This window comes from Allobosea sp. ASV33, assembly GCF_016428755.1.
In the GTDB taxonomy this organism is placed as follows: Bacteria; Pseudomonadota; Alphaproteobacteria; order Rhizobiales; family Beijerinckiaceae; genus Allobosea.
Genome location: NZ_JAELTI010000036.1, coordinates 1 through 46,261, shown reverse-complemented (window position 1 = coordinate 46,261; position 46,261 = coordinate 1). Strand labels below are relative to the sequence as shown.

The window sequence follows — 46,261 nt, the reverse complement described above, 5'->3', positions numbered from 1 at the left end:
ACGCGCCTTGGTTGCTGGGCCAGCAGCGGGTAGCGATGCGGCGTCGTCAAAGCAGCCGTCGCGCGCGGCGTGGCGTCGGTCGAGCGGTCGTCGGGGACGGGTCCTTGGGCGAAATAGGCCTCGCCGGACGGAAGCTGTGCGACCTGTTCGCGGCTCAATCCGAGATTTTGAGCCAGCACCTCCGGAGACGTGCGGGAAAACCAGTCGGTGACGCTGAAGGTATGATTGGCTACGCAGCGATGGCGGAAGCAGCTTCGCCGCTCCTCATGGCGATGAAGGCCGGTGGCTTTGACCATCCGGCGACACTGCTCCATGCGGCGTGGCGGTTGCTTCTCCCCTTGCCCCAGGAGGGTGCCTGATGAGGTCTCCAGCTTTGCCCATTGCGATCACCATGGGGGACCCGTCCGGCATCGGCCCAGAGATCGCGGCGAAGTTTTTCGCCCGGCGCATGGTCGATGCCGCGGCGCTCGCCCAAGGCGGGGCGCGGCCTGCCCTCGTCGTCGGTGATCCGTTGGTCATGCGCCATGTTCTGCAGTCGCTGCAGGACGCACCCCGGCTTCGGATAGTCGGGAGGGTTGGCGAGGCTCGTTTCGAGGAGAGCACGATCGATATCATCGCATCCTCGCATCTCGAGGTTCTCCCAACACTCGGGACTGTCAGCGCCGAGAGCGGCAAGGCTGCGTTCGCTGCGATCGCCATGGCGATTGATCTCGCCAGGGAGGGTCAGGTCGCGGGAATCGTCACCGCCCCGATCCATAAGGAATCGCTGGCCGCTGCGGGTTTCGCCTATCCAGGACATACGGAAATCCTGGCCGAGCGGGGCGGCGCAGGCCGCGTTGCCATGATGCTTGTGAACGACGAAATCAGCACCGTGCTCGTCACCATCCATTGCTTGCTGCGCGAGGCGATCGGGCGGGGTGATTTCGCGGCGCAAATGTCGGCGATCCGTTTGGCCCATCAAGGCGGGCGGGCCCTCGGCATCGCCGCTCCGTGCATCGCGGTCGCTGGTCTCAATCCGCATGCCGGCGAAGGCGGACTGTTCGGGTTCGAGGAGCGTGAGATCATCGCGCCGGCCGTCAGGGCAGCGCAGTTCGAGGGGATCGATGCAAGTGGCCCTTGGTCCGGCGACACCGTTTTCATGCAGGCGCGCACCGGCCGGTTTGATGTTGTCGTCGCCCAGTACCATGATCAAGGGCTCATTCCGGTCAAATATCTCGGGCTCGACCGCGGCGCGACGGACAAGCCCGTGATCATCGCCGGCTCGATCGACCAGCCCGCGCAGATCGAGGCGGTACGCCGGGCTGGGGCCGCCGGATTTACCATCGGGACATCGGCATTGGACGGCCGCTTTCCGGCGCGAGGAACCGCGCTAGCCTTTTCAGCTCGAAGCGATCTCCTCCTGTCTCTAAGCGAACAGGTGCGATGTCCAGTTTGGCGGTATCGGTTGCCGAGCAGGTATCCATTCCTTCGGGTCCATTTGCGAATTCGCACGAAACAAGCGGCACCGTGGGGCCGGAAAGCCGCCCGGCAATCGGAAAACATCACGGCTCTTTGGAGCGGGATGCCTGTGCCGACCGGAATCGGCGCGGGCTCTCTCCTAATCGTTGCGTGAAGAAGCGGGAGAAGTAACTGATATCCTTGAAGCCCAACGCGTCCGCGATCGAGCTGACGGGAGCCGTCGTATAGAGCAGCCAGCGCTGAGCCTCGACCATCACGCGCTGGTGGATGATCTGGATTGGCGGCACGGCAAAACGTTTCCTGCAGACCGCCAACAGTCGATCTTCCGAGACGCCGAGCCGGCGCGCATAGGCGGCGACCGCAAGATGCTCGGCGAAATGCGCTTCGACCAGCGCCCGGAAACGGGAGAGGAGCACGGATTCCGCATCGGTGAACGACGCTCCCATCCATTCTTGGGCCAGGCCGGCGCGCGCGAACGCCACGAATAGCCTCAGCACGTCGCCCTCAATCGCCAGATTGCGGCCCGCTCCATCCCAGGCCAGCTCGTTCGAGAGCGACACGAAGTCCTGGCCGATCTGGCGCGCCGTCTCCCGCTCGACCGGTCCGACGCAGCGCACGCGATCGAACAACGTCGCGATCAGCCGGTCACTCACAGCCGCACCGGGCATGGCGGTGCGCGCGATCGAGATCACCCACCCGTCGGTCCCCGGCTCGAATGCGAAACCGTGCACCGTCTCGGCCGGGATCACGAGAATCGCCGGCGCCGCGATGACGAAGGACGAAGCCTCGCAATTCATCGCTCCGCCGCCCCCAGACACCAGCAGCAGCTGATGCAGCTCGCGATGGGCATGCGGAGCGATGCGCCAGTGATGGAAGCCGCTGCGCTCCCGGATCGGCTCGACATGGATGAAGCGCGGCTCGACATGCCTGATCGGCTCGCCATACAGCCTGTAGTGCTCGATCGGCCCGGCCATGACGCCCCTGATGCGTGAGGCATTCCGTATTACGGTAAAAGTACAATTATTCCCGTGCTGCGTCCATTGCCGGGACGCGCTGCCGCCCTACGCTGGCGAGCGAGTTACCGCAGCAAAGCGGAACAGGAAACGCTCCCATCGGCCGATGACCGGGCCCGCGCCGGATAGCGCGACACCGCTAAGGCGCCCTCAGGAGGATACAAGATGAGAGAACGCCCGGCCGAATGCGATGTTCTGGTGATCGGCTCCGGCGCCGGCGGCCTGTCCACGGCCATCACCGCTCGCAAGCATGGCCTCGACGTCGCCGTTACGGAAAAAGATAAGTTTTTCGGCGGCACCATGGCCTATTCCGGCGGCGTGCTCTGGATTCCCGGCAACGCTCACGCGGCCAGGGCTGGCCTGCCCGACTCCCGCGACGCTGCCCGCAGCTATCTGCGGCAGGAGGCGGGAAACTGTTACGCCGAGGACGTGGTCGAGGCCTTCCTCGACGCGGGTCCGCGAATGATCGAGTTCTTCGAGCGCGAGACGGACGTCCGATTCCTGCTGTCGAACTATCCGGACTATCACCCGGATAGGCCGGGCGGCGTGCCGAAAGGGCGCTCGCTGACGGCCATGCCCTATGATGCGCGCCGTCTCGGCAAGGAGCTAAGGCGGCTACGTCCGCCACTGGAAACGATCACCTTCATCGGGATGATGTTCAATTCCTCCAACGAGGATTTGAAGCACTTCTTCCGGGCGACACGCTCGCTGACCTCCGCCCTCTACGTGGCGCGCCGCCTCGCCTCCCATATCAAGGATCTCGCGCTCTATCGGCGCGGCGTGCAGGTGACCAGCGGTAACGCGCTGGCCGCCCGCCTGGCCAGGACAGCCTTCGACCTCGACATCCCGATCCTGACCGAAACGCCTGCGGAGGGTCTCATCGTCGAGGGCGGGCGTGTCGTGGGCGCCCGCTTCTCTTCGGGCGGGCAGAAGGAGATCCGCGCCCGGCGTGCGGTCGTCCTCGCCTGCGGCGGCTTTCCTCACGATGCGGCGCGGTTGGCCGTGGCCTATCCCCATGTCGCGCGCGGCGGTCGGCATGTCTCGCCCACGCCTCCCGGCAATACCGGGGACGGTATCCGGCTGGCCGAGACCGCAGGCAGACGCTGCGAAATCCGCTATCCCAACGCCGCCGCCTGGATGCCCGTGTCCGAAGTGCCGCTGGCGAAGGGACGCGTCGGCGTCTTTCCGCATCTCGTCGATCGCTACAAACCAGGCGTGATCGCCGTAAACCGCGCCGGACGGCGTTTCACCAACGAGTCGGAATCCTATCATGACGTCGGCGCCGCCATGATCGCCGACAACGCGCAGGGCGGCCCGACGGAGGCCTGGCTGATCTGCGACCATGCCGCGATGCGCAAATACGGCCTCGGCTTCGCCAAGCCGGCGCCGGTGCCGACCGGCCGCTATGTCCGCAGCGGCTATCTCAAGCGCGGCGGCACGCTGAGCGAGCTCGCGCAGGCAGCCGGCATCGATCCGGCCGGACTCGCGGCGACGGTCGAGGGCTTCAACCGCGATGCCGAACGTGGCGAGGATCCCGCCTTCGGCCGCGGACGCAGCGCCTTCAACCGCTTCCTCGGGGACCCCGACCACAAGCCAAATCCAACCGTGGCACCGATCCGGAAGGCCCCCTTCTACGCCCTGAAGCTGGTGATGGGCGACCTCGGCACCTTCGACGGGCTCTCGACCGATGTCGTCGGGCGAGTGCTCTCGGCCGAAGGCGAGCCCATCGAAGGGCTCTACGCCGTCGGCAACGACAGGGCGAGCATGATGGGCGGCAGCTATCCCGGCGCCGGCATCACGCTGGGCCCGATCATGACCTTCGGCTACCTGGCCGGCTGCCACCTCGCCGGTCGCGAACCGTGAGCCGGGTGAAGACGATGGACAACGACACCCCGACCATGCCGGGCTTGAAGGATTCCGTCTGTGTCGTCACCGGCGCCGGCGGCGGGCTTGGGCGCGCGATCGCCCTCGCCCTCGCCGGGTCGGGCGCCCGGATCGCCATGCTGGATCGGTCGCCGGCCGCGGCCGAAGCAACGCTCGCCGCCATCCGGCAGACCGGAGCGGATGGCGCCGTCTTTGCCTGCGACGTCTCGGATCCCGCCAGCATCGAGTCCGCGGCCGAGGCCTGCCGGACGCAATTCGGTCCTTGCCGGGTGCTGGTCAACAATGCCGCATTGCTTCGGCCGGGCGCATTGGAAACCCTGAGCCCCGCGGAATGGAATGCCGTGCTCGCGGTCAACCTGACCGGCTATTTCCTCTGCGCCCAGGCCTTCGCGCGGCAGATGCGCCCGATTGGCGGCGGTTCCATTGTCCATGTCGCCTCCGTGGCGGGTACGCATGCGCAGGCCTTCAGCGGCGCCTACAGCGTCAGCAAGGCAGGCATCGTCATGCTGTCGCGGCAGATCGCGCTCGAATGGGGGTCGCAGGGCATCCGCAGCAACGTCGTCAGCCCGGGCCTCGTACTGACCCCGATGAGCCAGAGCTTCTACGCCGACCCGGAGCTGAAGCGCCGGCGCGAGGCAGCGGTGCCGCAGGTACGGATCGGGCGACCCGAGGATATCGCCGACGCCGTGCTGTTCCTGGCGAGCGACCGGGCCGCCTATGTCAATGGCGAGGAGATCACCGTCGATGGCGGCTTCACGCGCGGATTGATGAGCCTGATCCCGCGGCCGGGCCACGCGCCGGGCGAGGCAGCGGCGGATTGACGGAGACCGGATCATGGCAACGCAACCCGCTGCGATCATCACCGGCGCAGCCGACGGCATCGGCTGGGCGCTTGCCCGCCGCTTCGCTGCGGCCGGCTGCCGGGTCGCGCTTGCCGATATCGCGGGCGAGCGCGCTGCTGCACGCGCGGCGGAACTCGGAGCCGATCACATCGCGCTTGCCTGCGATGTCTCGGACGAGGCTTCTGTTCGCGCTGCGGTGGCGGCAGCGGCCTCCGGGCTGGGCGGCATCGACATCCTCGTCAACAATGCCGGCATCGGGGACACCCATCTGCCGACGCTGGAACAGGATATCGGCCATTTCGAGCGGGTGCTGAAAGTCCATCTCAACGGCACCTTTCTCATGTCGCGCGAGGTTGCGCGGTTCATGATGGAGCGCGGCGCAATCCTGAACATCAGCTCGATCGCCGGGCTCGGCGGCCTGCCGCGCCGCAACGCCTATGGCGCCGCGAAGGCCGGCATCGCCCAGATGACGAAGAACCTCGCCTGCGAATGGGCCGGCCGCGGCATCCGGGTCAACGCGCTCGCGCCGGGCTATGTCGGGACGGCGCTGGTCAGGACGCTGGAGGCGGCCGGCCGGATCGACCGGCAAAAGCTGGAACGGCGCATTCCGATGGGCCGCCTCGCCGAGCCGGAGGAGATCGCCGAGGCCGGCTGGTTCCTGTGCTCGCCGGCCGCCTCCTATGTCACCGGCGCGATCCTCAGCGTCGACGGCGGCTGGCAGGCTTTCTCCGATGCCGGGGACGCCTCGCCCGGCTGAGCCGCTACGCGGATTTCACAGCAGGCAGCGGCCCCTCGAAGGTCCATCCGCCTTCGACGAGCTTGCGGGCGCCATCGAGAAGGCCCTGCAACGGCGTTTCCGAGAGGATCTCGAGTGCGACCGGGCCGTGGTAACCCTGCCGCCTCAGCTCCCGTCCGATCGCATCGAAATCGATGCCGCCGCTGCCGATCGGGTCATGCCGCCATTGCCCGGCCGGACTGTCGGAGAGGTGCACGATGCTGAGAGAGGGGGCGAGCGCCGCGAGGCCCTCGATCGGATCCTCGCCGATCGCGACGGCATTGGCGACATCGTAGATCACCGTCACGTCCCGGTAGCCTTCCTCCTCGATGAAGCCGCGAATGCTGTCGGCGTCGGCGAGCAGCCCATGGGGATGGTTTTCGAGCCCGACGCCGAGGCCGTGGCGGCGGGCTTCGGCGACGATCTCGCGGAAGGCCGGGCGGAAGCTTTCCATCACCCGGTCGTTCGCCTTGGCAAGCAGGGCATGCCGTCGCCCGGAGCCGACGCAGACCGCAGCAACCCCAAGCTCGGCGCAGCGCGCGATCAGCCGCTTATAGGCATCGACCGAGAAACTCACTACCTCCGTGGAAGCGCTCGCCAGATTGATGTCGCTGCTCGCGAGATCGCCGGCCAGCAGCTCGAGGCCGTATCGCGCGATCAATTCCCGCAAGCGCGCCGTGCGTGCGGCATCGTCGCGCCAGGGATCGAAATGCGGCGGCGCGGCCATGAGCTGGACATGACGGAAGCCGGCCGAGGCGATGGCCTTCAGCGCGGCCTCGGCGCTCTCCTGCCAGACGAAGCCGAAGGTATGGGCAGCGAGCCGCAACTGCTACAGGCTCCCGTCGCGACAGAAGGCGAAGGTTCGGGCGATGCCTTCCCGAAGCGATGTAAAGGGCACGTCGGCGAGCACCTCCCGCAACGGACCTTCCGCGATCTCCGGTGCCGAGGGCATCGGCGCGCCGCCACGGCGGATGTCGCAATCCGGGGCCAGCTTGAGCAGTTCGGCGATCACGTCTTCCGGCGCGGCCTGTTCGCCGATCATGTTGAAGACATGAGCTCCCGCGACCTGGTGGCGCAGCGCGCTGTCATAGGCCGCAGCGACGTCGCCGGCATAGACGAGCCCCGCCCTTCCTTCATAGGGAAAGACATAGGGTTCGCTACGCGCTGCGGCCCGGCAGGCAAGGGAGGGCCCGGCGCTGAGGCCGCTGTCCCGGCCCGGCCCGTAGACGACATAAGGCCGGAAGCCGATGCTGGAGAGGCCGTGATCGGCGAAATAGGCCCGCGCACTGCCCTCGCAGGCGAGCTTGAACGCCCCGTAATGCGAGGTGGGTACCGGAAGCTCGCCGCTCTGCGGCCTATAGGCACCGGCGCTGCTGGTGTAGACGACCTTACCGATGCCGTGGCGGAGCGCTGCCTCGAAGACGTTGAGCGTTCCGATCAGGTTGATCTCAGCGCCACGAACCGGATTCTCCTTGCAGGCCAGCGTCAGCACGCCGGCAAGGTGGATGATCGCGTCGCAGCCGCGCGCAGCAGCCGCAACAGCCTCGCCGTCGACGATATCGCCCGTTACCCATTCGCAGGCCGCGGCGGCCTCGCTACCTGCGATAGCCGCGATGGTCGCCCGGTTCTCGGCCCTGTCGAAGATTCGGATGGCGTCGCCGCGACACGACAGGCGCCGGCAGATCCAGGCGCCGAGGAAGCCGGCGCCGCCAGTGATGAGAACCTTCAATCGAACCTCCCGTCGCGTCTCCGGCCTGCCGGTCGGTTCCTCCTCGGAGCGAAGCCGGCTCAGCCGAAGAACGGCCCTCGCGATTGCCGGGAGGCGAGGCTGGGGCTCGCTCCCATCGCCAGCGACAATTCCCGCGCCGCGCTGAGCAGCATCGGCGATAGCGCCAGCATCTTCTCTTCCGTCAATCGGATATGCGGCCCCGCGATCACCACGGCGCCGACCACGTCCTTCGTCTGCGGATTGCGGATCGGAGCGGCGGTCGCGTTCATCCAGGGCGAATAGGTCTGGACGACGATGCTGAAGCCGCGCTTGCGCGCCTGGCGCAGATATTTCAGCACCGCCGCTTGCGTCTGCGGCGCGCGCGGGCCGAACTCCTCGCGCGAGCCATAGCCCTGCCGCTCGATGAGCGCGATCGCCTCCTCCTCCGGCAGGCAAGACAGCCAGGCATGTCCGCTGGCCGAGCAGGACAGCCGGCCCGCCTGCCCCATATCGGGATCGTAGCGCAGCCCGAAGGGCGAGCCCTGCGATTTCGCCACCCAGACGAGCTCACGTCCGTCGATCAAGGCGAGGCGCACCAGCTCCGCCGATTCCCGCGCGAGATGATCGAGGATCGGCTGGGCGAGATCGGTGATGCCCGTCCCCGCCAGGAAGCTGAAGGCGAGCGATGCGATCTTGGCGGTCAGCTCATAGGTGCCGTGATGGCGCTCCTGCCTGACATAGCCATGATCCGCTAGGCTGGAGAGCACACGATGGGTGGCGCTGCGCGGAATCTTCAGCCGCTCGGCGATCTCGAAGAGCGGCAGCCCCCGCGCATTCTGCGCGAGCAGTTCGAGAACGCCGAGGGTGCGCTCGAGCAACCCGCTCGGGGCCTGCTCGGTATCGTCCAGCCCTGCCTCGTCCTCGATCCGCTTTGCCATCGCCCTATCCAAACTGCATCTCCAGACGCTGTCTCTGGCGCGCCGCGTCCTGGACGGCAAGGGTCACTTTCAGCGTACGCGTCGCATCGGCGGCATCGATCAGCGGCCGGACACCGTGGCGCACGACGTCGAAGAGGTGCCGGAGCTGGCGTATGTAGGGGCTTTGGCGCTCGATCGGGATCGCCTCCTGCGTGATCGGGGCGAACCAGCTCTTTTCGCCGTCATAGCGCCAATGGTCGAGGCTGGGCAGCGCCAGCGAACCTTCCGTGCCCGAGATGAAGTGCGAGTTCACCGGCTTCTCCTGCCAGGGATAGTTCGGCAATTCGCCCGAAACCAGATCCCAGCTCCAGGGCGTGACCGCAGTGTCGGACAGGCTGACCGTGACGAGCGCGCCGTTCTCGAGTTCCAGCAGCACCGCCGCCGTATCCTCGACCGGCAGGCCCCGGACGCGGCCCGACGTCACCGCCTGCACGGCCGCAACCTCGCCGCAGACGAAGCGGATCAGGTCGATCTCGTGGATCAGGTTGATGAGGATTGGCCCGCCGCCAGGCTCCCGCCGCCAAGCCAGATCGAAATAGGCGTCATGCTTGAAGAACGTGTAGAGCACCGTCGCGTTCGTCAGGCGCCCGAGCGCGCCCTGCCCCACCAGTTCGCGCGCCTTGGCGATGATCGGATTGTGCCGGCGGTGATGCCCGACGAGGATCGGCACGCCGGCCTTGGCCGATGCCGCCGACAGCTCCTCCCCTTCAGCCACAGTGACCGCGACCGGCTTCTCGATCAGCGCGGGGACGCCATGGGCGATCGCCGCCAGACCGATCTCCAGATGGCTCTGGTTAGGCGTGGCGATGATGAGCGCCTCGACGCCGCCCGCTTCGAGTAGCGCGTGGTGGCTTGAGCACCAGGGCAGCCCGCGCTCCAGGCAGTAGAGGCGGCCGGCCTCGGTCGGATCGGCGACGGCAACGATCTCCGCGAAGCCGCTGCCTGCAATCACGTCGGCATGCATGCGGCCAATGGCACCGGCTCCGACGAGCCCGATCGACAGCGGTTTCATGCGTTTCTCTCCCACCCCCATTTATGTCGGCCGCACCGGGGAGCGTCAACACAAATCAGAATAGAATTCCAATTCTGAAATTAATAGTGGAATTAGATTCCATTTATGTTACAGCCTTCGCCGCCGCACGCCGCCGAAACGGACGGACCGACAAGAAGATCGACACGGCAAGGGAACGCCAGACAGGGAGGACGTCGTGACAGACGCTCGCAAACCATCATTCACCAGCGCCATCAGGCGCCGTAGCCTGCTCCTCGGCGCCGGGTCACTAGGCGCCAGCGGCATCGTCTCGGCCAAGCTCGGTATGCCCTATATCGGCAATGCCGCCGCTGCCGAGCCGATCAAGATCGGCATGATCTGGGCCAAGACCGGCACGATCGTCGATCAATCGGAATACCTCGCCCAGGGCGGCATGCTGGCGCTCGAACAGCGCAACAACATGCTGCTCGGCCGCCCCGCCGAGATCGTCTGGCTCGACGAGCCCAACCCGCAAGGCGCCCAGCAGAATGCCGAGCGTCTCGTCGGCGAGCACAAGGTCGTCGGCATGGTCGGCGGCGCGCTCAGCTCCTTCGCTCTCGCAATCTCCGCGGTCGCCAAAAAGGCCAAGGTGCCCTACATCGCCGCCAACGCCGCCACCGGCGATCTCACCGGCAAATCCTGCAACAAATACACTTTCCGCCTGCAGCCGCCGGTCGACGTGCATGTGCGGGTGCTGGCGCCCTACTGCGCCGATGTCGGCAAGAAATGGTATCTGCTGACCGCAGCCTATGCCTTCGGCCAGGACATCAAGCGCTCCTTCGAGGAATACGCCAAGGCAAACGGCATCACCATCGTCGGCGCCGACGAAGTGCCGGTCGGCACGCCAGACTATTCTTCCTTCATCCTCAAGATCCGGCAGGCCAAGCCCGACGTCGTCATCGGCGGCATCGCCGCCAGCGACCTCACCACCTTCCTGAAACAGTGGAACGAGCTCGGCATGAAGGGCCGCATACCCTTCGCCGAGATCTCGGTCGGCAACACCGATCTCTGGGGCGTCGGCCCCGACGCGGCCGACGGCCTCTACACCATCACCTGGTACTACAAGAACCCCAACAACCCGCCCGAAGAACAGGCGATGGCCGCCGCCTACGAGAAGAAATACAACCGCCCGGCCGCCGACAAGGCCTGGATGGGCTGGATGGGCATGAAAACCCTGTTGGACTCTATCGAGGCGGCGAAATCGACGGATTCGGCGGCGATCGTCGCCGCGCTCGAGAAATGGTCGACCAGGCGCGACGGGCTCGACGTGCATTATCGCGATTTCGACCACCAGATGATCAGCCGCCTGCTGGTCGCCGGCATCAAGCCGAAGATCACCGACAAATGGGACTATTTCGACATCAAGGCCGAGCTGCCCAAGACTCCGGCCGATATCGAGAAAGCCTTCGGCAGCAAGGCCGACAGCGCCTGCAAGATGGACGCCGTCTGAAGCGGCCTCCTCGACGTCGATACGGCCGCGCCTCACCGCGCGGCCAGCCCGTCCCGCGCGTCCCTCGCGTCCTCTGCAGGAGCGGCCTTTCATGTTGGACATGATCCTGTCCCAGACCGTCAACGGTCTGATCCTCGGCTTTCTCTACGTTCTGATCGCGGTCGGGCTGTCGATCATCTTCGGCCTGCTCGGTATCGTGAACTTCGCTCATGGCGCTTTCTTCGCGCTGGGCGCCTATCTCGCCCTGGTTCTCGCTCGCGAATTCGGCTGGTGGGCTGCGCTGCTCGCGCCGCTGCTGACCAGCGGCATCGGCATGGTGGTCGAGGTCGTCCTGATCCGCCATCTCTACGGCAAGGAACCGCTCCTCGGCTTGATCCTGACCTTCGCGCTGGCTCTTCTCATCGAGGCGATCCTGCGCATGATCTTCGGCGGAGCGCCCCTGCCCTTCAGCGCGCCGCGCTTCCTCGCCGGATTCGTCGAATACGGCCCGATCCTGCTGACCAAGTACCGGCTGTTCGTGCTTCTAGTAACGATTGCGGCGCTGGTGGCCTTCTGGGCCTTCCTCACCTACACGCCCTTCGGCCGCATCATCCGCGCGGGCTCCCGCGATGCCGAGATGGTCGGCTTGCTCGGCATCAACCTGCCCGTCGTGTTCAGTTTCGTCTTCGGCATCGGCTGCCTGCTCGCCGGTCTCGCCGGGCTCTTGGCCGCGCCGCTGTGGACGGTGACGCCCTCGATGGCAGCCAGCGCGATCATGCCGGCCTTCGTCATCGTCACCATCGGCGGGCTCGGCTCCTATGCCGGCGCCATCATCGCCGGGCTGCTCGTCGGCATCACCATCGCCATGACCATCCAGTTCCAGCCGGAATGGTCGGGCGCGGCCATGTACGTGCTGATGGCGGCCATCCTGCTCGTGCGTCCTCGCGGCCTCTTCGGCGAAAAATGGGAGCGCTTCGAATGAATCCCCGCACCCTGCTCACGCACCCCGCCCTCTGGGTCGGCATCGTCCTCTGCGCCCTCACCGCGCTATGGCTGATGCTCGGCGCACCCGTAGGCCTGATCACGCAGATCGCGATCTACACGCTCTACGGCATGGGGGTGAATCTGCTCGTCGGCTATACCGGGCTCGTGCCCTTCGGCGCTTCCGTCTTCTTCGGCTGCGCCAGCTATGCCGCCGCCTTCTTCGTGCTCGGGCGGATGTCGAACGATCTCGGCGGCATCCTGCTCTCGGTGCTGTTCTCGCTCGCGCTCGGCCTCGTGCTCGGCGCGCTGATCCTGCGCCGCAAGGGACTTTATTTCTCGCTTCTCACCTTGGCCTGCTCGCAGATCGCCTTCGAAGTCGCCTTCAAATGGACGGCGGTGACCGGCGGCGAGAACGGCCTGCAAGGCGTGGCTCGCCCGACCTTTCAGAACGACCTCGCCTTCCACGGCTTCGTCATCGCCTGTGTCGTCGCCGGTGTCTGGCTGCTCTGGCGCATCGTGCATTCGCCGTTCGGCAGGGCCTTGCAGGCGGTGCGCGACAACGAGCAGCGGGCGCGCAGCCTCGGCTTCAACGTCTATTTGCTCAGGCTCGGCTCCTTCGTGCTGATGGCCGGCTTCGTCGGCTTCGCCGGTTCGCTGCTGACCTTCCTGCTGCAGGGCGTCTATGCCAACAACCTGAGCTGGCAGCATGCCGGCGACGCCCTGCTGATGACGGTGCTCGGCGGCGTCCATCACTTTCTCGGCCCGCTCTGGGGCGCGATCAGCTTCATCATTCTGGAGAACCGGCTTTCGGCCGTCACAGAGAACTGGTGGCTGATCTTCGCGCCGATCCTGATCCTGTTCGCGCTGCTCTCGCCGGAAGGCATCACCGGCCTCGTACAGCGCTTCGGCAAGCGCCAGCGCTGGACCCTGACGCGCAACACGATTCCCCCGCGCCCGGCCGTGATCGAGCCCTATGTCAGCGCGGCGCAGGCGATGGACCCGGACAAGCCGATCCTGGAGACGCGCAAGCTTTCCAAGCGGTTCGGCAGCCTGGTCACGGCCAAGGAGATCGATCTTGAGGTCAGGCCCTTCGTCCTCCACTCGATCATCGGCCCCAACGGCGCCGGCAAGACGACCTTCTACAACATGCTCACCGGCGTGCTGCCGCCCAGCGCAGGCCAGGTCTTCTTCGAGGGACGCGACATTACCAGGCTGCCGATGCATGCCCGCGCCCGGCTCGGCATCGCCCGCTCCTTCCAGATCCTGTCGATCTTCCCGAATCTGACCGTGTTCGAGAACGTCCGCATCGCCGTGCAGGCGCAGCGTCTCGGCGCCCGTGGCCTGCTGCGTGACGCCCACGACATCGATGCGATCAATGCGCGCAGCTGGTCGCTGCTCGATGCGGTCGGTCTCGTCGAGCAGGCGGCAGAGATCAGCCAGGACCTGCCGCATGGCGCCAAACGCCTCCTCGAGATCGCCGTGACGCTGGCGATCGAATCCAAATTGCTCTTGCTGGACGAACCGCTCGCCGGCCTCGCCGAGGCCGACCGGATCGTCGTCGCGGATCTGATCCGCCGGCTCGCCCAGCGCCATGCCGTGCTGCTGATCGAGCACGACATCGACCGCGTCCTGGCGATCTCCGACCGCATCTCCGTGTTGCATCAGGGCCGCATGATCGCGGACGGCAAGCCGGCCGACGTCGCGCGTAACCCGGAGGTGATCGCCGCCTATCTCGGTGCCGCCAAGGATGGCGAGCGCGCGACGGCGCCTGCCGTGAAACGCGGCAGGACGGAGGAAAGCCCCGTCCTGCTGGAAACCGCGGACATCGCCGCCGGCTATAGCGGCAGCACGGTTCTCTCCGGCATCGACATGACGATCCGGGAGGGCGAGGCGGTGGCGCTGCTCGGCCGCAACGGCGTCGGCAAGACGACATTGCTGCGGGCGCTGACCGGCAGCTTGCCGCTCGACCGCGGCAGCCTCCGCTTCGCCGGGACGGATCTGCGCAAGCTTCGCCCCTTCGAGATCAACCGGCTCGGCATTTCGCTGGTGCCGGAAGGCCGGCGCCTTTTTCCGAACCTGACCGTGACCGAGAACCTGCTGCTCGCGCAGCGTCCTGGCGGCATCGACCTGGAAGAAGTGTTCGCCCTGTTCCCGCGCCTGCGCACGCGGCAGGCGGCCAAGGCCGAGAACCTGTCGGGCGGCGAGCGCCAGATGGTCGCGATCGCCCGTGCCCTGATGGTGCCGAGCAAGCTCATCCTGCTCGACGAGCCCTTCGAGGGGTTGGCGCCGGCCGTCGTCAACGAGGTCATGGAGGCTCTGGTCAAGCTGCGCGGCCGCGTCGCGATGGTGATCGTCGAGCACCATGCCGAGCTGGTGCTGCCGATCGTCGACCGCGCCTACGTGCTGGTCAACGGGCAGGTCGCCTTCGCCGGCGATGCCGCGGAGCTCGAACATGACGAGGCGATGCAGGCGCGCCTGCTCGGCGTCGTTGAAACCCAGGGACAATGCGCGGCCTGACCCGGCCGCGAGAGGAGAAAGACCGTGGATTTCCAGATCACCGGGGCAACCCGCCTCAACGTCATCGTCGGCGAGCCGATCGCGCAGGTGAAATCGCCGGGCGGCATGACCGCCGCCTTCGCCGAGCGTGGCCATGACGGAGTCGTCGCCCCCGTCCGCGTCGCGCCCGAGCATCTCGACACCTTCCTCAAGGCTGCCGATCATCTGCCGAACCTCGACGGCATCATCGTCACCGTCCCACACAAATTCGCCTGCCACCGCCACTGCGCCAGCGCGACCGAGCGCGGGGATTTCCTCGGCGCGGTCAACATCATGCGCCGCCGCAAGGACGGCGCTTGGCATGGCGAGATGGTCGACGGGCTCGGCTTCGTCGGGGCGGTCAAGGCCAATGGCGGCGAGCCGGAAGGCAAGCGCGCATTGCTGATCGGCGCGGGCGGCGCCGGCTCCGCCATCGCGCTCGCCCTCGTCGACGCCGGCGTCAGTGAACTCGCGATCCACGACGCGGATACGCGCCGGCGCGACGACCTGATCGAGCGGCTGAACCGCAAGGGCAAGGCGAAGGTCGTCGCCGGCTCGCCCGATCCGACCGGCTTCGGCCTCGTCGCAAATGCGACGCCCGCCGGCATGAAGCCGGGCGATGCGCTGCCGGTCGAGGTCGACAAGCTATCGCCGGATACCTTCGTCGGCTGCGTCATCACCGTCCCGGCGATCTCGCCGCTGATCGAGGCGGCGCGCTCCAAGGGGTGCCGGACCTCGACGGGCACGCAGATGTATCAGGCCCTGCAGACCGCGATGGTCGAGTTCCTGCTCGCCGGCGAGCGCATCGGCTGAGGTTGCCATGTTCACGACGCTGAAGAGCCTGCCGGAGCGGGCGGAATACGATCTCATCGTGGCGGGCTCGGGCGCTGCCGGGCTGTCGGCCGCCGTCTTCGCCGCGATCGAGGGCCGCTCCGTGCTCGTGATTGAGCGGACCAAGCATGTCGGCGGCACGAGCGCCCTTTCGGCCGCCACGACCTGGATCCCCAACTCGATGCACGCGGAGAAGGTCGCGACCGGCGACAGCCTGGAGAAGGTCTCCCGCTTCCTCGACGGCGTCGTCGGCAACCGCTCCTCCGCACGGCTGCGCGACGCCTTCCTGCGGGCCGGCCCGGAGGCCATCGCGACGCTGGAGAGCCGCACGGAAGTGCATTTCCGGCCCTATGCGACCCATCCGGACTATGAATCGGATATCGAGGGCGCAACGCTACGCGGCCGCGCGCTGGAACCGGTGCCCTTCGATGGCCGCCGGCTCGGTGCGGACATGAACCGCATCCGCCCGCCGATCCCCGAATTCACGTTGTTCGGCGGCATGATGATCGACCGCACCGATATCGGCCACCTGCTCAACCTGCGCAAATCCTGGAAATCCTTCCGGCATGCCGCGAGCATCCTCGGCCGCTACGGGCTGGACCGCCTGAGCGGGCGGCGCGGCACCAGGCTCGTCATGGGCAACGCTCTGATCGGCAGCCTCCTCCTCACCCTGAAGAAGCATGACGGCACGGTGCTGACGAACGCCTCCGTGACGGAGCTCCTCACCGGACCGGCCGGGGTCACCGGCGTCATCGTCACGCAGGATGGCACCCGCCGGTCGATCACGGCGCGGCAGGGCGTCGTCCTCGCGGCCGGCGGCTACAACCGCCATCCACAGCGGCGCGGCGACATGCTCAATGCGCCGACGCCATCGCTCAGCCCGGCCGCGCCGGGCCATACCGGCGCGATGCAGGATCTCGCGCTGAAGCTCGGCGCGCGCTTCGGCGAAGGCAATCTCGACAACGCCTTCTGGGCCCCGGTCTCGACCCGCAAGCGGCCGGACGGCACGACCGCCGTCTTCCCGCATTTCGTGCTCGACCGCAGCAAGCCCGGCACCGTCTGCGTCGACCAGACCGGCCGGCGCTTCGTCAACGAATCGACCTCCTACCATCTGTTCAGCCGGGCGATGTTCGAAGCCAATCGCAGCCGCCCGACGATCCCCTGCTGGATCGTCACCGACGCGGAAGGCCTGCGGCGCTACGGCCTCGGCATGGTCCGCATGGGCACGAAGAACCTGCAGCCCTTCCTCGCCGATGGCTACCTGATCGAAGGCGCCACTATCGCAGACCTCGCCAGCAAGATCGGCGTCGACCCGAGCGCACTGGCGGGGACCGTCGCCCATATGAACGAATACGCCCGCACCGGCATCGACCCGGAGTTCGGCCGCGGCACGACCGATTACCATCGCATCAATGGCGATGCCTCGCGCGGCTTCCCCAATGCCACGCTCGGGCCGATCGCGACCGCCCCTTTCTACGCAGTCAAGCTGATGCCGGGCGATATCGGTGCCGCGACCGGGCTCGTCATCGACGAGGACGCGCAGGTGCTGGGCGAAGGCGACCGGCCAATCGGCCGACTCTATGCCTGCGGCAACGAGGCGAATTCGATCATGGGCGGCACCTATCCGGGTCCGGGCATCACCATCGGCCCGGCGATCGCCTTCGCTTACCGCGCGATCCGACATGCGCTGGGCCATGGCACGGATCGGCAGGCCTCGCCAGCCCCGGAGCAGGCCGCCTGATGAGCGAAGCGTTGCCGCAATCCTGCGATCTCCTGGTGATCGGCTCGGGCGCCGGCGGGCTCGCGGCCGCCGTCACCGCTGCCGCGCTCGGCCTCGAGGTCGTCGTGATCGAGAAGGAGAGCCTGTTCGGCGGCACCACCGCCTGGTCCGGTGGCTGGATGTGGATACCGCGCAATCCGCTCGCGCGGGCCGCTGGTATCGACGAGGACGAGGAGACTATCCGGACCTATCTGCGCCAAGAGCTCGGCGGCGACTATGACGAGACCTTCGTCTCGACCTTGCTGGAACAGGGCCCGCGCATGGTCTCCTTCTTCCAGCGCGAGACGGCGGTCGATTTCGTCGACGGCAATCTCATCCCGGATTTCCACGGCAAGACGCCGGGCGCCGGCACGGGCGGGCGCTCGCTCTGCGCCAAGCCCTTCGACGGGCGCGAACTCGGCCCCCGTCTCAAGGATCTGCGCCCTCCGCTCGACGAGATCGCGCCCTTCGGCATGAATATCGGCTCCGGCGCCGATCTGCGCCATTTCCTCAATGCCACGCGCAAGCTGCCGTCCTTCCTGCACGTGCTGCAGCGCCTGGCGCGGCATTTCGCCGACCGCGCAAGCCATGGCCGCGGGCTGCATCTGGTCAATGGCAATGCGCTTGCGGCGCGGCTGTTGAAATCGGCCGACGATCTCGGCGTGACCCTGCGGACCAACACGGCGGCAATCGAGATGCTGCGGGAGAGCGATCAGGTCGTCGGTGCCGTGGTCGAGTCCGGTGGCCGGCGGCAGAGCATCCGGGCGGCGCGCGGCGTGGTGCTCGCGACCGGCGGCTTCCCCCACGATACCAGGCGCAAGGCCGAACTGTTTGCGCACGCGCCGACGGGCGAGGAGCATTGGTCCGCCGCGCCTGCGGCCAATACGGGCGACGGTATAAAGCTTGGCGAGACAGCCGGCGGGCATGTCGAACCCGGCCTGCCCAATGCCGGCGCCTGGGCGCCGGTCTCGCTCGTGCCGAAGCCGGACGGCTCCCTCGGCCGCTTTCCGCATCTGATCGAACGCGCCAAGCCCGGCACGATCATGATCCGCCGCGACGGCCGGCGCTTCTGCAACGAGGCCGATTCCTATCATGACGTGATGCAGGCGCTGTTCGCTGTCACGCCCACCGGCGAGCCCGCCGAATGCTGGCTGGTCTGCGACCATGCCTTCCTGCGCCGCTACGGTCTCGGCCGCGCGAGGCCTCGCCCCTTCCCGATCCGCCCCTGGCTGCGGAACGGCTATCTGCGCCGCGGAGACACGATCAAGGCGCTCGCCGCCGCTTGTGGCATCGATGGTGCTGGGCTGTCGGAGACGATCGCGCAGTACAATCGCGAGGCGGCGCAGGGCAGCGATCCCGCCTTCGGACGCGGGGACACGCCCTATAATCGCGTGCAGGGCGACCCCGAGCACCGGCCCAACCCCTGCGTCCGCCCGATCGAGTCCGGCCCGTTCTATGCCGTGAAGATCGTCCCCGGCAGCCTCGGAACCTTCGCAGGGCTGAAGACGGATGCCTGGGCCCGCGTGCTCGATGGTAAGGGCGCGCCAATTCCGGGCCTCTATGCCGTCGGCAATGACATGTCGAGCATGATGGCCGGGCGCTATCCGGCCGGCGGGATCACCCTCGGGCCGGCCATGACCTTCGGCTACGTCGCCGCTCACCATGCCAGCGGCGTGCCGCTCGCCAACAACCGTTCCTGATGCCGGAGAGAGCCATGCGCTATGAAATCGCAACTTTGACCGTTCGTCTCGGCAAGGCCGGCGCCGTCACCGCCGCCATCGATGCCGCCCTCAAGACCGGCGAGGCAAAGGGCGAGCTCTATGGCTGCTGGGCGAGCGAGATCGGCACGCTGAACCAGATCATCCTCCTGCGCGGCTTCGCGGACGAGGCCGAGCTGCGCCGGGAGCGCGAGCGCATCCTCGCCAGCAGCAACCCCTTCGGCTGCGGCGAGGACATCGTGACGCTCGCTTTCGACAGCTATGCGCCCTTCCCCTTCCTGCCGCCGATCAGGCCCGGCCGCTATGGCAGCGTCTACGAGATCCGCACCTATAGGCTGAAGCATGGCGGCGTCCCTCCCACCATCGCAGCCTGGGAAGCGGCCGTGCCGGCTCGCGTCGAACTCTCGCCGCTCGTGATCGCGATGTATGCGCTCGACGGCCCGCCACGCTTCACCCATATCTGGCCTTTCGCCAGCCTCGACGAGCGCGCCGCCATCCGCGCCGATTCCGTGGCGAAGGGGCTCTGGCCGCCGAAGGGCGGCCCGCAATGGCTGACTGGCGAGATGTATTCGACGATCGCCCTGCCAACCGCGATCTCTCCGCTTGCCTGATCCGGAGTACAAGCCATGCCGACGATCTCGCTCGCCTATCTCACCAGCGTCCCGCTCAGCCCACCCGACGTCATTCGCCTGGCCACCGATCTCGGCTACGACGCCGTCGGCCTGCGCGCCTTGCCTGCGGCTCCGGGCGGCGACGCCAGCCCGCTGATCGATGATGCCGCCTTGCGGGCGGAGACCCGCAGGGCGCTCGCCGCGGGCGTGCCGGTCTTCGATGTCGAGATCGTCCGGCTGGGCCCGGATTTTTCGGTCGAGACCTTCCGGCCCTTCCTGGATTTGTGCGGAGAGCTGGGCGCCCGGGCGATCCTCGTCGCCGGCGACGACCCCGACGAGGCCCGGCTGACCGCATCCTTCTCGACCTTCTGCGAGGCCGCCGCCCCCTACGGTCTGACCGGCGATCTCGAATTCATGCCGTGGACGAAGGTGCCCGATGCCCGCTCCGCGCTGCGGATCGTCACCGCAGCAGCCCAACCGAACGGCCGCGTGCTCGTCGACGCCCTTCACGCCGCCCGCTCACAAACCACCCTCGGCGATATCGCCGCGATCCCTGCATCGCGCCTGAGCTACGCCCAGATCTGCGACGCGCCGGGCGAGATCCCGACGACTGACGAAGGCCTCATCCACACCGCCCGTCAGGCACGTCTCCTGCCCGGCGCAGGCGGCATCGATCTCACCGGCATCTTCAGCCAGTTGCCTACCGACCTGCCGATCAGCGTCGAGATTCCCCATCTGGAGCGCTCCGCCCAGCTCGGCGTCCGCGAATGGGCGCGGCAGGCATTGGCCGCGACACGAACGGCGCTGGCCGCCCGCGACGCGGCGATGCGCAACGGAGCCTCGCTACGCCAGCCGGAGGCCGCACCGTGAATGCGATCGACCTGCAGGGGCGTATAGCCCTGCTGAGCGGCGGTTGCGGCGGCATCGGCCGCGCCGTGGCGGAGCGGTTTTCGGCATCGGGGGCGACCGTCGTGACCTGGGATCTGGCGCAGGAGGCGGACGATCGCGTCGACGTGACCGACGAGGGCGCCGTCACGCGGGCGACGCAGCGCCTGCTCGCCAGGCATGGCCGCGTCGACATCCTCGTCAATTGCGCCGGCATCACCGGCCCGAACCGGCTGATCGAGGACTATTCCTTCGCCGATTGGCAGCGCACCGTCGACATCAGCCTGACCAGCACCTTTCTGTGCTGCCGGGCCGTCGTGCCGACCATGCGGGCACAGAATAGCGGCCGCATCGTCAATCTCGCCTCCATCGCCGGCAAGGAGGGCAATGCGACGATGACGGCTTATTCAGCCGCGAAAGGCGCTGTCATCGCCCTGACCAAGTCGCTCGGGAAGGAACTCGCGGATACGGAAATCCGCGTGAACTGCGTGGCGCCGGCGGTCATCGCCACGCCGATGAACCAGCAGATGACGCCGGAGGCCTATGCGGCAGTCGTTGCCAAGATCCCGCTGGGGCGCCCCGGACAGCCGGAGGAGGTCGCGGCGATGATCGCCTGGCTGGCATCCGACGAATGCTCGTTTTCGACCGGCGCCTGCTTCGACCTCTCCGGCGGCCGCGCCACCTACTAGGCCGCGAGCAGGAAACGGAACGACCGGTCAGGCCGTTTCGGCCTGACCGGTCCGGTTCGGGATATCGGGCCGGAACGGCCCGATGCGAATGTTGGAGGGGCTGGACCGGCACCTTGCGTCCGGTTTGGGAGCCCGATGCTTTCATCAGCCGCGCGAGCCGGTGATGCTCCCCTCGCGCAGCCGCTCGTAGCTGGCGCGATCGACCGGAACCGCCTCGGGGTTGCCGAGATCGCTCATCTGGACGCGGTAGGTCTCACGCGCAGACCAGGCGGCGGCAGCGGCGACGGCGCAGATCGCGAAGGCGATGGTTCCCACGATCAGCGGCACGTTCTGCGAGCCGGGAGGGGCGACCGTGGCGAACAGGGCCGGCAACAGCGCGGTGACCGCGGTGCCGATATTCTGCGAGATCGCCATCGACGAGACGCGGGTGCGGGTCGGGAACAGCTCCGGATAGAAGCTGGGGAATACCGCATTGTAGCCCTGGTAGACGACGCCCCACATCAGCAGCGACATCACGATGGCCAGCGGCACGCTGTGGATCGAGATCGCATAGAGATAGCCGAAGGCGAGCAGGCCCGAGCCGAGGGCACCGACGATCATCGGCAGACGGCGGCCGATCCTGTCGGAGAGATTGCCGACATAGGGGATGACGATGCAGGCGACGACGTTGCCCAGCACCGGGATCCACAGATAGACATCCTTATGGAAGCCGATGCCATAGGCGGCCTGCACCGCATAGGCGGCGCCGAAGATGGTGGCGACGACCGGGATCACGTTCATCAGCGCCATCAGGATGACGCGGATCATGTCGGGCCAGGTGGTCTGGATCGCCTCGACGATCGGCGAGCGGGGCGTGGCGTTCTGGCTGCCCTCTTGCTGGAAGGCCGGGGTCTCGTCGACCTCGCGGCGGATGATCCAGCCGGCGATGATCACGACGAAGCTCAGCAGGAACGGAATGCGCCAGCCCCAGCTGTTGAAGGCGGCTTCGGGCATGAAATGGGCCAGCGGCAGGAAGACGGCGGCAGCCAGGATCTGACCCGCCTGCACCCCCTGCAGCGTAAAGCTGGCGAAGAAGCCGCGGCGGCCGAAGGGAGCGTGCTCCAGGATCATCGAACTTGCCCCCGAGATCTCTCCCGCGACGGCGAAGCCCTGGATCAGGCGCATGACGACGAGCAGGATCGGCGCCAGGATGCCGACCTGCTCATAGGTCGGCAGCAGGCCGACGGCGATGGTCGAGAACCCCATCAGGAACATGCACAGGATGAGCACGTTCTTGCGCCCATGCGTGTCGCCCCAGTGACCCAGTACGAAGGCGCCGACAGGGCGCGCGACATACCCCACTCCATAGGTCGCCAGCGAAGCGACGATCGCAACGGTCGGATTGCTGGACGGAAAGAAGATTTGCGGAAAGATCAGCGATGCAGCCGTCGCATAGATGAAGAAATCATAATACTCCAGCGCTGATCCGATCCAGCCACTGGCAGCCGCCTTCTTTGATTGTTGATTGTGTCTCGCTTCGGCTTCTATTGCCATCGTCATGATGATCTCCCTAGTAGAAGTTTATCTTCTGACTTTTGGTCCCGAACCGGGAACGATTTTCGCAAGGCAAATACGGTCGGCGCCGCCGATCGCGCAAAATCGGGATGCGATTGCTTGGCCGCTCCATTTGGCGCCCCTCGGCCGGAACCCGGGGGAGCGGAACGCCATCGGCGGGACTGTATCGAGTGTGACGCTGGGACATGGCGCGAAGCGGAACCCCACCAGCGGTTGCGCCAGGCCTACGTAAGGCAGCGGATGTGTCCGCAGGGTCGGTTCGACCTTATTTGCTCTTTCCTCCTTCCTATAACCTACCAGCGCTGAACTGCGCTGAATAATGCAAAGCATGCCGAAGATCATAATCCAGAGATTATGGATTTCGGGACGTGCTCGCCAATCGGGAGGACAGCCCGCACCGTGTCGGAGCTTCGCGCGCCGCCTCCGGAGCGATCGGATGGCATGCGCCACGCTGCGAATAGCAGCTGCCCGGAACGTGCGGGAAATTGTCGGGTGGTCTCTGGTCGAACGACACTTGTCGTTCCGTGGCCTTGCGTCAGCGAAGAAACCGGACGCCCAGCCGCTGCCCTTTCCTTGGGACATGCAGGCCTCCTAGGGCCTGCCCGGCGACGCGGATCAGTTCCGGGCTCGCGCCCGGAATGACGGCCTCGTTCCGCGCAACGCGCTAGACGTCCCGGTCGGCGGTTTCCTTGGTCAACCGCTCCAGCAGGTCCAGGCCGGGGACGGCCGGTCCTCCCTGGCGTCGGGTCAGCCCGACCGCGCCGGACAGGAAGCGCGCGCCCGTCGCGATCTCGCACAGCTCACCGCGATCGATCTCGTCTGCCACGACGCCGCGCGAGATGAACCAAACGGCGTCCGAGCGCAGCAGGATCGCGCGGCCGACAGGGAGGGCGACCGTCTCGAAGGCTGGGCTCAGCCCTGCGAGGTTGAAGGTCACCAGATAATCGTCGACCACGCGGCGGATGATCGCAGTGTCCGGTGGGACAATGATCGGCACCTGCGGCAGAAGCCGCGCCGCCGGCTCGGCACGCAGCGGGTGGTCGTGGCGAGCAACCAGCGCGACCTCCTCCTCATAGAGATGCGCGAAGACCAGGCCGGCCATCTCGCTGGCAACGGGCATGCGTCCAATCATGAGGTCGATCGCGCCCTCGCGCAGCAAGTCGACCAGATAGGAATGCGGCCCGGTCTCGATCGTCAGGACCGTCTCCGGGGCGATCTCACGAAAGCGTAGCGCCACGCGCGGGAAAAGCCGCGTCGCGGCCGTCGGCAGAACCCCGACGCGAATCCTGCTCCCGGCAGCGCCCGGATGAAGCGCAGCCGCGCCGGCCTCGAAGGCCTGCAGGCCGACGCTGGCATGGCGGCGAAACAGCGCCCCCTGCTCGCTCAGGACGAGGCGCCGCTTCTCGCGCCGGAACAGCGGCACCGCCAGCAGTTCCTCGAGCTCCGCGAGCGTGCGGCTCAGCGCCGGCTGCGTGATGCCCTGGCGCCGCGCGACGGCCGACAGGCTGCCCTCGACCGCGATATCCAGAAAAGCCCGGATATGCCGCAGCTTGATAGCGGGATGCATAATCATATGATTATGATTTCAAGCGATTTTTGCATTATCCGCTCCGCTTTCGTGCTGTTAGGTTATGGGCAGGAGGAGAGATCGTGCAAGTCCTGACCCGCCCCTACGGAGGCCTCCACTACCGCACGGACGGTCCTACGGACGCCCCGGCGGTGATCTTCGCCAATTCCCTCGGCACCGATCTGCGGCTCTGGGACGCCCTGCTGCCGCTCCTGCCGAAGGATTTGCGCTATATCCGCTACGACAAGCAGGGCCATGGCCTCTCGACGCTCGGCGGCGGCACCACCCTTGCGGAACACGCCGCCGACGCGATCGCGCTCATCGAGGCCGTCGCGGCCAAGCCCGTCGTCTTCGTCGGGCTGTCCATCGGCGGGCTGATCGCCCAGACCGTGGCCAGCCTTCGGCCCGATCTGGTGCACGGCCTCGTGCTCTCGAATACCGCCGCCAGGCTTGGCACGGCGCAAAGCTGGCAAACCCGCATCGACGCGGTCGCCGGGCAAGGGCTGGCCTCCATCGCAGACGGCATCATGGAGCGCTGGTTCGCTTCCGCCTTCCGCGCCACGCCCGACCTCGCACTCTGGCGCAACATGCTGACCCGCACCCCTGCGGAGGGCTATATCGCCGCCTGCAAGACGCTGTCGCAAGCCGATCAGACCGCCGCGACCGCCGCGCTGCGCCTGCCCGTTCTGGCGATTGCCGGGGATGCCGATGGCGCCTCCCCGCCCGAACTGGTGAAGGCCACGGCCGATCTGATCCCCGGCGCCGCCTTTCACGTCGTTCCTGGCGCGGGCCATCTGCCCTGCGTCGAGAAGCCGGCGGCCTATGCCGCCATCCTGTCCCCGTTCCTGAGGGCCCATGCCCATGACTGAGCTTGCCAAGAAGGGCATGTCCATCCGCCGCCGCGTTCTGGGCGAAGCGCATGTGAACCGCGCGGAAACCAACAAGTCCGAATTCGATGCTCCGTTCCAGGCCCTGATCACGGACGCTGCCTGGGGCCATGTCTGGGCGCGGAACACGCTTCCGCTGCGCGAGCGCTCGCTGATGACGATCGCTCTGCTGGCCGGGCTCGGCAATTACGAGGAGCTCGCCTTGCATCTGCGCGCCACCCGCAACACCGGCGCGAGCGAGGACGACGTCATGGAAGCCCTCCTTCACGTCGCAATCTATGCCGGCGTCCCGCGTGCCAATCACGCCATCAAGATCGCGAAGGACATCTTCGCCGCCATGCCCGGGGAGGAGAGACCGTGAAACCAGCCGAGCTCCATCAGCGTGACCGGATGTGGCAGCCGCCCGCGCTGACACCGAACTACAAGACCTCCGTCGCGCGCAGCCCCCGCCTGGCCATGCTCTCGCTTCAGGGCTCGCTGTCGGAGATCACCGGCCCGACCTTCGGCCATAGCGACATCGACCCGATCGACAACGACCTGATCAAGAACTACGCCAAGACCGGCGACCCGGTGGGCGAGCGCATCATCGTCCACGGCCGCGTCCTCGACGAGAACGGCCGCGGCGTGCCCAACACGCTGGTCGAGATCTGGCAGGCCAATGCCGGTGGGCGCTACCGCCACAAGAAGGACGCCTATCTCGCGCCGATCGACCCGAATTTCGGCGGCTGCGGCCGCACGCTCACGGATGAGAGCGGCTACTACTTCTTCCGCACGATCAAGCCCGGCGCCTATCCCTGGCGCAACTGGGTCAACAACTGGCGCCCGGCCCATATCCACGTCTCGGTCTTCGGAACGGCCTTCGCGCAGCGCCTGATCACCCAGATGTATTTCGAGGGCGACCCGCTGATCGCGAAATGCCCGATCGTGGCGACCATTCCGGACCAGCGCGCCATCGACCAGCTCGTCGCGCCGCTCGATCTGAACGCGGCCGTGCCGCTAGATTGCCTCGCCTATAAGTTCGACATCGTGCTGCGCGGCCGCCGCTCGACCCTGTTCGAGAACCGCCTGGAGGGGAACTGACCATGGTCCAGCCCCTGCCTTATCTGAAGGAAACCGCCTCCCAGACCGCCGGCCCCTATGTACATATCGGGCTGGCGCCGGGAGCCGCCGGCTTCGACATCTACCGCCAGGAGCTCGGCTGGCAGATCGCCACCCCGGAAGTGCCGGGCGAGCGCATCCGCGTCGAGGGCCTGGTCCATGACGGCACCGGGGCGCCGGTGAAGGACGTGCTGCTCGAAGCCTGGCACGCCGACGCCAACGGCGTCTATCCGCACCCGGAAGACCCCGGCCATGCCGAGGTGCCGCCCGGTTTCCGCGGCTGGGGCCGGATCATCACCGATTTCGAGACCGGGCTCTGGAGCTTCGAGACGATCAAACCCGGGCCCGTTCCGGGGCGCAACAAGCGCATGATGGCGCCGCATATCAACCTCTGGCTCGTGTCGCGCGGCATCAATATCGGGCTCAACACCCGGATGTATTTCGAGGATGAGGACAATGGCGCCGATCCCGTCCTGAACCTGATCGAACAGGTCGAGCGCCGTCGGACCCTGATCGCCCGCCGCACCGGCCCCGGCCTCTATCGCTTCGATATTCGCCTTCAGGGCGACGACGAAACCGTGTTCCTGGATATCTGAGCCATGTCGCAACCCTGCATCATCTGCGTCGCCATCACCGGCTCGCTGCCCACCAAGGCCAACAACCCGGCCGTTCCAATCACCATCTCCGAACAGATCGAGAGTACGCAGGAAGCCTTCGAGGCCGGCGCCACGATCGCGCACTGCCATGTGCGCGACGACGAAGGCAAGCCGACCTCGGATCCCGAGCGTTACGGCCGCCTGAAAGAGGGGCTGGAGAAGCACTGCCCCGGCCTGATCGTCCAGCTCTCGACCGGCGGCCGCTCCGGCGCCGGCCAAGCCCGCGGCGCCATGCTGTCCCTGCGGCCGGACATGGCCTCGCTCGCCGTCGGCTCCAACAACTTCCCCAACCGCGTCTATGAGAATGCGCCCGATCTGGTCGACTGGCTCGCCGCCGAGATGGCCGCCCATCGCGTCAAGCCGGAGATCGAAGCCTTCGACCTCTCGCATATCCTCAAGGCGCACGAGATGTGGAAGCGCGGCCAGATCGTCGATCGCCCCTATGTCCAGTTCGTCATGGGCGTGAAGAACGCGATGCCGGTCGATCGCGACGTGTTCGACTACTACATCCGCACCGTGAAACGGCTTTTCGGCGAGAACGTGCCCTGGTGCGCCGCAGGCATCGGCTCGAACCAGATCGTGCTGAACGAATGGGCGATCGCCGCAGGCGGCCATGCCCGCACCGGCCTGGAGGACAATGTGCGCCTGGATCGCGAGCGGCTCGCCCCCTCGAATGCGGCCCTCGTCGCGCGAGCGGCCGAGCTTTGCCGGCAATACGGCCGGCCGGTCGCGACCTGGCAGCAGGCTCGCGAGATTCTCGGCATTCCGCTGAATGCCTGAAGGGGAGGATCATGAAGAAGATCTATGGCAGCGCGTCTGAAGCGCTGGAGGGCGTCCTGAAGGACGGTATGCTGATCGCGGCGGGCGGCTTCGGGCTCTGCGGCATCCCGGAACTGCCGATCGACGCCATCCTGAAGCCCGGACGAAGAACCTGACCGTCGCCAGCAACAATTGCGGCGTGGACGGGTTCGGCCTAGGCGTGCTGCTCGACAGCCGCCAGATCCGCAAGATGATCTCGTCCTATGTCGGCGAGAACGCCGAGTTCATGCGCCAGTATCTCTCCGGGGAGCTGGAGCTCGAATTCAACCCGCAGGGCACGCTGGCCGAGCGCATGCGCGCTGGCGGCGCCGGCATCCCCGGCTTCTACACCAAGACCGGCGTCGGCACCGTGATCGCCGACGGCAAGGCGAGCAAGGAGTTCGACGGCCAGACCTATATCCTGGAGCGCGGGATCGTCGCCGATCTTTCGATCGTCAAGGGCTGGAAGGCCGACGAGAGCGGCAACGTCGTCTTCCGCAAGACGGCGCGCAACTTCAATGTTCCGGCAGCGAAATGCGGCCGCATCTGCGTCTGCGAGGTCGAGGAGATCGTTCCCACCGGCTCGCTCGACCCCGATGCCATCCACCTGCCCGGCATCTATGTCCACCGCCTGATCCAGGGCCGGCACGAGAAGCGCATCGAACAGCGCACCACCCGCAAGAAGGAGGCCGCGTGATGGCCTGGGACCGTAACCAGATGGCGGCCCGCGCCGCCCGCGAATTACAGAACGGCTGGTACGTCAATCTCGGCATCGGCATCCCGACGCTGGTGGCGAACTATATTCCCGAGGGCGTCGAGGTGACGCTGCAATCCGAGAACGGCATGCTCGGCATCGGCCCCTTCCCCTTTGACGGCGAGGTGGACGCGGATCTGATCAATGCCGGCAAGCAGACGGTGACGGCGCTGCCGCAGACCGCCTTCTTCGACTCGTCGGAGAGCTTCGCGATGATACGCGGCGGCAAGATCGCCATGGCGATCCTGGGCGCCATGGAAGTAGCGGAGAACGGCGACCTCGCGAACTGGATGATCCCCGGTAAGCTGGTGAAGGGCATGGGCGGCGCGATGGACCTCGTCGCCGGCGTCGGCCGCGTCGTCGTGGTGATGGACCACGCCAACAAGGCCGGCGAATCCAAGGTGCTGAAGTCCTGCACCCTGCCGCTGACCGGCCAACGCGTGGTCGATCGGATCATCACCAACCTCGGCGTGCTCGATGTCGTCGAGGGCGGACTCAAGATCGTCGAGATTGCCGATGGCGTGAGCGAGGCCGAATTCCGTACCGCGACCGAAGCCACCCTCGTCGACTGAGGCCCGCCATGCCAGCCTCGCCCGCCGACAGCGCCCACTATTCTTGCCTCCTGGGCGACGCCGAGACGACACGGCTCTTTTCGGGGCGTGCCGCTGTTCCATGTATTCAGAGCAAGACGGCTGCGCGTACATTCCAATTGCTCTAGCCCGATCTGGAGTGCGCCCGTCGCGGCGGACAGTGTGAGGGAGAGGAACTGACCGGGGAGACCGACTTTCGAAGTGATCTGAGCCCTTAAAACTGGATCGCTTTGGGTTAGAGTTTTCGTGTCGTTTCCCTTGGGCTGGGAGGAGCGGAAGGCGATGAAGGATTCGAAGTTCTGGGACGCCCAGAAGGCGTTCATCCTGAAGCAGGGCGCGGATGGGATCCCGGTAGCGGAGATCTGCCGACGGGCCGGAAGATCCGGGTTCTGACCGTGGTCCATACCTTCTCGCGCTTCTCGCCGGCGGTCGATCCGCGCTTCAGCTACCGGGCCGAAGGACGTCGTCACCACGCTGGAAAGGGTCTGCGCCAAACTGGGCTACCCGAAGACGATCAGGGTCGATTAAGGCTCCGAGTTCGTCAGCCGCGACCTCGATCTCTGGGCCTATGCCAAGGGCGTCACCCTGGACCTCTCGCGGCCGGGCAAGTCGACGGACAATGCCTTCATCGAGGCGTTCAACGGCCGCTTTCGCAGCGAGTGTGCCTAACACGCACTGGTTCCTGACACTTGCGGATGCTGCTGAAAAGATGGCGGCTTGGGTCAAATGCTGGTATGTTGTGGCCCGTCAGCCATCCAAGTCGGACCCCGCAAAATTCTTCGCAAGTCTCTGAGATGATTGCCGTAGCTCGATAACTAAAGGGTCAGCCTGCACGCCGATGATGGGGTCAAAGTGTGGGCCGTTTCTCACATTCTTACATTTAACTGCCAAGCGATATCAGGGTATCAACCTTCCTTGCCTGCCGGGCGGTCAACAGGCCTCGCGGCTTGACGCACAGCGCTGCGGCAGCCCCCGGCGAGATCGCATGTCCGGTTTCCAGATCCCGAACCGGTTCCATCGTGAACGCCGTGGGCGGCATGTCATCGGCCGGCTCTCTTTCTGCCCGCCGCCAGGCTCCCAGCAGGCGCTCCAGATGGGAAAAGCTCCCCGTGTAGCAACGCTGCCTGACATCATGAAACAGATGGCGCCCGCAGCGATTGCCGTCCTTCCAGCACTAAGCAAGGAACGTCTCGAAATACCATGGTGATGAGGGCTTCAAGGGGGCTCACCGCCGATCCGGCGGAGCCTCAAACTTGAGCCACTTCGTGACATTGCGACGTTCACAGCCAGTCCGGCGGGCGATTTCGCTGTGAGACAGCCCATCTTTGCGCAGGGCATGGAGCGTCTCGAATACTTTCTGGCGAGATCACCGATGCGCGAGGCGCGTGCGCCTGCGAGTTGCCGCGGCGTCGACGCTCGCATCCTCCGACAGGATCGCCCAACCGGTGGCACGGCCAGACATGCTCATCTGTTCCTCAATCGCTGAGCGAAGATTCTGGATCAGGCGAAACCGATCGGCAACCTGTCGAGCCTGCGGTGCGCCCTGGCGGACAGCCTGCGCATAGTGGCCACAGCGGCCCCGGCTGACGACCTCGATCGAAGGATGGCCCACAGCTACTTGGCTGCGCTATCGACGCTACGGTAGCCCTGAACGTCGAAAACCGAGCGGCGCTCAAGATCAACGAGGATGGTCCCATAGCTTGTCGCTCGCCGCCAGCTCCAATCGTCGATGCCAACCACCCGGACATCGGCGATGCCGCCGTGAACAGCCGCGGCATCCCGCTTCAGTTGCCGCAGGATGCTATCGTCGCTGACCGGCATGCCGAGCCGCTGCATCAAGCGCTCGCCCGGTCGGCCACCAGCGCTTTGGCCAAGCAGGCCGACAATCTCGATGACCCTCGTCGTCCGGCGCGCATAAGGGGAAGCAACCGCCGGCAGCCGATCGGTGAACGTTTGTCGCTCACACTGATGATGGGAACATCGCCAGCGGCTCAGCAGGAGCTTCACCGTCCCAGGCTTGCGGGGAACAGGCAGATCCTGAAGCCGGCGATTGGACCAACCATGCCGACTTCGGCTTTGTCGACCACAATCGGGGCAAATGCCGATAGCGGGCCCAGCAGCCGAAACAACACAACTGTGGTTGTCAGTCAGCGCGACACCCAGAATCCTAACCCTCGGGCCGGGTGACCACTGCGATTGCGTGCGCATGCCCGCCAATAGCGATAGCCTCGCTAACAGCCGATAAACCACGCAAATTGAGGAAGACCCCATTTAACTGCCAAGCGACAGGAAGCGCTCTGGACGGATCTGGGGCGCGTGGTGGTGGCCGCGAATCTCTGCTGCGATATCATTCGGGGCCGGCGCGTAGCCAGGAAGGGCCTTCAACGCATCGCTCTCGCCAGTCACTTACCGAACATTGACCGAAACTCGGGTTCGTCCCCCGCTCCAGTACACATATGCCTCGTCTGGACCTCGATAGCCCGGCTGCGACGTGTAGACGACTTCCGTGACCTCCTGATCCGGCCGGCCGCATCGATTTTGCCTAGCGGTGCGGGTCGTGATCGTGCCGTGAGATGCCGTTCCGTTGACGCCGCCCACGATGCCTCGCCCGCAGCTGAAGACATTGTAGACACGGGAGGCGGCCCCGGACTTGACGTTCTCGGTGCGACCCTGGGCCAAGGCTGCGATGGGAAAGGCGAATGCCAACACGGCGGTGGTGACGAGCAGGCGGCTCATGACGATGCTCCGAAATGCGATGCGCATTGCGGATCATCGACGAAGGCCCGACAGACGGCAGCTCCCGAAACCGGGAGGTTTGGGCTTTTTCGCGAATCCAGGGAGAGCTACAATCCTTCGCTCTACCAGGGCACTTCGCGTCGCTCGGCCCGGTCCCGCGGCGAGGACCGAAACCGTCACAACAGACCGCGAAGACAAATTTGCGCCACGGCCTGCGCACGATTGCGAACGCCGAGCTTCCGGCGCGCATTATCCAGATGAAAGCGAACCGTTTCAGAGGAAATCGCGAGGATCGAGCCGATTGCGTCGTCGCTCTGGCCATCGGCTACCCAGCGCAGGCATTCGATTTCGCGGGCAGTGAGCACATCCGACTCCTCAATCCCGCTGTCAAGATCGATCAACATACGACAGCGCTCGTGCGTGACGGCCGCAAGCATGATCAGGCGCATCCGTTTCGCCGGGTCCATCTTGAAGGATCGCTCGCGCGTCGACATGCCAACGGTGGCGAAATACCCGCCCGGACCATGGATCGGCACGACGAGGCCGTCGGTCCAGCCCCACTCCCTCACGGTCCTCCAGACTTCTTTTTCGCCTTCGCCCTGCCGGCGTTCTGCCTGGAGTTCCCGCCAGGAAAAAGGGGAGCCGCGCCGTCTGGCCGCGCGCAGTACGGGGCTCTTCCGCTGGAACTGGCGGTCCTCGCTGAGCGCCTGCCAGTCCCGAGGCCAATTCAGAAAAAAGGTCCGCACGGGGTGCTGTGCGCTGGGAGCCAAGGCACGCGCCGCCGAACTGACGAAGCCTTCCTTCGCGACCATCGCCGCGAACGCGGCTCCAACCTCGGTGAGGTTGCCGCATTTGAGCAGAGCTTCGGCGAGGGGTTCGACCATGGTCATCGGGGCTGGCGCCGATCAGGGTTGCCTGGATCGTGACATCTATTTGAAATCGGTCAAGACCGCCGAGCGATCGGCTCGGTAGTTCGCTTGGGATGTCAGGACCGCGGTTGCGTCTTGCTCACGGCCCCGGTGGAGCTCCGGATGGAACGTGTTCTCTTCGTGGCGAGCACAGCTTCCGACGCATCGGACGAAGGCGGGCCGCCAAGGACCATTCGGTTCCGATAAGGACCACGACCTCCCGTTTCCGGGAGCTGTAACCGAATGGTTGCCCGGCGATGATCCAGCTCCTCGGGAGCGCGATTCTGTTCACATCGGCAGGCCGCTGAGTGGAACGGGACAAGGGGCGACATGCTGATTTCGGTCGTTGGCGGAACGAAGCGCCGCCTCTTCGTCTCGCCGGCCGTATCGGCATTGGCCTTCGCGCTCGCGTTCCCAGCCGTCGCGGCGGATGTGAACGTCACCTCCAACGTTACGACCGGGATCAATCTTGACACTTTTGTCGGAGCAACCGTCGAGATCGCGCCCGGCGTCTCGGTGTCGAACGTGCTGCTGTCGGGGGCCATCGGCGCGACGACGAGCGCATGGGCACTGACCAACCGAGGCTCGATCTCCTCGACCTCCGCGACCTCCGTTACGCTGCCCGTGGCGGGCTCGTCGGTCGTGAATTTCGGCTCAATCACGGCGATGTCGGCCAACGGCATCATTCTCGCGGGCGGCGGCAGCGTCGACAACCGTGCGGGAGCCACGATCTCCTCCGGCCTGAGCGCGATCGCGATCGGCACGGCGACCGCAGGTGCGGGCTCCGTGATCAATGCCGGCACGATCATCCAGACCGGCGTGGGCGGTGACCTTGTCACGCTGCGCTTCGGCGGGACCGTCACCAACCTGCAGGGCGCGACCATCAGCGCCAGCAACAGCGGCAACGCAGTCTCGGTCGGACAAGGCACATCCCGCACCGTCTTTAACGCGGGGGCGATCACGAATACCGGGGGCAACTTCTCAACAGGCGTCCTGGTCCAGGGCGGACCCTCCACCGTGACCAATACGGCGACGGGGCGGATCAGCGGCGCATTCAACGGCATCTATGCCAGTGCCTCGGCTGGCCTGACGTTGACCAATGACGGCCTGATCGAATCCACCGGAGCAAGCGGAGCGCGCCGCGCCGTCGAAGCGACCGGAGGCGGGTCGGTGGTCAACAACGGCACGATCCGCTCGCTCGCCAGCGATGGCCTTTACTATGCTCGCGCCGGCAGCGTCATCAATCGGGGCACGATTTCCGGCGCCGTCAACGCGATCAACTTCTCCGGAAACTATGCGCGCAGCCTCACCCTCGACACCGGCTCCGTCCTCAACGGCAACGTCCAGGGCGGCACGGGGGTGGACGCCCTCGTTCTGACGGGCAACGGCAGTCAGGACATCGGCAAGGTGCTCGCTTTCGAAGCCCTGACGATGCAGGGCACGAGCTGGCAGCTCCCCGGCAATGGCAGCTTCGCGACCTCCGCCACCGTCCAGTCCGGCGCCCTGTCGGTCGGTGGCACGCTGACGGCCCCCACGGTGAACGTGCAGTCGAACGGCACCCTGACCGGCACCGGCACGATCGCCGGCCCCGTCACGGTTTCCGGCGCGCTGCTCGGTACTTCCGGGCAGACGCTGACCTTGGCCTCCCTGGCTCTCGACCCCACGGCGCGCCTGAACGTCACGCTGGGGAGCGCCTCTCCTCAAACCCTGTTCGCCGTCAATGGGGCGCTGGTGCTCGACGGCACGCTGAACATCACCGCCGCAAGCGGCTTCGGCCCCGGTATCTACCGTATCCTGAGCTATGGCGGCGCCTTCACCGATAATGGTCTCGATATCGGCTCCGTCCCCGCCGGAACGACGCCGGCCGCTTATACCGTACAGACCTCGGTCGCCGGTCAGGTCAACCTCCTCAGCACGGCCACGCTGCCGGCCGGCCCCTTCCAGTTCTGGGATGGCGGCGGCATCGCCAATGACGGCGTCATCGCGGGCGGCTCCGGCGTCTGGAGCGCCACGACGCCGAACTGGACCAACGCCGCTGGCATGGGCAACCAGCCAATGTCCCCGCAACCCGGCTTCGCGATCTTCCAGGGACAGCCGGGCATCGTGACCGTCGACCGCGGGGCCGGCGCGGTGGGCGTCAGCGGCATACAGTTCGCGTCCAACGGCTATACCGTCCTTGGCGATCCGATCACGCTCGCCAGCCCGCAGACCGTGGTCAGGGTCGGCGACGGGACTTTCGCGGGCAGCGGCTTCACCGCGACCATCGCCTCACCTCTCGTCGGCGCCGGCGGATTGACGAAGACCGACCTAGGCCAATTGGTGCTGGCGGGAAACAATAGCTACGCGGGCGCCACCACCGTCGAGGGCGGCTCCTTGATCGTCAACGGCTCGATCGATTCGCCGGTCACGGTCGCATCGGGGGCTCTCCTCGGCGGGTCCGGCTCGATCGGCTCGGTCCTGGTCAACGGCGTGCTGGCCCCCGGCAACTCGCTGGGCACGCTAACTGTCAATGGCAATCTGAGCTTCGGCGCAAACGGCATCTACGCAGCCGAGGTGCAGGGTGCGGCCTCGGACAAGGTCGTGGCGAGCGGCAGTGCCAGCCTGGCCGGCACGCTCAGGCTGGTGCCACTGGGCGGCAGTTACATCTTCTCGTCACCCTATACTTTACTCTCGGCGGCCGGCGGCCTCGCCGGGACCCGCTTCGGCACAGTCGACACGTCCGGTTCCTTCGGTGACGGCGTGACGACCGCGGTGAACTATACGGCAACCGATGTGCTGCTCACGCTGACACCGAAGCCGTTCGGCCTGGGGGTTACCTCGCCCCGCAACGCTGCCGCGGTCGCGCGCGCCCTCGACGGAGCGGTCGCCGCCGGCGGCGACGTATCGCCCCTGTTCGCGATCTACAATCTTCCGGCAGCCGCCATCCCGGGAGCCGTCAATCAGTTGTCGGGTGAGGTCCATGCCGCCGCTCCCGCCATGGCGAACGAAGCCGCTGGAGGCTTCCTGACGACGATGCTCGACGCGGGCGGCACGGGGCGGCTGAACGGCTCGCCCTCGGCTCCGGGGGGGGCGGCCGGTTTCACCGGCGGCCTGCCCTCGAAAACCGATGGCCCCGGCAAACCGAGCTTCGATCCGGCTTTCTTTGCGATGTGGGGGGCGAGTTTCGGTTCGACCGGGCGCACGGATGGCGACAAGGGGATCGGATCCAACCGTCGGACGCTTTCCGACGGCCATCTCGCGGTCGGTGCCGATATCCGGCTCGGTGCCGGCACCGTTGCGGGCGTGGCGATTTCTGGCGGTCGGACGAGCGCCGCTCTCGCGAGCGCGACCGGTAACGCCGACGCTGACGTCTTCCAGCTCGGCATCTATGGCCGCACCTCGCTCGGTCCGCTCAAGCTCGCGGGAGCCCTCGGTTATGCGCGGCTGGACGTCAATACCTCGCGCGCTATTCCAGCCCTGGCGCGCACCGGCATCACGGCATCGTATCACACCCAGGCGTGGAGCGGTCGGGCCGAGGCCAGCCTTCCCATCGGGACCTCGATGGCCGGCAGCGGACGCAGGATCACGATCGCGCCGCTCGTTGCCTTCCAGGCGGTGCAGGCAACCAGCCCGGCGGCGATGGAGCGCGACGGGGGCGGCATCGCCGCGGGCACACTCGCTCTGGCAAGCCACACGGACACGACCAGCCGCAGCGAAATCGGCGTTCAGCTCGAAGGCGACGTGCCGGTGGGCGGCACGCCGATAACCGGCTTCGTCCGTGCCGCATGGGCGCATTATTTTCTGCGTGGCGCGACGATCTCCGCGACGCTCAACGGCCTGACCAATGCGAGCTTCGTGGCCGAAGGCGCCCGGACCGCCCCCGATGCGGCACTGATTGCCGCGGGCATGGACATCAAACTCAGCCCGTCAGTCAGTCTCGGCGCCCGCATCGAGGGAGAGTTCGCCGGAAACGCCCAGCGTTTCGCAGGGCATGTCCGATACAATCTCCGATTCTAATATGACCTCGTTGCGAGTGCGACGGCTGTCTTCCCCTGTTTCGGTGTCAAACGGCGCGCAAAGTTGGGGCTGACGCAATCCCGCTGACATTTGAGATCATTGCGCGCCGATCAGACACACCTGGAGAAGATCGATCCTTCCACGGACGTACATCATCATGAGGTCGCCAGGCAGTTTGGCGCGCAAGGCGTCGAAATCCATGTGGCCGATTATTCCCGGCCTGACACCTTGTCAGCGGCAGTCGAAGGCATCGATCGACTGCTGACAATCTCGTCGACGGCTGAGGACGGCCGGGTCTGCCCAGCATCAAAACGTCAACGTCCCAAGCGACGGTATCCATAGCTACATAACGGCATTGGTAGGTACTTTTGCTGTAGCTGTTGTGAGAGCAATCTGCAGCCTTGCTGCCGCATCGACAAGGTATCGGTCGGCATGCCAGTTGGCGACAAGCTGGAGGCCAATCGGCAGTCCTGCCGAGCTGCGGCCGCACGGCAGCGACAACGCTGGATGGCCGGTGAGATTGAATGGGAAAGTGTACGGATACCACGCGCCGCGGATCGTCTCCGCCGGTTTGCCAGCAATATCTATCTGCCCCAGCGGATCAAGCCCGACCGGCAGGGCCGGCGCCGACAGGGTCGGTGAGGCGATCAGGTCGAAGCGAGCGAGAATCTCCTGCACTTTGGCGAAGCAATCCGTCCGCGCGAACTGGGCCTGGCAGAGATCGACGGCGCTGTAGCCGCGCCCGGCCTCGATAGTTGCGAGCAAGGTCGGATCGAGTTTCTCCGGTGTCTTCTCGGCATGGCTGCCGAGTCGGGCCATTAGCAGGGAACGCAGGAAGACGAGAAAATGCGGTTCCAGCGAAACCAGGTCGAGCTCGATCGGCTCGACGATCCAGCCCAAAGCTTCAGCCTGCCTCATCGCGGCGACGACGGCCGACTCGACATCGGGATCGAGGATGTTGCCGCAGCGCAGGAGGAAGCCAATCCGCGGCTTCTCGCTTTCGCCGAGCCGGCGTTCCGGGAAGGCCGATAGCTGTCCATAGGGATCGCGACGGTCGGGACCGAGAAGCGTCTCGAACATCAGGGCGGCATCGGCGACATCGCGCGCCATCGGCCCGACGAAGGAATTGGCGCCGAAGAGGTCCGGGGCCTGCAGGTTCGGGATCGCGCCCAGCGTCGCCTTCAAGCCGACGACGCCGCAGCAGGCGGCGGGGATGCGGATCGAACCGCCGCCATCGGTGCCGAGCGCGAGCTGCCCCATGCCGGCCGCGACCGCCACCGCCGCGCCGCCCGATGAGCCGCCGCAGGTATGGGCATGACTATGCGGATTGAGCGTGCGGCCGAAGAACGGGCCTTCGGTGAACGGCTTGTGGCCGAATTCCGGTGTCGTCGTCTTGCCGATCAGGATCGCGCCGGCAGCCCGCGCGCGCGCGACCGCGACTGCATCAGCCTTCGGGACGTTGTCCGCGAACAGGGCCGAGCCCTGCGTGGTCGTGACGCCCTCGGTATTGGTCAGGTCCTTGACCGAGAAGGGAATGCCGTGGAGGGCGCCAAGCGCATCGCCGCGCATCACCTTGCCTTCGGCAGCCTTCGCCTCAGTGCGGGCGCGCTCGGCCGGGACCGCCATGAAGGCATTGAGCTCGGCCCTTTCCTCGATGCGGGCGAGCGCGGCCTCAACCGCTTCGAGGGGCGAAATGGCTTTCGCGCGGATCGCGGCGGCGAGGTCGACGGCGGAAAGATCGGCGATATCGGTCATGGCTGTCCTCAGATCATCCAGCGGCCGCCATCGATCAGCAGCGTCTGGCCGGTCACGTAACGGGCGTCCTCGCTGGCGAGGAAGGCGACGCAACCGGCTACATCCTCCGGTTCGGCGATGAAACCGGCCGGCGTCGTCGCCTTGATCTTCTCGATCACCGCCGGCGTCAGCCGGTCATGGGCGCGGGTGCGGATGGCGCCGGGCGCGACTGCGTTGACGGTGACACGATGCGGCGCAAGCTCGCGCGCAAGCGAGCGGGTGAAGCCGATGATGCCCATCTTAGCGGCGGCATAGTCGGTCAAGCCAGCATCGCCGACGAGCGCGGCGTCGCTCGACATGTTGACGATCCGGCCGCCGCGCGCGCGCATAGCCGGCGCGACGAGATGGCTCATTCGCATGGCCGTGAAGAGCGAGACCTCTAGCACGAAGCGCCAGACCTCTTCCTGCGATTCATGGAATTGCGCGGCGCGCTCGCGCCCGCTCTGGCCAACATTGTTGAAGAGGATGTCGACCGGGCCGAAGGCTCCAACAGCACGATCATGGAAATCGGCGAGCACGGCCGCATCGGTGCAGTCCCCGGCCATGGTCAGAAGACGGTCGGCCGGCTGACCGGCGAAGCTTTCAGCGAAACCATCGGCCTCGCGGTCGATCACAGCGACCCGCGCGCCTTCGTCGAGGAAGCGGCGCGCCGTTGCTGCGCCGATGCCGTGCGCGGCACCGGTGATGGCGACGGTCTTGGCCGCGAAGCGCTCGCTCGTCATGGCCGGCTCCCGTTGCTCGCTAATGGAAGGTCCGGCCGCCATCGACGGCGATGGCGGTGCCGGTGACATAGGAGGATTCCGCGCTGGTCAGCCACAGGATTGCGGCGGCGATCTCATCGGGCGAGGCGACGCGCTGGAGCGCATAGCGAGCGCGTACCGCTTCATAGGCGGCTATGGGGTCGGGAGCGGTTTCGATACTCGTGCGGAACAGTTCCGTCTCGACCGCGCCGGGGCAGACCGTGTTGACGCGGATGCCGAACTCGGCGGCCTCCATCGCGAGCGCCTTGGCGGCCATCTGCAGGCCGGCCTTGGAGGCGCAATAGGCGGAGCGGTGCTTCAGCGGCGAGAGGCCGGCGCCGGACGAGACATTGACGATGGTGCCGCCGCCCGCCGCCTTGAGATGCGGATAGGATGCCTGCGCCACCAGCATCGGGCCGGTCAGGTTGACGGCGATGATGCGGTTCCAGTCGGCCAATGCCATGCTCTCGATATCGGCGATGAGATCGATGCCGGCCGAGCTTACGACACCGTCGAACCCCCCGAGCGCGGTGGCGGCATTGGATACGGCGGTCTCGACGGAAGCCGGATCGGAGACATCGGCCCTGAAGGAGACGAACGCATTCCCTCCGAAACGCCCGGCCAATGCCGCCAGCGCCTCCACATCGCGATCGAGCGCTGCGACCCGCGCGCCTTCTTTTACGAAGCGCTCGACCGTCGCGAGCCCGATGCCCTTGGCAGCGCCGGTGATCAGGATGCGCCGGTCGGCGAGCGCCCCGCTCACCGCCTCGCCTCCGCGCGGGCGGTCTCGAGGCCGGGGCGCATGTCGTCGACCATCTCGTCGCAGCGGCCGATCCAGACATTGGGGTGCTTCAGCGCGTGCTCGATCAGCCCCTCTAGCGCCTTGATGCGCGAGGGCTGGCCGATCATCTCGGGGTGCATGCCGACCATCATCATCCGGTCCTCGGCATAGAGCACGTCGAACTCGCCCTTCCACGCTTCGAGCACGGCCGAGGGGGCCTGCATGGTCCGGCCGGGCAGCACGATCGAGTACTGGAAGAAGGGCGCGTCATCGAGCACCCAACGGAAGGGCAATTCGACGATCTTGGTCTCCTCGCCCGCGACGGTGTGGAGATAGGGCGAGTCGTCGTCGAAGAAGTTCGAGGAATAGTCGAAGCCGTACTCGACCAGCATCGGCATGGTGACCGGGCTGATCTCGGCCGCCGGCGAGCGCCAGCCGCGCGGCGCGCGGCCGCTGACCCGCTTGATCGACTGGAAGCCCTTTTCCATCTCCTCGCGCTCCTCCTCGGGCGAGAGGTTGAGGATCCAGGTGTGGCTGTAGCTGTGATGGGCGAGCTCATGGCCGCGCTTCAGGATTTCCTCCATCAGCCCCTCGCGCTGGTCGATGATCAGGCCGGGCACGAAGAAGGTCGCCTTGATGCCGTAGCGATCGAGCAGGTCGAGCACGCGGCCGGTACCGACCTTCCAGCCATAGGCGCCCTGCGACATCAGGATCGGCCGCTCGGCATAAGCCGGGTCGCGGCCAGTCCACATCGTCTCCGCGTCGAGATCGAAGGTGAGGAAGAGCGGGAAACCCTTGGAGGTCAGCGGCATGGCGATTCCGTTCAGACGAAGCGGTGGAAGCCGAAGCGGCGCTCGGCGATGAGGAGCACGATGCCGGTGGCGAGGATGAGCAGCGTCGAGACGGCGGCGACGCTCGGGTCGATGCCCATCTCCACCGAGGAGAAGATCAGCACCGGCAGGGTGGTCTGGCTGGCGCTGATCAGGAAGATCGTGACCGGCACATTGTCGAGCGAGGTGATGAAGGAGAACAGCCCTCCCGCCACCAGCCCCGGCGCGATCAAGGGCAGCGTGACCAGGCGGAACGCCTCGAAGCCGCTGGCGCCAAGCACCCGTGCCGCTTCCTCGACGGCGAGATCGAGCCCCGACAGGCTCGCCAGCGCCGAGCGCACGACATAGGGCACGGTGATGACGACATGGGCGAGCAGCAGCCCGACGAGCGAACCGCGCAGTCCGGTCATGCTGTAGAACTGCAGGAGCGCCACGCCGACGACCACGGCCGGCATCACCAGCGGGGCCATCAGGAAGGAGGTGACGGCTTCAGAGCCCGGCAGCACCTTGCGGAACAGCGCGCAGGCGGCGGCCACACCGAGCACGAGCGAGATCAGCGTCGAGCCGCAGGCCAGGATGAGGCTCATGCGGATGGCCGAGAGATAGCTCGGGTCGCTCAGCACCTTGCCGAACCAGGCGAGCGTCAGCCCCTGCGGCGGGATGGTGAGGTAGGAGGTCGTCGAAAAGGCCGCCAGCACGACGACGATCACCGGCAATTGCAGGAAGGCGACGACTGTGAAGGCCGTGGCGGTCAGGCCCCAGCCGGGGCGGTTCTCGCTCATGTCGCTCATGCCATGCCCGCCCATCGCCTGGTCAATCGGCTCGACAGCCAGATGATCGCGACCGCCATGAAGGTCAGTGCGAAGGAGAGCGCCGAGCCGCTCGGCCAGTCGAGAAGCTGCATGTATTCGTCGTAGATCAGCGTCGCCATGACCTGATAGGTCGGCCCGCCCAGCATGCGCGGCGTCACCAGCGCGCTGATCGTCAGCACGAAGACGAGGATCGAGCCGGCGAGGATACCCGGCGCCGAGAGCGGCAGCGTCACCGCCATGAAGACATGGGCGCGGCTGGAGCCGAGCGTCGCGGCGGCGGATTCGACGTCGCGCGGCACGTTGCGGATCGCCGCGACCAGCATCAGCACCATGAAGGGCAGGTAGATATGGGTGAGCCCGATGAAGAGCCCGACGAAGTTGAACAGCAGCTTCACCGGGGCGGCGATCAGGCCGAGCTGCATCAGCAGGTTGTTGATCAGGCCGCGATTGGCCAGCAGCGCGATCCAGCCGAAGGAACGCACGACGAGATTGAGCAGCATCGGGAAGATGACGAGCAGGATCAGCGGCACGCGCCAGCGCTCCGGTCCGCGCGCGATGAGATAGGCCAGCGGGTAGCCGAGCAGCAGGCAGATCAGCGTGACGGAAAAGCCGAGGCCGAGCGTGCGCCAGATCACCTCGCGATAATAGTCGTCGGTAACGATCTGGGTGTAGTTCTTCAGCGACCAGGCACCTTTGACGAGCCCCGCGCCCGGCTCGTAGACGCCGAAGCTCGTCGGCAGCAGCATCAGCACCGGTACGAGGAAGAACCCCGCCAGCACCAGCAGGAGCGGCGCGACCAGCAAGAGCCCTTGCCGCCGCGACATCATGCCGTGGCGCCTTCGGGCGGCATCGCGAAGACGGCGGCCGGGTCGATGGCGAGCGCGACCGGTGCACCCGCCGTGAGACCAGCTTCCGCTCCGTGCGAGGCGGTTTCCGCGACGATCTCGACGCCTTCCGCCAGCCGCACGACATATTGCACGCGAGCGCCGCTGAAGGAGCGCAGCGCGACCTCGCCGGCAATTTCGCCGGGCTGGGCTAAGCCGCTGCGGATCGCGACCGCTTCCTGCCGGATGACGATATCGACCTTCGCGCCGGCCGGCTGGTCGATGCGCGCGGCCGGGACTTCGACGGCGCCGACGGCAAGCCGGCCGCCCGGGCCTTCTCGCATGGCGACGGAGCCGGCGAGACGGTTCGGCTTGCCGATAAAGCTGGCGACGAAGCCTGTGGCAGGGCGGTGGTAGATGTCCTCGGGCGTCGCGAATTGCTGCATCACGCCCCTGGCCATCACGCCGACGCGATCGGACATCGAGAGAGCTTCACCCTGATCATGGGTGACGAAGAGCGTGGTGATGCCGAGATTGCGCTGCAGGCGCTTCAATTCGATCTGCATCTCGTCGCGCAATTGGGCATCGAGATTGGAGAGCGGCTCGTCGAAGAGCAGCACGCGCGGATGCGGCGCGAGCGCCCGGGCGATCGCGACGCGTTGCTGTTGCCCGCCCGAGAGCTGGCGCGGATAGCGCTCGCCGAAGGCGGCGAGCCTGACCATGCCGAGCGCTTCCCTGACGCGCCTGTCGAGCTCGGCGCCCACGACCTTGCGGCGACGCAGGCCGAAGGCGACGTTCTCGAACACCGTCATATGCGGGAACAGCGCATAGGACTGGAAGACGAGGCCAAGGCCACGCTTGTTCGGGGGCAAGGTGGTGACGTCGTCGCGCCCGATCAGGATGCGGCCGCGGCTCGGCTCGACCAAGCCAGCGACCATGCGCAGGATCGTGGTCTTGCCGCAGCCGGAAGGACCGAGCAGCGAGACGAATTCCCCCTCGGCGATCGTCAGGGAGACGTCCCTGACGACTTCAACCTCGCCATATGACTTGCCCAGCCCCTCGAAGGTCAGCGAGCCCATTACCCGTCCTTTCCAGGTGCCGTCGCGCGGCTCAGCGCGCGACTTCGCGCTGCCAGCGGCGTGTCCAGGTCGCGCTGTTCTTCGCGATCACGTCCGGGTCGATGAACCAAGCCTTCTCCAGGCTTTCGCCGTTCGGCACGATGCTCTTGAGCTTGTCGGAGAGCTTCACCTTGGTGTTGACCGCGCCGATATAGGCCCGCTCGGAGAAACAGCCCTGCCCCTCGGCCGAGAGCACCTGGTCGAGGAACTTGTAGGCTAGTTCGGTCTTGGTCGAGCCCTTGGGCAGGACGACCGCCGGCAGGATGCCGACCGCGCCCTCCTTCGGATAGGCGACGGCGAGCGAGAGGCCCTTGTCCATGGCGACGCCGGCGCGATCCGGATACCAGGGCGCGATCGCGATCTCGCCGCGCTCGAACAGGGACAGCAACTGGTCGGCCTGGGTGTAAAGCACGGCCGAACCCTTCGCGATCGGCTTGATCGCCTCAATGCCGGGATCGATATTGTCGAGCGTGCCGCCCTTGAGCTTGTTCAGCGCCAGCAGGAACTGCAGCCCGGAGGTGCCGCTGATATCGCCGATGGCGTATTTCCCGGCATAGGCCGGATCGGCCAGGTCGAGCCAAGAGGTCGGCGTCGCCTTCACCAGCTTGGGATTGTAGACCAGCGTGGTCGCGCTCACCATCGCGACGACGTAAGCGTCGTCCTTGCCCCAGGCGGTCGGGATCACGTCGGTGGCGTTCTTGAGCTTCGCGCGATCGATCTTGTCATTGAGCTTCTCGTTGGCGGTCTGGGCTGCCAGCGAGTTGTCGATATAGACGATATCCATGTCCGGCTTGCCGGCGGTGGCGCGCAAGGCCGCCGCGAATTGGGAGGAATTGCCGAGCTTCAGCGAGACGGTGGCGCCCGTCGCCTTTTCGAAGGCCGCGACGTGGCAGGCCTTGACGTTATCCGCGAAGGAGCCGCCGAAGGCGCCCACGACGAGCTCCTCGGCCTGTGCGGTGGAGGTGAGCGCCGCGCCGAGGACGGCGGCGGCGGTCGCATGACGAAGCATCTGACGCATGGTTGCTGGTTCCCGTCTGTTGGCCTGCGGCACACCGCTGTTGGCGCGGTTTCCCTAGGTCGACGGAATTCCCCTCCCATCGGCCAAGGGGAGCATGGCACGGCTCGATTTGCCTTTCAAGAAAGATAGATAAAAGATATCTTGACGTGACGACGGTGACGAGGCGGACTTGCATCCTGTCCGCTGGCGTGGTCGGAAAGGGTTGTCTTGGAGAATCCGAATGCGCAACGAGGCCGCGCGTAGCCTGACGTTCGAAACGCCCGATATGCTCTGGCAGAACGACCGCGTCGGCGCCGGCATGCAGCGCTGGCGGCGCGAGTTCCCGGAGGTCGATTGCTCCGGCAAGGCGATCGTTGGCCGGCTGCTGCATCTCAACGAGGTCTTCCAGACGGCGATCAACCGCACGCTCGCGCGGCACAGGCTCAAATATCCGAGTTTCGCGGTGCTCGCGACGCTGCGCGTGCAGGGCACGCCCTATCGCATGTCGCCCAAGGCTCTGCTCGACACGCTAATCCTGACCTCTGGTGGATTGTCGAACCTGCTGCGGCGCCTGGAGAAGGCGGGGCATGTCCGCCGCATGGCAGACGAGACCGACGGGCGTGGTGTGATCGTCGAGCTTACAGAAAAAGGCCGCCTCCTGGTCGAGCCGGCGATGCGCGATCATGCCGAGACGGAACGACGCCTCGTCGCCTTGCTGCCCCTGGCGGAGCAGGTCATGGTTGCAGGCGCGCTCGGCAAGATGATGCTGAGCGCGCACTAACCGAGGCCGTCACGCGCCAACTCCGGACATTCGAGGCTTGCCGGAAAGCGGACTTTCAGCCCAGGCCAGAAGACCGTCCTGATCCTACCTGGTTTCGATAGCGCAAAGCGTCGACAACGACCTTGAAGGCGGGAAGGTTCTGGCGGCGGCTGGGATAGTAGAGGAAGTAGCCGTCGAAGAAGGGCGACCAGTCGTCCAGCACCAGGGCCAGCGCACCTGACGCGATCTGCCGCTCGACGATGTCGTCGGGAACGTAGGCGATGCCGTAGCCGTTCACCGCCGCATCGATCATGGCGTAGGAGTTGTTGAAGGTCAGTTGGCCGCTGACCCGCACACGCAATTCCTTTCCGGCTTTTTCGAACTCCCAAGCATAAAGCCCGCCGGCTGTTTCGTGGCGCATATTGATGCAGATATGGCGCACCAGATCCTGCGGATGTTCCGGGACGCCGTGCGCGGCGAGATATCCGGGCGAAGCGACCGCTACCAGCCGCCAGTCCGGGCCGATGCGAACCGCGATCATGTCCTTCTCGACGCTCTCGCCCAGCCGAACACCCGCATCGAAGCCCTCCTCGACGATGTTGCGGAAGGTGCTGTCGAGGATCAGTTCGACATTGATGTCGGGATAATCCCGGAGGACCGGCCTGAGCTTCGGCCAGACGACACTTTCGAGCGCGTGGTCGGATAGCGTCAGCCTGACAGAGCCCGACGGCTTGTCGCGCAACGCCGTCAGCGCCGCGATCTCGTCCTTGATCTCCGCGATCCGCGGTGTGATCGTCTGGAGCAGGCGCTCGCCCGCGGTCGTGGTCGCGACATTGCGCGTGGTCCGGGTCAAAAGGCGAACGCCCATGCGATCTTCGAGCTGCTTGATCGCGTAGCTGAGAGTCGATTGCGCGACGCCGATTTTCGCCGCCG

At 66.4% G+C, this 46,261-nt stretch carries 38 protein-coding genes and 5 pseudogenes; 23 read left to right on the top strand and 20 right to left on the bottom strand.

Features of this window, described 5'->3' with window-relative positions:
• Positions 1-296, bottom strand: a pseudogene (locus tag JHD80_RS12920) (hypothetical protein); the annotation flags it as partial.
• Positions 297-358: 62 nt separating this feature from the next.
• Here JHD80_RS12920 and JHD80_RS12915 point away from each other — a divergent pair.
• A pseudogene (locus JHD80_RS12915) lies at positions 359-1,231 on the top strand (PdxA family dehydrogenase); the annotation flags it as partial.
• Positions 1,232-1,541: 310 nt separating this feature from the next.
• Here JHD80_RS12915 and JHD80_RS12910 read toward each other — a convergent pair.
• Positions 1,542-2,432, bottom strand: coding sequence for a helix-turn-helix domain-containing protein (locus tag JHD80_RS12910; protein ID WP_199087773.1), 891 nt, complete (start codon positions 2,430-2,432; stop codon positions 1,542-1,544).
• A gap of 204 nt (positions 2,433-2,636) precedes the next feature.
• On the opposite strand from JHD80_RS12910, the gene JHD80_RS12905 reads away from it, so the two are divergent.
• Genes JHD80_RS12905 through JHD80_RS12895 form a run of 3 tightly spaced genes read left to right on the top strand, consistent with a single transcriptional unit; the run spans position 2,637 to position 5,954 of the window.
• Positions 2,637-4,334, top strand: coding sequence for an FAD-dependent oxidoreductase (locus JHD80_RS12905; RefSeq protein WP_199087771.1), 1,698 nt, complete (start codon positions 2,637-2,639; stop codon positions 4,332-4,334).
• A 14-nt stretch (positions 4,335-4,348) separates the two neighbouring features.
• The gene (locus tag JHD80_RS12900) at positions 4,349-5,176 is read left to right on the top strand and encodes an SDR family NAD(P)-dependent oxidoreductase (RefSeq protein ID WP_199087769.1); all 828 of its coding nucleotides are present in this window, start codon (positions 4,349-4,351) and stop codon (positions 5,174-5,176) included.
• A gap of 13 nt (positions 5,177-5,189) precedes the next feature.
• The gene (locus JHD80_RS12895; protein ID WP_199087767.1) at positions 5,190-5,954 is read left to right on the top strand and encodes an SDR family oxidoreductase; all 765 of its coding nucleotides are present in this window, start codon (positions 5,190-5,192) and stop codon (positions 5,952-5,954) included.
• A gap of 4 nt (positions 5,955-5,958) precedes the next feature.
• Here JHD80_RS12895 and JHD80_RS12890 read toward each other — a convergent pair whose 3' ends face one another.
• From JHD80_RS12890 to JHD80_RS12875, 4 genes are read right to left on the bottom strand one after another with little or no spacing between them, the layout of a single operon-like run.
• Complete coding sequence (locus tag JHD80_RS12890) at positions 5,959-6,798, bottom strand: sugar phosphate isomerase/epimerase family protein (RefSeq protein WP_199087765.1); 840 nt, start codon at positions 6,796-6,798, stop codon at positions 5,959-5,961.
• A gap of 3 nt (positions 6,799-6,801) precedes the next feature.
• Entirely contained in the window at positions 6,802-7,701 is a 900-nt protein-coding gene (locus JHD80_RS12885; RefSeq protein WP_199087763.1) for an NAD-dependent epimerase/dehydratase family protein, read from the bottom strand.
• A 59-nt stretch (positions 7,702-7,760) separates the two neighbouring features.
• On the bottom strand, positions 7,761-8,618 hold the full coding sequence (locus tag JHD80_RS12880) for an IclR family transcriptional regulator (protein WP_199087761.1): 858 nt from the start codon (positions 8,616-8,618) through the stop codon (positions 7,761-7,763).
• Positions 8,619-8,622: 4 nt separating this feature from the next.
• Positions 8,623-9,669, bottom strand: a complete 1,047-nt coding sequence (locus JHD80_RS12875) for a Gfo/Idh/MocA family protein (protein WP_199087759.1) — start codon at positions 9,667-9,669, stop codon at positions 8,623-8,625.
• A gap of 196 nt (positions 9,670-9,865) precedes the next feature.
• Between JHD80_RS12875 and JHD80_RS12870 the strand changes: the two genes are divergently transcribed.
• From JHD80_RS12870 to JHD80_RS12830, 9 genes are all read left to right on the top strand, one after another.
• A complete protein-coding gene (locus tag JHD80_RS12870; RefSeq protein WP_199087757.1) occupies positions 9,866-11,137 on the top strand; it encodes an ABC transporter substrate-binding protein in 1,272 nt (423 codons plus the stop codon).
• A gap of 91 nt (positions 11,138-11,228) precedes the next feature.
• Positions 11,229-12,098: a branched-chain amino acid ABC transporter permease gene (locus JHD80_RS12865; protein WP_199087755.1), complete on the top strand. Its 870-nt coding sequence runs from the start codon at positions 11,229-11,231 to the stop codon at positions 12,096-12,098.
• Positions 12,095-14,617: a branched-chain amino acid ABC transporter ATP-binding protein/permease gene (locus JHD80_RS12860; RefSeq protein ID WP_199087753.1), complete on the top strand. Its 2,523-nt coding sequence runs from the start codon at positions 12,095-12,097 to the stop codon at positions 14,615-14,617. The genes JHD80_RS12865 and JHD80_RS12860 overlap by 4 nt, the downstream gene beginning before the upstream one ends.
• A gap of 24 nt (positions 14,618-14,641) precedes the next feature.
• Positions 14,642-15,448 carry a shikimate dehydrogenase gene (locus JHD80_RS12855; protein WP_199087746.1) on the top strand — a complete coding sequence of 269 codons (807 nt, stop codon included), beginning with the start codon at positions 14,642-14,644 and terminating at the stop codon, positions 15,446-15,448.
• 7 nt (positions 15,449-15,455) lie between these two features.
• Positions 15,456-17,207 (top strand): FAD-dependent oxidoreductase, encoded by a 1,752-nt coding sequence (locus JHD80_RS12850; protein ID WP_199087744.1) that lies wholly within the window; start codon positions 15,456-15,458, stop codon positions 17,205-17,207.
• On the top strand, positions 17,207-18,925 hold the full coding sequence (locus JHD80_RS12845; RefSeq protein ID WP_199087742.1) for an FAD-dependent oxidoreductase: 1,719 nt from the start codon (positions 17,207-17,209) through the stop codon (positions 18,923-18,925). Before JHD80_RS12850 ends, JHD80_RS12845 begins: the two co-directional genes overlap by 1 nt.
• A gap of 14 nt (positions 18,926-18,939) precedes the next feature.
• Positions 18,940-19,554 (top strand): NIPSNAP family protein, encoded by a 615-nt coding sequence (locus JHD80_RS12840; protein ID WP_199087740.1) that lies wholly within the window; start codon positions 18,940-18,942, stop codon positions 19,552-19,554.
• A gap of 15 nt (positions 19,555-19,569) precedes the next feature.
• Positions 19,570-20,424: a sugar phosphate isomerase/epimerase family protein gene (locus JHD80_RS12835; protein WP_199087739.1), complete on the top strand. Its 855-nt coding sequence runs from the start codon at positions 19,570-19,572 to the stop codon at positions 20,422-20,424.
• Positions 20,421-21,128, top strand: coding sequence for an SDR family oxidoreductase (locus tag JHD80_RS12830; RefSeq protein WP_199087737.1), 708 nt, complete (start codon positions 20,421-20,423; stop codon positions 21,126-21,128). The genes JHD80_RS12835 and JHD80_RS12830 overlap by 4 nt, the downstream gene beginning before the upstream one ends.
• Positions 21,129-21,272: 144 nt before the next feature.
• Here JHD80_RS12830 and JHD80_RS12825 read toward each other — a convergent pair whose 3' ends face one another.
• The gene (locus JHD80_RS12825; RefSeq protein ID WP_199087781.1) at positions 21,273-22,661 is read right to left on the bottom strand and encodes an MFS transporter; all 1,389 of its coding nucleotides are present in this window, start codon (positions 22,659-22,661) and stop codon (positions 21,273-21,275) included.
• Positions 22,662-23,346: 685 nt separating this feature from the next.
• Positions 23,347-24,255 (bottom strand): LysR substrate-binding domain-containing protein, encoded by a 909-nt coding sequence (locus JHD80_RS12820; RefSeq protein ID WP_199087735.1) that lies wholly within the window; start codon positions 24,253-24,255, stop codon positions 23,347-23,349.
• A gap of 77 nt (positions 24,256-24,332) precedes the next feature.
• On the opposite strand from JHD80_RS12820, the gene pcaD reads away from it, so the two are divergent.
• The 8 genes and pseudogenes from pcaD to JHD80_RS12780 all read left to right on the top strand — a co-directional run.
• Positions 24,333-25,118: a 3-oxoadipate enol-lactonase gene (pcaD, locus tag JHD80_RS12815; protein WP_199087733.1), complete on the top strand. Its 786-nt coding sequence runs from the start codon at positions 24,333-24,335 to the stop codon at positions 25,116-25,118.
• Positions 25,105-25,497, top strand: coding sequence for a 4-carboxymuconolactone decarboxylase (gene pcaC, locus JHD80_RS12810; RefSeq protein WP_210339880.1), 393 nt, complete (start codon positions 25,105-25,107; stop codon positions 25,495-25,497). Before pcaD ends, pcaC begins: the two co-directional genes overlap by 14 nt.
• 29 nt (positions 25,498-25,526) lie before the next feature.
• Positions 25,527-26,216 (top strand): protocatechuate 3,4-dioxygenase subunit beta, encoded by a 690-nt coding sequence (gene pcaH, locus JHD80_RS12805; RefSeq protein ID WP_199087779.1) that lies wholly within the window; start codon positions 25,527-25,529, stop codon positions 26,214-26,216.
• A 2-nt stretch (positions 26,217-26,218) separates the two neighbouring features.
• Positions 26,219-26,830, top strand: a complete 612-nt coding sequence (pcaG, locus tag JHD80_RS12800; RefSeq protein WP_199087729.1) for a protocatechuate 3,4-dioxygenase subunit alpha — start codon at positions 26,219-26,221, stop codon at positions 26,828-26,830.
• Positions 26,831-26,833: 3 nt separating this feature from the next.
• Positions 26,834-27,670 carry a 3-oxoadipate:acetyl-CoA acetyltransferase gene (locus JHD80_RS12795; protein WP_199087727.1) on the top strand — a complete coding sequence of 279 codons (837 nt, stop codon included), beginning with the start codon at positions 26,834-26,836 and terminating at the stop codon, positions 27,668-27,670.
• 11 nt (positions 27,671-27,681) lie between these two features.
• A pseudogene (locus JHD80_RS12790) lies at positions 27,682-28,385 on the top strand (CoA transferase subunit A).
• Complete coding sequence (locus JHD80_RS12785; protein ID WP_199087725.1) at positions 28,385-29,014, top strand: 3-oxoacid CoA-transferase subunit B; 630 nt, start codon at positions 28,385-28,387, stop codon at positions 29,012-29,014. Before JHD80_RS12790 ends, JHD80_RS12785 begins: the two are co-directional and overlap by 1 nt.
• 380 nt (positions 29,015-29,394) lie before the next feature.
• Positions 29,395-29,753 (top strand): annotated as a pseudogene (locus JHD80_RS12780) (DDE-type integrase/transposase/recombinase); the annotation flags it as partial.
• 177 nt (positions 29,754-29,930) lie between these two features.
• Here JHD80_RS12780 and JHD80_RS12775 read toward each other — a convergent pair.
• The 3 genes and pseudogenes from JHD80_RS12775 to JHD80_RS12765 all read right to left on the bottom strand — a co-directional run.
• Positions 29,931-31,240, bottom strand: a pseudogene (locus tag JHD80_RS12775) (transposase); the annotation flags it as partial.
• 198 nt (positions 31,241-31,438) lie between these two features.
• A complete protein-coding gene (locus JHD80_RS12770; RefSeq protein ID WP_199087723.1) occupies positions 31,439-31,768 on the bottom strand; it encodes a hypothetical protein in 330 nt (109 codons plus the stop codon).
• A 176-nt stretch (positions 31,769-31,944) separates the two neighbouring features.
• Positions 31,945-32,658: a LuxR family transcriptional regulator gene (locus JHD80_RS12765; RefSeq protein ID WP_199087721.1), complete on the bottom strand. Its 714-nt coding sequence runs from the start codon at positions 32,656-32,658 to the stop codon at positions 31,945-31,947.
• A 348-nt stretch (positions 32,659-33,006) separates the two neighbouring features.
• On the opposite strand from JHD80_RS12765, the gene JHD80_RS12760 reads away from it, so the two are divergent.
• Positions 33,007-36,672 (top strand): autotransporter domain-containing protein, encoded by a 3,666-nt coding sequence (locus JHD80_RS12760; protein ID WP_199087719.1) that lies wholly within the window; start codon positions 33,007-33,009, stop codon positions 36,670-36,672.
• A gap of 342 nt (positions 36,673-37,014) precedes the next feature.
• Here JHD80_RS12760 and JHD80_RS12755 read toward each other — a convergent pair whose 3' ends face one another.
• From JHD80_RS12755 to JHD80_RS12720, 8 genes are read right to left on the bottom strand one after another with little or no spacing between them, the layout of a single operon-like run.
• Entirely contained in the window at positions 37,015-38,427 is a 1,413-nt protein-coding gene (locus JHD80_RS12755) for an amidase (RefSeq protein ID WP_199087711.1), read from the bottom strand.
• Positions 38,428-38,435: 8 nt separating this feature from the next.
• Complete coding sequence (locus tag JHD80_RS12750) at positions 38,436-39,188, bottom strand: SDR family NAD(P)-dependent oxidoreductase (protein ID WP_199087709.1); 753 nt, start codon at positions 39,186-39,188, stop codon at positions 38,436-38,438.
• 19 nt (positions 39,189-39,207) lie between these two features.
• Positions 39,208-39,969, bottom strand: coding sequence for an SDR family oxidoreductase (locus JHD80_RS12745; protein ID WP_199087707.1), 762 nt, complete (start codon positions 39,967-39,969; stop codon positions 39,208-39,210).
• Positions 39,966-40,799: a polysaccharide deacetylase family protein gene (locus tag JHD80_RS12740; RefSeq protein ID WP_199087705.1), complete on the bottom strand. Its 834-nt coding sequence runs from the start codon at positions 40,797-40,799 to the stop codon at positions 39,966-39,968. The genes JHD80_RS12745 and JHD80_RS12740 overlap by 4 nt, the downstream gene beginning before the upstream one ends.
• 11 nt (positions 40,800-40,810) lie before the next feature.
• On the bottom strand, positions 40,811-41,608 hold the full coding sequence (locus JHD80_RS12735; RefSeq protein ID WP_248311534.1) for an ABC transporter permease: 798 nt from the start codon (positions 41,606-41,608) through the stop codon (positions 40,811-40,813).
• The gene (locus tag JHD80_RS12730; RefSeq protein WP_199087703.1) at positions 41,605-42,456 is read right to left on the bottom strand and encodes an ABC transporter permease; all 852 of its coding nucleotides are present in this window, start codon (positions 42,454-42,456) and stop codon (positions 41,605-41,607) included. Before JHD80_RS12730 ends, JHD80_RS12735 begins: the two co-directional genes overlap by 4 nt.
• Positions 42,453-43,532, bottom strand: a complete 1,080-nt coding sequence (locus JHD80_RS12725; protein ID WP_199087701.1) for an ABC transporter ATP-binding protein — start codon at positions 43,530-43,532, stop codon at positions 42,453-42,455. The genes JHD80_RS12730 and JHD80_RS12725 overlap by 4 nt, the downstream gene beginning before the upstream one ends.
• A 31-nt stretch (positions 43,533-43,563) precedes the next feature.
• On the bottom strand, positions 43,564-44,589 hold the full coding sequence (locus tag JHD80_RS12720; RefSeq protein ID WP_199087700.1) for an ABC transporter substrate-binding protein: 1,026 nt from the start codon (positions 44,587-44,589) through the stop codon (positions 43,564-43,566).
• Between the two features lie 220 nt (positions 44,590-44,809).
• Here JHD80_RS12720 and JHD80_RS12715 point away from each other — a divergent pair, with 220 nt between their 5' ends.
• Positions 44,810-45,349 (top strand): MarR family winged helix-turn-helix transcriptional regulator, encoded by a 540-nt coding sequence (locus JHD80_RS12715; RefSeq protein ID WP_248311533.1) that lies wholly within the window; start codon positions 44,810-44,812, stop codon positions 45,347-45,349.
• 55 nt (positions 45,350-45,404) lie between these two features.
• On the opposite strand, the gene JHD80_RS12710 is transcribed toward JHD80_RS12715, so the two are convergent.
• Positions 45,405-46,261 (bottom strand): LysR family transcriptional regulator (locus JHD80_RS12710; RefSeq protein ID WP_199087698.1); only part of this gene is annotated, 857 nt, incomplete at its 5' end.

Bases quoted from the DNA above. Each gene is read 5' to 3' on its own strand.
- JHD80_RS12910 (WP_199087773.1), bottom strand. From the start codon at position 2,432: ATGGCCGGGCCGATCGAGCACTACAGGCTGTATGGCGAGCCGATCAGG.
- JHD80_RS12905 (WP_199087771.1), top strand. From the start codon at position 2,637: ATGAGAGAACGCCCGGCCGAATGCGATGTTCTGGTGATCGGCTCCGGC.
- JHD80_RS12900 (WP_199087769.1), top strand. From the start codon at position 4,349: ATGGACAACGACACCCCGACCATGCCGGGCTTGAAGGATTCCGTCTGT.
- JHD80_RS12895 (WP_199087767.1), top strand. From the start codon at position 5,190: ATGGCAACGCAACCCGCTGCGATCATCACCGGCGCAGCCGACGGCATC.
- JHD80_RS12880 (WP_199087761.1), bottom strand. From the start codon at position 8,618: ATGGCAAAGCGGATCGAGGACGAGGCAGGGCTGGACGATACCGAGCAG.
- JHD80_RS12875 (WP_199087759.1), bottom strand. From the start codon at position 9,669: ATGAAACCGCTGTCGATCGGGCTCGTCGGAGCCGGTGCCATTGGCCGC.
- JHD80_RS12865 (WP_199087755.1), top strand. From the start codon at position 11,229: ATGTTGGACATGATCCTGTCCCAGACCGTCAACGGTCTGATCCTCGGC.
- JHD80_RS12860 (WP_199087753.1), top strand. From the start codon at position 12,095: ATGAATCCCCGCACCCTGCTCACGCACCCCGCCCTCTGGGTCGGCATC.
- JHD80_RS12850 (WP_199087744.1), top strand. From the start codon at position 15,456: ATGTTCACGACGCTGAAGAGCCTGCCGGAGCGGGCGGAATACGATCTC.
- JHD80_RS12845 (WP_199087742.1), top strand. From the start codon at position 17,207: ATGAGCGAAGCGTTGCCGCAATCCTGCGATCTCCTGGTGATCGGCTCG.
- JHD80_RS12840 (WP_199087740.1), top strand. From the start codon at position 18,940: ATGCGCTATGAAATCGCAACTTTGACCGTTCGTCTCGGCAAGGCCGGC.
- JHD80_RS12835 (WP_199087739.1), top strand. From the start codon at position 19,570: ATGCCGACGATCTCGCTCGCCTATCTCACCAGCGTCCCGCTCAGCCCA.
- JHD80_RS12825 (WP_199087781.1), bottom strand. From the start codon at position 22,661: ATGGCAATAGAAGCCGAAGCGAGACACAATCAACAATCAAAGAAGGCG.
- JHD80_RS12820 (WP_199087735.1), bottom strand. From the start codon at position 24,255: ATGATTATGCATCCCGCTATCAAGCTGCGGCATATCCGGGCTTTTCTG.
- pcaC (WP_210339880.1), top strand. From the start codon at position 25,105: ATGCCCATGACTGAGCTTGCCAAGAAGGGCATGTCCATCCGCCGCCGC.
- pcaH (WP_199087779.1), top strand. From the start codon at position 25,527: ATGTGGCAGCCGCCCGCGCTGACACCGAACTACAAGACCTCCGTCGCG.
- pcaG (WP_199087729.1), top strand. From the start codon at position 26,219: ATGGTCCAGCCCCTGCCTTATCTGAAGGAAACCGCCTCCCAGACCGCC.
- JHD80_RS12795 (WP_199087727.1), top strand. From the start codon at position 26,834: ATGTCGCAACCCTGCATCATCTGCGTCGCCATCACCGGCTCGCTGCCC.
- JHD80_RS12785 (WP_199087725.1), top strand. From the start codon at position 28,385: ATGGCCTGGGACCGTAACCAGATGGCGGCCCGCGCCGCCCGCGAATTA.
- JHD80_RS12770 (WP_199087723.1), bottom strand. From the start codon at position 31,768: ATGAGCCGCCTGCTCGTCACCACCGCCGTGTTGGCATTCGCCTTTCCC.
- JHD80_RS12765 (WP_199087721.1), bottom strand. From the start codon at position 32,658: ATGACCATGGTCGAACCCCTCGCCGAAGCTCTGCTCAAATGCGGCAAC.
- JHD80_RS12760 (WP_199087719.1), top strand. From the start codon at position 33,007: ATGCTGATTTCGGTCGTTGGCGGAACGAAGCGCCGCCTCTTCGTCTCG.
- JHD80_RS12755 (WP_199087711.1), bottom strand. From the start codon at position 38,427: ATGACCGATATCGCCGATCTTTCCGCCGTCGACCTCGCCGCCGCGATC.
- JHD80_RS12750 (WP_199087709.1), bottom strand. From the start codon at position 39,188: ATGACGAGCGAGCGCTTCGCGGCCAAGACCGTCGCCATCACCGGTGCC.
- JHD80_RS12740 (WP_199087705.1), bottom strand. From the start codon at position 40,799: ATGCCGCTGACCTCCAAGGGTTTCCCGCTCTTCCTCACCTTCGATCTC.
- JHD80_RS12735 (WP_248311534.1), bottom strand. From the start codon at position 41,608: ATGAGCGACATGAGCGAGAACCGCCCCGGCTGGGGCCTGACCGCCACG.
- JHD80_RS12730 (WP_199087703.1), bottom strand. From the start codon at position 42,456: ATGATGTCGCGGCGGCAAGGGCTCTTGCTGGTCGCGCCGCTCCTGCTG.
- JHD80_RS12725 (WP_199087701.1), bottom strand. From the start codon at position 43,532: ATGGGCTCGCTGACCTTCGAGGGGCTGGGCAAGTCATATGGCGAGGTT.
- JHD80_RS12720 (WP_199087700.1), bottom strand. From the start codon at position 44,589: ATGCGTCAGATGCTTCGTCATGCGACCGCCGCCGCCGTCCTCGGCGCG.
- JHD80_RS12715 (WP_248311533.1), top strand. From the start codon at position 44,810: ATGCGCAACGAGGCCGCGCGTAGCCTGACGTTCGAAACGCCCGATATG.